The sequence below is a fragment of the Streptomyces sp. DH10 genome, assembly GCF_029813805.1.
GTDB lineage: Bacteria > Actinomycetota > Actinomycetes > Streptomycetales > Streptomycetaceae > Streptomyces > Streptomyces coeruleofuscus.
Window position 1 is genome coordinate 113337 of record NZ_JARVKU010000015.1, and the last position, 56796, is coordinate 170132.

55 protein-coding genes (2 of these 55 running past the window's edge) are annotated in these 56796 nt (G+C 69.3%); 18 read left to right on the plus strand and 37 right to left on the minus strand.

Annotated features, from left to right (window positions below; all coding sequences use genetic code 11):
- Positions 1-1328: the 3' portion of a SpoIIE family protein phosphatase gene (locus QC385_RS28095; protein ID WP_279544175.1), read on the plus strand. The gene continues 817 nt to the left of window position 1, outside the view; the window shows 1328 of its 2145 coding nt (coding positions 818-2145); its start codon lies beyond the left edge, outside the window; it ends in the stop codon at positions 1326-1328.
- A gap of 57 nt (positions 1329-1385) precedes the next feature.
- On the opposite strand, the gene QC385_RS28100 is transcribed toward QC385_RS28095, so the two are convergent.
- On the minus strand, positions 1386-3686 hold the full coding sequence (locus QC385_RS28100) for a transglycosylase domain-containing protein (protein WP_279544176.1): 2301 nt from the start codon (positions 3684-3686) through the stop codon (positions 1386-1388).
- A 261-nt stretch (positions 3687-3947) separates the two neighbouring features.
- Between QC385_RS28100 and QC385_RS28105 the strand changes: the two genes are divergently transcribed.
- The 5 genes from QC385_RS28105 (at position 3948) to QC385_RS28125 (ending at position 8778) form a co-directional block, all read left to right on the plus strand.
- Positions 3948-4883 carry an SPFH domain-containing protein gene (locus tag QC385_RS28105; RefSeq protein ID WP_279544177.1) on the plus strand — a complete coding sequence of 312 codons (936 nt, stop codon included), beginning with the start codon at positions 3948-3950 and terminating at the stop codon, positions 4881-4883.
- Entirely contained in the window at positions 4880-5125 is a 246-nt protein-coding gene (locus tag QC385_RS28110) for a hypothetical protein (protein ID WP_086852475.1), read from the plus strand. Before QC385_RS28105 ends, QC385_RS28110 begins: the two co-directional genes overlap by 4 nt.
- 112 nt (positions 5126-5237) lie before the next feature.
- Positions 5238-5762, plus strand: coding sequence for a PadR family transcriptional regulator (locus QC385_RS28115; RefSeq protein WP_030842669.1), 525 nt, complete (start codon positions 5238-5240; stop codon positions 5760-5762).
- A complete protein-coding gene (locus tag QC385_RS28120; protein ID WP_279544178.1) occupies positions 5759-6448 on the plus strand; it encodes an ABC transporter ATP-binding protein in 690 nt (229 codons plus the stop codon). Before QC385_RS28115 ends, QC385_RS28120 begins: the two co-directional genes overlap by 4 nt.
- On the plus strand, positions 6445-8778 hold the full coding sequence (locus QC385_RS28125) for an ABC transporter permease (RefSeq protein WP_279544179.1): 2334 nt from the start codon (positions 6445-6447) through the stop codon (positions 8776-8778). The genes QC385_RS28120 and QC385_RS28125 overlap by 4 nt, the downstream gene beginning before the upstream one ends.
- A 29-nt stretch (positions 8779-8807) precedes the next feature.
- Here the strand turns inward: QC385_RS28125 and QC385_RS28130 are convergent, their stop codons facing one another.
- Entirely contained in the window at positions 8808-9758 is a 951-nt protein-coding gene (locus QC385_RS28130; RefSeq protein WP_279544180.1) for a LysR substrate-binding domain-containing protein, read from the minus strand.
- Between the two features lie 133 nt (positions 9759-9891).
- On the opposite strand from QC385_RS28130, the gene QC385_RS28135 reads away from it, so the two are divergent.
- Entirely contained in the window at positions 9892-10446 is a 555-nt protein-coding gene (locus tag QC385_RS28135; RefSeq protein WP_086852467.1) for a peroxiredoxin, read from the plus strand.
- Between the two features lie 3 nt (positions 10447-10449).
- Complete coding sequence (locus QC385_RS28140; RefSeq protein WP_279544181.1) at positions 10450-10983, plus strand: alkyl hydroperoxide reductase; 534 nt, start codon at positions 10450-10452, stop codon at positions 10981-10983.
- 90 nt (positions 10984-11073) lie between these two features.
- Here the strand turns inward: QC385_RS28140 and QC385_RS28145 are convergent, their stop codons facing one another.
- From QC385_RS28145 to QC385_RS28160, 4 genes are all read right to left on the minus strand, one after another.
- Positions 11074-12393 carry an AI-2E family transporter gene (locus tag QC385_RS28145; protein WP_279544182.1) on the minus strand — a complete coding sequence of 440 codons (1320 nt, stop codon included), beginning with the start codon at positions 12391-12393 and terminating at the stop codon, positions 11074-11076.
- 138 nt (positions 12394-12531) lie between these two features.
- The gene (locus QC385_RS28150) at positions 12532-13233 is read right to left on the minus strand and encodes a transglycosylase SLT domain-containing protein (protein ID WP_279544183.1); all 702 of its coding nucleotides are present in this window, start codon (positions 13231-13233) and stop codon (positions 12532-12534) included.
- Positions 13234-13653: 420 nt separating this feature from the next.
- Positions 13654-14979 carry a PhoH family protein gene (locus QC385_RS28155; protein WP_279544184.1) on the minus strand — a complete coding sequence of 442 codons (1326 nt, stop codon included), beginning with the start codon at positions 14977-14979 and terminating at the stop codon, positions 13654-13656.
- A gap of 428 nt (positions 14980-15407) precedes the next feature.
- Positions 15408-16181, minus strand: a complete 774-nt coding sequence (locus QC385_RS28160; RefSeq protein WP_279544185.1) for an isoprenyl transferase — start codon at positions 16179-16181, stop codon at positions 15408-15410.
- 807 nt (positions 16182-16988) lie between these two features.
- On the opposite strand from QC385_RS28160, the gene QC385_RS28165 reads away from it, so the two are divergent.
- The gene (locus QC385_RS28165) at positions 16989-18179 is read left to right on the plus strand and encodes a winged helix DNA-binding domain-containing protein (RefSeq protein WP_279544186.1); all 1191 of its coding nucleotides are present in this window, start codon (positions 16989-16991) and stop codon (positions 18177-18179) included.
- A gap of 28 nt (positions 18180-18207) precedes the next feature.
- On the opposite strand, the gene QC385_RS28170 is transcribed toward QC385_RS28165, so the two are convergent.
- The 4 genes from QC385_RS28170 to QC385_RS28185 form a co-directional block, all read right to left on the minus strand.
- On the minus strand, positions 18208-19047 hold the full coding sequence (locus tag QC385_RS28170) for a class I SAM-dependent methyltransferase (RefSeq protein ID WP_279544187.1): 840 nt from the start codon (positions 19045-19047) through the stop codon (positions 18208-18210).
- Between the two features lie 36 nt (positions 19048-19083).
- Positions 19084-19539, minus strand: a complete 456-nt coding sequence (locus QC385_RS28175; RefSeq protein WP_279544188.1) for a GNAT family N-acetyltransferase — start codon at positions 19537-19539, stop codon at positions 19084-19086.
- A 108-nt stretch (positions 19540-19647) separates the two neighbouring features.
- Positions 19648-20676 carry a hypothetical protein gene (locus QC385_RS28180; RefSeq protein ID WP_279544189.1) on the minus strand — a complete coding sequence of 343 codons (1029 nt, stop codon included), beginning with the start codon at positions 20674-20676 and terminating at the stop codon, positions 19648-19650.
- Positions 20664-21323 (minus strand): hypothetical protein, encoded by a 660-nt coding sequence (locus tag QC385_RS28185; RefSeq protein ID WP_279544190.1) that lies wholly within the window; start codon positions 21321-21323, stop codon positions 20664-20666. The genes QC385_RS28180 and QC385_RS28185 overlap by 13 nt, the downstream gene beginning before the upstream one ends.
- A 317-nt stretch (positions 21324-21640) precedes the next feature.
- Between QC385_RS28185 and QC385_RS28190 the strand changes: the two genes are divergently transcribed.
- Positions 21641-22018, plus strand: a complete 378-nt coding sequence (locus QC385_RS28190; RefSeq protein WP_279544281.1) for a DUF192 domain-containing protein — start codon at positions 21641-21643, stop codon at positions 22016-22018.
- Positions 22019-22109: 91 nt separating this feature from the next.
- On the opposite strand, the gene QC385_RS28195 is transcribed toward QC385_RS28190, so the two are convergent.
- The 9 genes from QC385_RS28195 to QC385_RS28235 form a co-directional block, all read right to left on the minus strand.
- Positions 22110-22943, minus strand: a complete 834-nt coding sequence (locus tag QC385_RS28195; RefSeq protein WP_279544191.1) for a hypothetical protein — start codon at positions 22941-22943, stop codon at positions 22110-22112.
- Positions 22944-23056: 113 nt separating this feature from the next.
- Positions 23057-23800: a hypothetical protein gene (locus QC385_RS28200; RefSeq protein WP_279544192.1), complete on the minus strand. Its 744-nt coding sequence runs from the start codon at positions 23798-23800 to the stop codon at positions 23057-23059.
- A 135-nt stretch (positions 23801-23935) separates the two neighbouring features.
- Entirely contained in the window at positions 23936-25021 is a 1086-nt protein-coding gene (locus tag QC385_RS28205) for a hypothetical protein (RefSeq protein ID WP_279544193.1), read from the minus strand.
- Positions 25022-25023: 2 nt separating this feature from the next.
- Positions 25024-25575, minus strand: coding sequence for a hypothetical protein (locus QC385_RS28210; protein ID WP_279544194.1), 552 nt, complete (start codon positions 25573-25575; stop codon positions 25024-25026).
- A gap of 264 nt (positions 25576-25839) precedes the next feature.
- A complete protein-coding gene (locus tag QC385_RS28215) occupies positions 25840-26460 on the minus strand; it encodes a hypothetical protein (RefSeq protein WP_279544282.1) in 621 nt (206 codons plus the stop codon).
- A 134-nt stretch (positions 26461-26594) separates the two neighbouring features.
- On the minus strand, positions 26595-27029 hold the full coding sequence (locus QC385_RS28220; protein WP_279544195.1) for a hypothetical protein: 435 nt from the start codon (positions 27027-27029) through the stop codon (positions 26595-26597).
- A gap of 61 nt (positions 27030-27090) precedes the next feature.
- The gene (locus QC385_RS28225; RefSeq protein ID WP_279544196.1) at positions 27091-27822 is read right to left on the minus strand and encodes a hypothetical protein; all 732 of its coding nucleotides are present in this window, start codon (positions 27820-27822) and stop codon (positions 27091-27093) included.
- A 15-nt stretch (positions 27823-27837) separates the two neighbouring features.
- Entirely contained in the window at positions 27838-30147 is a 2310-nt protein-coding gene (locus QC385_RS28230; RefSeq protein WP_279544198.1) for a Tox-REase-5 domain-containing protein, read from the minus strand.
- Between the two features lie 174 nt (positions 30148-30321).
- Positions 30322-30822, minus strand: coding sequence for an ATP-binding protein (locus QC385_RS28235; protein ID WP_279544200.1), 501 nt, complete (start codon positions 30820-30822; stop codon positions 30322-30324).
- A gap of 270 nt (positions 30823-31092) precedes the next feature.
- On the opposite strand from QC385_RS28235, the gene QC385_RS28240 reads away from it, so the two are divergent.
- Positions 31093-31944 (plus strand): helix-turn-helix domain-containing protein, encoded by an 852-nt coding sequence (locus QC385_RS28240; RefSeq protein ID WP_279544201.1) that lies wholly within the window; start codon positions 31093-31095, stop codon positions 31942-31944.
- Between the two features lie 12 nt (positions 31945-31956).
- Positions 31957-32148 (plus strand): hypothetical protein, encoded by a 192-nt coding sequence (locus tag QC385_RS28245; RefSeq protein ID WP_279544202.1) that lies wholly within the window; start codon positions 31957-31959, stop codon positions 32146-32148.
- Between the two features lie 529 nt (positions 32149-32677).
- Here QC385_RS28245 and QC385_RS28250 read toward each other — a convergent pair.
- Both QC385_RS28250 and QC385_RS28255 read right to left on the minus strand, forming a co-directional pair.
- Positions 32678-33697, minus strand: coding sequence for a hypothetical protein (locus QC385_RS28250; RefSeq protein ID WP_279544203.1), 1020 nt, complete (start codon positions 33695-33697; stop codon positions 32678-32680).
- 142 nt (positions 33698-33839) lie between these two features.
- The gene (locus tag QC385_RS28255) at positions 33840-35159 is read right to left on the minus strand and encodes a hypothetical protein (RefSeq protein WP_279544204.1); all 1320 of its coding nucleotides are present in this window, start codon (positions 35157-35159) and stop codon (positions 33840-33842) included.
- Between the two features lie 226 nt (positions 35160-35385).
- Between QC385_RS28255 and QC385_RS28260 the strand changes: the two genes are divergently transcribed.
- The gene (locus QC385_RS28260; protein WP_279544205.1) at positions 35386-36012 is read left to right on the plus strand and encodes a hypothetical protein; all 627 of its coding nucleotides are present in this window, start codon (positions 35386-35388) and stop codon (positions 36010-36012) included.
- A 206-nt stretch (positions 36013-36218) separates the two neighbouring features.
- Here QC385_RS28260 and QC385_RS28265 read toward each other — a convergent pair whose 3' ends face one another.
- The 16 genes from QC385_RS28265 to QC385_RS28340 all read right to left on the minus strand — a co-directional run bounded on the left by QC385_RS28265 (position 36219) and on the right by QC385_RS28340 (position 51973).
- Complete coding sequence (locus QC385_RS28265) at positions 36219-37286, minus strand: hypothetical protein (RefSeq protein WP_279544206.1); 1068 nt, start codon at positions 37284-37286, stop codon at positions 36219-36221.
- Complete coding sequence (locus QC385_RS28270; RefSeq protein ID WP_279544207.1) at positions 37283-39922, minus strand: hypothetical protein; 2640 nt, start codon at positions 39920-39922, stop codon at positions 37283-37285. The genes QC385_RS28265 and QC385_RS28270 overlap by 4 nt, the downstream gene beginning before the upstream one ends.
- Positions 39923-40101: 179 nt before the next feature.
- Entirely contained in the window at positions 40102-40749 is a 648-nt protein-coding gene (locus tag QC385_RS28275; protein WP_020276598.1) for an OmpA family protein, read from the minus strand.
- An 8-nt stretch (positions 40750-40757) separates the two neighbouring features.
- Positions 40758-41339: a hypothetical protein gene (locus tag QC385_RS28280; protein WP_279544208.1), complete on the minus strand. Its 582-nt coding sequence runs from the start codon at positions 41337-41339 to the stop codon at positions 40758-40760.
- 34 nt (positions 41340-41373) lie between these two features.
- The gene (locus tag QC385_RS28285) at positions 41374-41982 is read right to left on the minus strand and encodes a pilus assembly protein TadG-related protein (RefSeq protein ID WP_279544209.1); all 609 of its coding nucleotides are present in this window, start codon (positions 41980-41982) and stop codon (positions 41374-41376) included.
- On the minus strand, positions 41982-42215 hold the full coding sequence (locus tag QC385_RS28290; protein WP_184987627.1) for a hypothetical protein: 234 nt from the start codon (positions 42213-42215) through the stop codon (positions 41982-41984). Before QC385_RS28290 ends, QC385_RS28285 begins: the two co-directional genes overlap by 1 nt.
- Before the next feature lie 145 nt (positions 42216-42360).
- Positions 42361-43332: a response regulator transcription factor gene (locus QC385_RS28295; protein ID WP_279544211.1), complete on the minus strand. Its 972-nt coding sequence runs from the start codon at positions 43330-43332 to the stop codon at positions 42361-42363.
- Between the two features lie 65 nt (positions 43333-43397).
- A complete protein-coding gene (locus QC385_RS28300; RefSeq protein WP_279544212.1) occupies positions 43398-45032 on the minus strand; it encodes a sensor histidine kinase in 1635 nt (544 codons plus the stop codon).
- 12 nt (positions 45033-45044) lie between these two features.
- Positions 45045-45932, minus strand: a complete 888-nt coding sequence (locus tag QC385_RS28305) for a DUF5936 domain-containing protein (protein ID WP_279544213.1) — start codon at positions 45930-45932, stop codon at positions 45045-45047.
- A gap of 18 nt (positions 45933-45950) precedes the next feature.
- Positions 45951-46895, minus strand: coding sequence for a type II secretion system F family protein (locus tag QC385_RS28310; RefSeq protein ID WP_279544214.1), 945 nt, complete (start codon positions 46893-46895; stop codon positions 45951-45953).
- Positions 46896-46906: 11 nt separating this feature from the next.
- Positions 46907-48244: a CpaF family protein gene (locus QC385_RS28315; RefSeq protein WP_279544215.1), complete on the minus strand. Its 1338-nt coding sequence runs from the start codon at positions 48242-48244 to the stop codon at positions 46907-46909.
- A 56-nt stretch (positions 48245-48300) separates the two neighbouring features.
- Positions 48301-48660, minus strand: a complete 360-nt coding sequence (locus QC385_RS28320; RefSeq protein WP_279544216.1) for a TadE/TadG family type IV pilus assembly protein — start codon at positions 48658-48660, stop codon at positions 48301-48303.
- Between the two features lies 1 nt (position 48661).
- Positions 48662-49048 (minus strand): TadE/TadG family type IV pilus assembly protein, encoded by a 387-nt coding sequence (locus QC385_RS28325; RefSeq protein ID WP_150482777.1) that lies wholly within the window; start codon positions 49046-49048, stop codon positions 48662-48664.
- The gene (locus QC385_RS28330; RefSeq protein ID WP_279544217.1) at positions 49045-50298 is read right to left on the minus strand and encodes an AAA family ATPase; all 1254 of its coding nucleotides are present in this window, start codon (positions 50296-50298) and stop codon (positions 49045-49047) included. The genes QC385_RS28325 and QC385_RS28330 overlap by 4 nt, the downstream gene beginning before the upstream one ends.
- 9 nt (positions 50299-50307) lie before the next feature.
- Positions 50308-51015: a Flp pilus assembly protein CpaB gene (gene cpaB, locus QC385_RS28335; protein ID WP_279544218.1), complete on the minus strand. Its 708-nt coding sequence runs from the start codon at positions 51013-51015 to the stop codon at positions 50308-50310.
- A gap of 124 nt (positions 51016-51139) precedes the next feature.
- Positions 51140-51973, minus strand: a complete 834-nt coding sequence (locus QC385_RS28340; RefSeq protein ID WP_279544283.1) for a hypothetical protein — start codon at positions 51971-51973, stop codon at positions 51140-51142.
- Positions 51974-52357: 384 nt separating this feature from the next.
- On the opposite strand from QC385_RS28340, the gene QC385_RS28345 reads away from it, so the two are divergent.
- The 5 genes in view from QC385_RS28345 to QC385_RS28365 are tightly spaced (at most 31 nt apart) and all read left to right on the plus strand, a layout consistent with a single transcriptional unit that may run on beyond the window.
- On the plus strand, positions 52358-53917 hold the full coding sequence (locus QC385_RS28345; RefSeq protein ID WP_279544219.1) for a hypothetical protein: 1560 nt from the start codon (positions 52358-52360) through the stop codon (positions 53915-53917).
- A 19-nt stretch (positions 53918-53936) separates the two neighbouring features.
- Positions 53937-54491, plus strand: coding sequence for a hypothetical protein (locus QC385_RS28350; RefSeq protein WP_279544220.1), 555 nt, complete (start codon positions 53937-53939; stop codon positions 54489-54491).
- Between the two features lie 2 nt (positions 54492-54493).
- Entirely contained in the window at positions 54494-54925 is a 432-nt protein-coding gene (locus QC385_RS28355; protein WP_279544221.1) for a DUF3592 domain-containing protein, read from the plus strand.
- Positions 54925-55314 carry a hypothetical protein gene (locus QC385_RS28360; RefSeq protein ID WP_150482771.1) on the plus strand — a complete coding sequence of 130 codons (390 nt, stop codon included), beginning with the start codon at positions 54925-54927 and terminating at the stop codon, positions 55312-55314. Before QC385_RS28355 ends, QC385_RS28360 begins: the two co-directional genes overlap by 1 nt.
- A gap of 31 nt (positions 55315-55345) precedes the next feature.
- Positions 55346-56796, plus strand: the 5' portion of a protein-coding gene (locus QC385_RS28365; protein ID WP_279544222.1) for a chitinase. 238 nt of this gene lie beyond the right edge of the window; the window shows 1451 of its 1689 coding nt (coding positions 1-1451); it begins with the start codon at positions 55346-55348; its stop codon lies off the right edge, out of view.

A 56796-nucleotide genomic window follows, 5' to 3' on the forward strand; every position in this document is an offset into this window, starting at 1 on the left:
GTGCCGCGCTGCCCGAACTGCTCGGTGAAGGCGGCGAGTTCGGCGTACCGGACGGACAGCGCGCGATCCTCGCGCCGCTGCGCGGCCGGCGCCGGGTGATCGGTGCCGCCCTGTTCCTGCGCCGTCCCGAGCGCATGGCCTTCGAGCCGGACGACCTGCTGGTGGCCGCCCAGCTCGCCACGCACAGCGCCCTGGGCATCGACAAGGCCGTGCTGTACGGCCGCGAGGCCTACATCGCGGACGAGCTCCAGCGCACGATGCTGCCCGAGACGCTGCCCCGCCCCACCGGCGTGCGCCTCGCCTCGCGCTACCTGCCGGCCGCGGAGACCGCCCGGGTCGGCGGCGACTGGTACGACGCCATCCCGCTGCCCGGCAGCCGGGTCGCCCTGGTCGTCGGCGACGTCATGGGCCACTCCATGACCTCGGCCGCCATCATGGGCCAGCTGCGCACCACCGCCCAGACCCTGGCCGGTCTCGACCTGCCGCCGCAGGAGGTCCTGCACCACCTCGACGAACAGGCCCAGCGCCTCGGCGTGGACCGCATGGCGACCTGCCTCTACGCGGTGTACGACCCGGTATCGCACCGCATCACCATCGCCAACGCCGGTCACCCGCCGCCCGTCCTGCTCCACCTGGGCGGCCGTGCCGAGGTGCTGCGCGTGCCGGCCGGTGCCCCCATCGGGGTCGGCGGCGTCGACTTCGAGGCCGTGGAGCTGGACGCGCCCGCCGGCGCGACCCTGCTGCTGTACACCGACGGCCTGGTCGAGTCCCGGCTGCGGGACGTGTGGACCGGCATCGAGCAGCTGCGGGAGAAGCTCGCCGCGACCGCGCAGCTCACCGGGCCGGACCATCCCCCGCCCCTGGAAGCGCTGTGCGACGAGGTGCTCGACATGCTCGGCCCGGGCGACCGGGACGACGACATCGCGCTGCTCGCCGCCCGCTTCGACGGCATCGCGCCCAGCGACGTGGCGTACTGGTTCCTGGAGCCGGAGGACGCCGCCCCCGGCCGGGCCCGCCGGCTGGCCCGGCGCGCACTGCAACGCTGGGGCCTGGAGGAACTCAGCGACTCCGTCGAGCTGCTGGTCAGCGAGGTCGTGACCAACGCCGTGCGGTACGCCTCCCGGCCGGTCACGCTCCGGCTGCTGCGGACGGACGTCCTGCGCTGCGAAGTGGGCGACGACGTCCCGCAGTTGCCGCGCCTGCGGCAGGCGCGCGCCACGGACGAGGGCGGACGCGGGCTGTACCTGGTGAACCGCCTGGCCCGGCGCTGGGGCGCGACCCGGCTCAGCACGGGCAAGGTCGTCTGGTTCGAGCTCAACCGCAGCTGAGCACAGCACACGGAGAAGGGGCGCCCGGTGTTCGCCGGGCGCCCCTTGCCGTGCCTCCTACTGTTCGCCCCGTCCGTCGCCCGGCTTGATCGGGTCGAACGGGTCGCCGCCGTCGTCCGGCGGTGTCGTCTCCGGGGCCGTCGGCGGGGTGAAGGTGGGCGGTGTCGTCGACGGGCTCGCCGGCGGCGAGCTGCTGGGCTCCTCCGTCGTCGGCGGCGGTGACGACGACGGTTCCTCGGTCGTCGGCTCCTGCGTGGGCTCCTTGGTCGGCTCCCGCGTCGGTGTCGGCGTCCACGTCGGCTGGACGGCCGCGCCCTGCTGGGTGTCCAGGTCGAACTTGCTGGTGTCGCCCATCACGCCGAACGTGTACGCCGCCCATATCTGCGCGGGGAAATCGCCGCCGTTGATCCGGGGCTCGCCGGCCGCCTTGTACATCGGGACGTGCTTGTACGGGGGCTTGTCGTCCTCTCCGAACAGGCCGACGGATGTGACCAGGCCGGGTGTGTAGCCGGTGAACCAGGCCGACAGGTTGTCGTCGGACGTACCCGTCTTGCCCGCGACCTGCTGGCCGTCGCGCTGGGGGTTGTTGCGCACGGACCGCTGGGCGGTGCCGTCGTCGACCACGCCCGTCAGCACCGAGGTCACCGAGTCGGCGGCCTCGCGGCTGATGACCTGGTCTCCGATCGCGTCCGGGATGGTGACCGCGCGGGTGTTGTGCTCGACGGACTTGAGGAGCGTCGGCGTGACCTTCCTGCCGTGGTTGTCGAGGGTCGCGTACACGCCGGCCATCTCGAGCGGGCTCGCACCCATGGTGCCCAGTGTCTGAGCGGGCACCGCCTCCAAGCCTTCGGTGTTCATGCCGAGTTCGCCCGCGACCTTCATCACCTCGGGCATACCGACGTCGACGCCCATCTGCGCGAAGACGGAGTTGATGGACTTGTTCATCGCCGTCTGGACGGTGACCTTGCCGTAGTTGGCGTCGTCTTCGTTCTCGGGCGCGAACCCGACCTTGGTGCCGTCTTCCACGACCGGACGCTTGCTCGTGCCGTCGTAGATCGTGTTCGCCCTGATCGGCGTGCCGTCCTGGGTCTTGGCGGCACCCTCCAGGGCGGCCGCCAGGATCACAGGCTTGAAGGTGGAGGCGGGCTGGTAGTCGGTGCGGGTCGCGTTGTTCACGTAGTGCTTGAGGTAGTCCCGACCGCCGTACATGGCGACGACCGCGCCGGTCTTCGGGTTCACGGACGCGGCACCGGCCTGGACGTCCGCGTCGACCTTGCGCTTGGCGGGGTCGAGCTTGCTGTTCAGCTGCTGCTCGACGGACTTCTCGAGCGCGGCCTGCTTCTTCTTGTCGATGTTGAGCGTGAGGGTCCAGCCGCCCTGGTCCACCAGCGCCCCCGCCTGCTTCGAGTCCTCGGCGGCTCCCTGGGCGACGAGCTGCTTCTCCAGCGCGGCGTTGGCGGCCTTCACCAGGTAGCCGGTCTGCCCTCCCATGCTCGGGTCGGCCTTCGGCTCCTTGGGCACGGCGAACTTCATGGCCTGACGCTCGGACTTGTTCAGCCAGCCTTCTTCGACCATGTTGTCCAAGACGTAGTTCCAGCGCGCCCTCACCAGCTTCTTACCGGTGTCGGAAGCTATCGCCCAGTCGTACTGGTTCGGTGCCTGGAGGAGCGCGGCGAGGTAGGCACCCTGCTCGACCGTGAGGTCCTCGGCGTCCACGTGGTAGTAGGCCTGCGCGGCGGCTTGGATGCCGTAGGCGCCACGGCCGTAGTAACTGGTGTTGATGTAGCCGGCGAGGATGTAGTCCTTGGACTTCTCCCGGTCCAGCTTCAGCGAGATGACCAGTTCCTTCAGCTTGCGCGTGACGGTCTGTTCCTGGGTCAGGTAGTAGTTCTTGACGTACTGCTGCGTGATCGTGGAACCGCCCTGCGCGCCCTTGCCGGTGACCGTGTTGAGCAGACCGCGGGCCGTGCCCTTCAGGTCTACGCCGGCGTCCTTGTAGAAGGTCTTGTTCTCGGCGGCGACGAAGGTCTTCTGGACGGGCTTGGGCACCTCGGCCAGGTCCACGATCTCGCGGTTGCGGTCACCCGCGCGGGCCAGCAGCGAGCCGTCACGGTACTTGTAGACGTTGCTCTGCAACTCGGCGTCGGCGTTCCCCTTCGGGATTCCGATCATCATGTACAGCACGATGAAAGCCCCCATGCCCAGCAGGCACAGGCCGAAGAAGGTGCCGAGGATCTTCTTCCAGGTGAAGAGCCTGCGTATGCCGCTCTTCCCGGGCGCGCCCGACGAACGGCGGCGCTTGGGTGCCGCCCGGCGCCCACCGCGCTGTCTGGCGCGTCTTTCTTCCGCTCGTCCCATGGGTCCGATCCGCTCCGCTTCGCTCGTGTGTGCTCACATGTCACACAGGTTCGCCGCTCAGGTCAGCTCAGAAAGCTAACACCGGGAGATAAGAGATAGGGCTGCCGATCCGGCCCTTTGCGGGCGTGACAATCAGCACCCATCCCAACGGAACCGACGTTCGAGACACGCGTAGGGTTGCCATGCCAGGGAAAAGTGATATCACTTAGCTAGATGGAAGCTATGCAGGAGTGGCTTCCCGGGAGGAACGGGGGATCACCCATGTCCATACACCAACCGCAGGTCACCGCCGACGTGCCCGAGATGCCGGCGCCCCGCGTACGGGAGTTCACCGCGCACAGCATCGGCGGCGGGCTCGCCCTGCTGCTCGGCCTGCTCGGTCTGCTGGCCGGCGCCGGGCTGATCGCGGCCGCCACGGCGGTCGACGGGGGCGGAGCCAAGGCCGCGCTGATCATCGGCGGCATCCTGGTCGGGCTCGCGGCGTTCCTGGCCATGTGCGGGCTGAACATGGTGGCACCCGGCGAGGCCCGGGTCGTCCAGCTCTTCGGCCGCTACCGCGGCACGATCCGGCAGGACGGCCTGCGCTGGGTGAACCCCCTCACCTCGCGCACCAAGATCTCGACGCGCGTCCGCAACCACGAGACCGCCGTCCTGAAGGTCAACGACGCCTACGGCAACCCGATCGAGCTCGCCGCGGTCGTGGTGTGGCGGGTCGAGGACACCGCCCAGGCCACCTTCGAGGTGGACGACTACGTCGAGTTCGTCTCCACGCAGACCGAGGCGGCCGTGCGACACATCGCCATCGAGTACCCCTACGACGCCCATGAGGAGGACGGCCTCTCGCTGCGCGGCAACGCCGAGGAGATCACCGAGAAGCTCGCCGTCGAACTCCACGCGCGTGTGGAGGCGGCCGGGGTGCAGATCATCGAGTCGCGCTTCACGCACCTCGCCTACGCCCCCGAGATCGCCTCGGCGATGCTCCAGCGGCAGCAGGCCGGAGCGGTCGTCGCGGCCCGGCGGCAGATCGTGGACGGGGCGGTGGGCATGGTCGAGGCCGCGATCGCCCGGATCACCGAGCGGGACATCGTGGAGCTGGACTCCGAGCGGAAGGCGGCGATGGTCTCCAATCTGATGGTGGTGCTGTGCGGCGACCGCGCCGCGCAGCCGGTCCTCAACACCGGGTCGCTGTACCAGTGACGGAGCCGTCCGAGGGTCCGGGTTCCCGGCGCCGGCCGCAGCAGCAGCGCAAGCAGGTGCTGCTGCGGCTGGACCCGGCGGTGTACGAGGCGCTGGCGCGGTGGGCCGGGGACGAACTGCGGTCGGCCAACGCGCAGATCGAGTTCCTGTTGCGGAAGGCGCTGGCCGAAGCGGGGCGGCTGCCGCGGGAGACCGGGCCACTGCCCCGGCGTGGCCGACCCCCCGGCGGCTCCGGGCAATAGCCTGTTGCGGAACCGTGACAACAGCCCCCGACCTGCGTACCCGTACCGCACGCCAGGGACTGCACACTCGGCGTATACACGTCGCGTATACACCCCGTGTACAGTCCTGGTCATGTCCATCGGTCACACTCTCCTGGGACTCCTGGAGTCCGGCCCGCGCCACGGTTACGACCTGAAGCGGGCCTTCGACGAGAAGTTCGGTCACGACCGGCCCCTGCACTACGGCCAGGTCTACTCGACGATGTCCCGGCTGCTGAAGAACGGGCTCGTCGAAGTCGACGGCATCGAGGCCGGCGGCGGGCCCGAGCGCAAGCGGTACGCGATCACCGAGGCCGGCATCACCGACGTCGCGCGCTGGCTGGCGACGCCGGAGAAGCCGGAGCCGTACCTCCAGTCGACCCTCTACACCAAGGTCGTCCTCGCGCTGCTCACCCACCGCGACGCCGCCGACATCCTCGACACGCAGCGCTCGGAACACCTGCGCAGCATGCGGATCCTCACCGACCGCAAGCGCAAGGGCGACCTGGCCGACCAGCTGATCTGCGACCACGCCCTGTTCCACCTGGAGGCGGACCTGCGCTGGCTGGAACTGACCGCTGCCCGCCTGGACAAGCTCCGTGAGGCGGTGACCCGGTGACGATTCCCGCTGGTTCGCTGCTCACCGCCCAGGACCTGCGCAAGGCGTACGGGCCGACCACCGCGCTCGACGGTGCCGAGTTCTCCATCCACCCGGGCGAGGTCGTCGCCGTGATGGGCCCGTCCGGGTCCGGCAAGTCGACGCTGCTGCACTGCCTCGCCGGGATCGTGCCGCCCGACTCGGGCTCGATCACGTACAACGGGCGTGAGGTGACGTCGATGAGCGACGCCGAGCGCAGTGCGCTCAGGCGCTCCGAGTTCGGTTTCGTGTTCCAGTTCGGCCAGCTCGTGCCCGAACTCACCTGTGTGGAGAACGTGGCCCTGCCGCTGCGCCTGAACGGGTCGTCCCGCAAGGAGGCCGAGCGGACCGCGCTGGCGTGGATGGAGCGGCTGGAGGTCGACGAGCTGCGCAAGAAGCGGCCCGGCGAGGTGTCCGGCGGCCAGGGCCAGCGGGTCGCCGTCGCCCGCGCGCTGGTGACGAACCCGCGTGTGGTGTTCGCCGACGAGCCGACCGGCGCGCTCGACTCCTTCAACGGTGAGCGCGTGATGGACCTGCTCACGGACGCCGCCCGGTCCGCCAACGCGGCCGTGGTGCTCGTCACGCACGAGGCCCGGGTGGCCGCCTACTCCGACCGCGAGATCGTCGTACGCGACGGCAAGTCCCGGGACATGGAGCGCGCCGTATGAGCGCCTCGCAGTGGGCGCGGGATCTCGGCATGGGGATCCGGTTCGCCTTCGGGGGCGGACGCGAGGGGTGGATCCGGGCGCTGCTGACGGCCGTCGGCGTCGGGCTCGGAGTGGCGCTGCTGCTGCTCACCACCGCCATCCCGAACGCGCTGGCGGAACGGGACCGGCGTGAGGAGGCACGCAGCGACCACACCTTCAGCCAGCAGGTGGTACCGAAGGCCGACAACACCCTGATCGTGCTGGACACGGACACCACGTTCCGCGACCGGGACGTGCGGGGGCGCATGCTGGAGCCGGAGGGCCCGCGGGCTCCGCTGCCGCCGGGGCTCTCGGAGTTCCCGGCCAAGGGCGAGATGGTCGTCTCCCCGGCGCTGAAGGAGCTGCTCGCCTCCGGCAGCGGGAAACTGCTGCGGGAGCGGCTGCCCTACCGGATCACGGGCACGATCGGCGAGCAGGGTCTCGTCGGCTCCCAGGAGCTCGCCTACTTCGCGGGCGGTAAGGGACTCGCGGACCGCCTCGACCACGTCAGCGGAGCCCGGATCGACAGCTTCGGCAATCCGGACCTGGCGCCGTCCGACCCGTGGGACCCGGTCCTGCTCCTGCTGGTCCTGGTCGTCTTCGTGGTGCTGCTGATGCCGGTCGCCGTGTTCATCGCAGCGGCCGTGCGGTTCGGCGGCGAGCGGCGCGACCGCAGGCTGGCGGCACTGCGGCTGGTCGGCTCCGACAGCCGGATGACCCGGCGGATCGCTGCCGGCGAGGCCCTCGCCGGATCCCTGCTGGGGCTCGTCCTCGGCACCGGGTTCTTCCTGCTCGGGCGCCAACTGGCGGCCACCTTCGAGGTGTACCACGTCAGTGTGTTCCCGAGCTATCTGGACCCCTCTCCGCTGCTGGCCGCCCTGGTCGCGCTGGCGGTCCCGACGGCCGCGGTGCTGGTGACCCTCCTCGCCCTGCGCGGGGTGGTCATCGAGCCGCTCGGCGTGGTGCGTACGGCCAGGCCCGCGCGGCGCCGGCTGTGGTGGCGGCTGCTGCTGCCGCTGGGCGGGCTCGCGATGCTCTTTCCGATGATCGGGCAGGGCGACGACGGCGGAGAGTTCAATCAGTACCTCGTCGTCGGCGGCGTCATGCTCCTGCTCGTCGGCGTCACCGCGCTGCTGCCCTGGATCGTGGAGAGGGTCGTCGCCCGGCTCGGCTCCGGCGGGATCGCCTGGCAACTTGCCGTGCGTCGACTCCAGTTGAGCAGTGGCGCGGCGGCTCGCATGGTCAACGGCATCGCGGTGGCGGTGGCCGGGGCGATCGCGCTCCAGATGCTGTTCGCCGGGGTGGAGGGCACCTACACCGCCGCGTCGCGGTACGACGTCTCGCGGGCCCAGATGCAGGTGCACGTGCCGGACGGCGTCGAACTCGCCTCCACCGCCGAGAAGTTCCGCGACACCCGGGGCGTCCGCAAGGTCACCGCCCTGGCCGAGACCTACCTCGCCGACAAGCGCACCGACGCCGACTCCCTCGTCCAGGTCACCATCGGCGACTGCGCCGCGCTCCGCGAGGTGGCCACGCTGCCTTCCTGCCGCGAGGGCGACGTCTTCGCCGTGCACGGGGCGAAGTACGACACCGACACGGCCAGGCTGGCCAAGCCGGGCAAGAAGCTGTGGTTCGACAGCGCGAACGAGGGCCGGCCCGGAGAGCAGTTCTCCTGGAGCGTGCCGCGGGACATCCGGCAGGCGCAGCCCCGCGAGGACCCGACCGGGACCGAGCGCGGCGGCATCCTGCTCACGCCGGGCGGGCCGCTCCCGAAGCTCGCGTCGTTCGCCGAGGGAGAGCTCTACCTGAGCCTCGCCCCCGCGGAGCCGGACGCGTACGAGTACGTGCGCAACGCGGCGGCGCGCATCGACCCCATGGTCGACCCCATGGTGTGGAACTCCGTCGAGAGCAACAGCCGCTACGCCACCATCCGCACCGGCCTGTTCGTCGGCGCCGCGTGCGTGCTGGCCCTGATCGGCGCGAGTCTGCTGGTCTCGCAGCTGGAGCAGTTGCGCGAGCGCCGCAAGCTGCTGTCGTCCCTGGTCGCCTTCGGCACCCGGCGCCGCACCCTCAGCCTGTCGGTGCTGTGGCAGACGGCGATCCCGATCGGACTGGGTCTGCTGCTCGCCGCGACGGTGGGCATGGCCCTGGGCGCGGTCCTGCTGCGGATGACCGACACGGCGGTCCGGGTCGACTGGCCGAGTGTGCTGTCGATGACCGGCATCGGCGCGGGTGTCGTCCTGGTGGTGACGCTGTTGAGCCTGCCGCCGCTGCTGAGGATGATGCGGCCGGACGGGCTGCGGACCGAGTAGGAGCCTCAGGCTCTTCCGCGCCAGGACCGTCAGGCGTCCCGGTCCAGGACCCGTACGGGCAACGGCCGCAGGGCCTCCCGCAGCGCCGCCGCCAGTTCCTCGTACTCCGCGCCGCGCGCGGCCCCCGCCCGCATCGCGAGAGCGACCCTGCGGGTGGGGGCCGGGTCGGTGAAGTACCCGGTGAGGAGCTGGCTGCTGCGGGAGATCTCGACCTTGAGGGCGGTGCGCGGCAGCAGCGTGACGCCGAGCCCGCCCGCGACGAGCTGCACCAGGGTGGACAGCCCGGCGGCGGTCGTGGTGACCGGCGCGTCCTCGCGGCCGGCCTCCCGGCAGATGTCGAGTGCCTGGTCGCGCAGGCAATGCCCCTCGTCCAGCAGCAGCAGGTTCAGCTCCCGCAGCGCCTCGCGCGGGATGCCCTCGCGTCCGCCGAGCGGGTGGTCGAGCGGCGTGACGAGCACGAAGTCCTCGTCGAACAGCGGCAGTTCGGCCACACCCGGCACGCCCAGCGGCACGGCGAGCAGCAGCAGGTCGAGCCGGCCGTCGGCGAGGCCGTCGACGAGAGAGGCGGTCTGCTCCTCGTGCACCTGGAGGTCGAGGTGCGGATACCGTTCGTGGACCAGCCGCAGGACGGTGGGCAGCAGATACGGCGCCACGGTCGGGATGACCCCCAGCCGCAGCACCCCCGTGAACGGGGCCCGGACCGCCTCGGCCTCCTCCATGAGGGCGCCCACCTCGGCCAGCACCGCCTTGGCCCGTACGGCGATCCGCTCGCCCTCGGGCGAGAGCAGCACCTTGCGCGTCGTACGCTCGAGGAGCGTCACTCCGAGTGTCTCCTCCAGCGCCGAGACGGCACCCGAGAGGGCGGGCTGGCTCATGCCGATCGCCCCGGCGGCGTCCCGGAAATGCAGGTGCTCGGCGACGGCTGCGAAGGCCCGCAGCTGGGCGAGGCTGGGCTGCCTGCGCTTATTACCCACAGTCACTGATAACTACCTCCGATCAACCCGACCGAGTGTAGCTATTTCCGTAATCAATCGACCCTGTGCCAACATCAATAACGTCCAACCCATGGGAAACACCCGCAATCCGGGTGTTTCTTCGCTGCAAGGAGAGCGTGTGCTCACTGTCGGTGACAAGTTCCCCGAGTTCGATCTGACCGCCTGCGTCTCGCTGGAGAAGGGCAAGGAGTTCCAGCAGATCAACCACAAGACCTACGAGGGTCAGTGGAAGGTCATCTTCGCGTGGCCCAAGGACTTCACCTTCGTGTGCCCGACCGAGATCGCCGCCTTCGGCAAGCTGAACGACGAGTTCGCCGACCGCGACGCCCAGGTCCTCGGCTTCTCCGGCGACTCCGAGTTCGTCCACCACGCCTGGCGCAAGGACCACGAGGACCTGCGCGACCTGCCGTTCCCGATGATGGCCGACCCCAAGCACGAGCTCATGCGCGACCTCGGCATCGAGGACGAGGACGGCTTCGCCAAGCGCGCGGTGTTCATCGTGGACCAGAACAACGAGATCCAGTTCTCGATGGTGACCGCGGGTTCGGTCGGCCGTAACCCGAAGGAGGTCCTGCGGGTCCTGGACGCGCTCCAGACGGACGAGCTGTGCCCCTGCAACTGGTCCAAGGGCGACGAGACCCTCGACCCCGTCAAGCTGCTGGCTGGTGAGTGAGGCATGTCCCTCGACTCCCTGAAGTCCTGCATACCGGACTACGCCAAGGACCTGAAGCTCAACCTGGGCTCGGTCATCGGCAACTCCGACCTCCCGGCCCAGCAGCTGTGGGGCACGGTCCTCGCGACCGCGATCGCCTCGCGCTCCCCGATCGTGCTGCGCGAGCTGGAGCCGGAGGCGAAGGCGAACCTGTCGCCCGAGGCGTACACGGCCGCCAAGTCCGCCGCCGCGGTGATGGCGATGAACAACGTCTTCTACCGCACGCGGCACCTCCTTACGGACCACGAGTACGGCAACCTGCGCGCGGGCCTGCGGATGAACGTCATCGGCAACCCCGGCGTCGACAAGGTCGACTTCGAGCTGTGGTCCTTCGCGGTCTCCGCCATCAACGGCTGCGGCATGTGCCTCGACTCCCACGAGCAGGTGCTCCGCAAGGCCGGGATCGACCGCGAGGTCGTCCAGGAGGCGTTCAAGATCGCGTCCGTGATCCAGGCGGTCGGCGTGACGCTGGACGCCGAGGCGGTGCTGTCCGAGTAACCCTCGGTTGCCTGCCGCACGTCGCGGGGCCCCGCCCACCTGACCGGTGGGCGGGGCCCTGTCTGCTTTTCGAGTTCTCCCCGGGCCGGGCTACTGCGACGGCGACTCGGAAGGGCCGGGCTGCCGCTCCACCGGCCCCATCGCTGTCGCCCCGCGGGGCCGTACCGAGTGCCGCAGCGCCGACTGCCGCGAATACGCCCGCAGATACCCCACCACCGTGTTGGTCACGGCCACCAGCGGTACGGCCACCACCGCACCCCCGATCCCGGCCACCATCCCCCCGCACGCCACGGAGAGCACCACCGCCAGCGGATGCACCCGCACCGCCCGTCCGAGAATGAACGGTTGCAGGATGTGGCCCTCGATCTGCTGCACCGCCAGCACCACGACCAGCGTCATGACAGCGGTGAACACCCCTTGGGTGACCAGCGCGACGACGACCGCCAGGGCCCCGGACATCACCGCGCCCACCAGCGGGATGAACGCGAACAGGAAGATGAACACCGCCAGCGGCACGGCCATCGGCACATCGAGGAAGTAGATGCCCAGCCCGATGAAGATCGCGTCGATCAGCGCGACGATCACCGTGCCCCGCACATACGCCGTCAGCGTCCGCCACGCCACCGGCCCGGCCCCGGCCACTCCCGGCCGCGCCGCCGCCGGCACCAGCTTCAGCGTCCACTCCCAGATCCGCTTGCCGTCGTAGAGCAGGAACAGCGTCGAGAAGACCGCCAGCAGAATCCCCGTCAGCGCCTCGACGACGACCGTCACGCCCTCCAGCCCCGCTGAGGTGATCTGGTCGGTGTTCGCGCCGACCGCCTCCCGCAGGTTCTTGGCGATTTCGTTGATCTGCTTGTCGGTGACGTGGAACGGGCTGTTGAGCAGCCAGTTCCGCAACTCGTCGATGCCGTCCTGGATCTGGCCCGAGAGGTCGTCGATGTTCTCCATGACCTGCCAGGTCACGAACCAGCCGATGAGCCCCATGACGACGAAGCCGAGGATCGCCGTCAGCGCCGTGGCCGGCCCACGCGGCACGCCCAGCCGCCGCAGCCGCGCCACGGTCGGCTGGAGGACCGCGGTGATGAGCAGTGCGCTCACGAACGCCAGCACCACCAGCTGGACGGCGCTGATGATCCGCGTCAGCACCCAGAGCGTGCCCGCGAGGACGAGCAGCCGCCAGCCGGCCTCCGCCGCGACCCGCACCCCCCACGGCACGGCCAGCGCGGGATCGGGCCGGGCGGGAACATCGGGCGCGTAGTCCGGGGGCGGCGGCACCTGTTCGTCGGACGACGTCCGGGGCTCGGATTCGTCCCGCTCCCGTTCGGCTTCGGCGCGGCGTTCGTTCCACCGCTCACTCATCTCGGTCAGCCCGGCACCGAGCCGGCCGAGCCACCCTGGCACTCGCGACATGATCCGTCCTTTTCCCCCGTCTCTCCACACCACTCCCCCCTGGAGAGTCGTCCGTCAAGACCGTACATGGCACGAGCCCCTCACCGGACGACGGTGAGGGGCTTGCGCTGAGGATGGCTGCGGCTCAGGGCCGCGGGCTCAGTACCAGTTGTTGGCCTGCCAGAACGACCAGGCATCACACGGGCTGCCGTAGCGTTCGTTCATGTAGTTCAGGCCCCACTTGATCTGGGTGGCCGGGTTGGTCTGCCAGTCGGCACCGGCGGACGACATCTTTGAACCGGGCAGGGCCTGGAACATGCCGTAGGCCCCGGAGGAAGGGTTGACCGCCTTGTAGTTCCAGTCGGACTCGTGGTCCACGATGTTGCTGAAGCACTGGAACTGACCCGCCGGCACCATCTGCCGCGCCATCGCCTGGAGCTGCGCGATGGAGTAGGAGGTCGCGACGGGGAAGTCGGAGACGTCCTTGGAGCGGCTGGCGGCAGCCTTGGCCTCCGCGCGCTCCTTGGCGGCCTTCTCGGCCGCGGCGGCCTTCTCGGCGGCTTCCTTCTTCTTGGCGACGGCCGTCTCGGCGGCAGCCTTGCGGGCGGCCTCCTCGGCGTCCTTCTTCGCGCTCGCGTCGGCGGCGATGGCCTGTGCGTCGGCCTGCTGGGTCAGCGACGCCGTCTGCACCTGGGCCTGCTGGCCCGCGGGAATGTCAGCGAGCAGCGTGGTGCCGCTTGCCGTCGCTTCTGCGTCGTTGTTCTGCGCGGTGCTACCAGAGGCAACACCGACGACGCTTCCGACAGCGGTGACCGCGGTGGCCGAAGCCACTGCGAATCCCCGGACCGAGATCCGGCTCACACGGTTTTCCTTCCAGCATCGCCCGCTTCGGTGACCCTCGCGGACGCAATCGTGCCCCTGGCACTGGCCTCCCCAACTGCGGGGTCACGGGAGGCTCGGGCCCGGTGGGCAACTCCCCCGTGGGGAGTGCCGCGTGGTGCTCGGGCGGCATACGACATCGCTATGCAGTTGACGCTGTGCTTTTAGTGGTGCCGTACCGCTGGGGGTACAGGTGTGTCGTATGCGGGGCCTGACAGGACTGAGACTCTGCCGCAACACGACGGGGCAAGGCAATTCCGAGTTGCGTGTGAAAGCTCACATCCCGTTTGACGCGGGAGATTCACAGAAACATCCACACGCGAAGGCGCCGCCCGGCTAGGCTCTTCGCCTTTCCGGACGGCGCCAACTACGGCGTAACCGCCACCGTTTGGTGCAGGACGGTCAGATCTGTCCGTCTTCGAGCATTTCGGTCACAAGCGCGGCGATCTGCGACCTCTCGGACCGCGTCAGGGTCACATGCGCGAACAGCGGATGCCCCTTCAGCTTCTCGACGACGGCGACGACACCGTCGTACCGGCCGACCCTCAGGTTGTCCCGCTGGGCCACGTCATGGGTGAGAACCACCCGTGAATTGGCCCCGATCCGGGACAGAACGGTGAGAAGTACGTTCCGCTCCAGCGACTGCGCCTCGTCGACGATCACGAACGCGTCGTGCAGCGAACGACCGCGGATGTGGGTGAGCGGCAGCACCTCCAGCATCCCGCGGGCGGTGACCTCCTCGATGACCTCCCGGCTGGTGACGGCCGACAGCGTGTCGAACACCGCCTGCGCCCAGGGGCTCATCTTCTCCGCCTCGGTGCCGGGCAGATAGCCGAGCTCCTGCCCGCCCACCGCGTAGAGCGGACGGAAGACCATCACCTTCTGGTGCTGACGGCGCTCGAGTACCGCCTCCAGACCCGCGCACAGCGCCAGCGCCGACTTTCCGGTGCCGGCCCGGCCGCCCATCGACACGATCCCGACGTCCGGGTCGAGCAGCAGGTCCAGCGCGATCCGCTGCTCGGCGCTGCGGCCCTTGATGCCGAACGCCTCACGATCCCCGGATACGACACGGACGTTGCCGTCGGGCATGACCCGCCCGAGCGCCTTGCCCCGCTCCGACTGGATCATCAGGCCCGTGTGCACCGGCAGGTCGGCGGCCTCGGGGACGTAGACGCGCCCCTCCTCGAAGAGGATGTCCACCTGTTCGCCGGGCAGGGTCAGTTCGGACATTCCGGTCCAGCCGGAGGAGTCCGTGATGGCGAGTTCCGCGCGGTACTCCTCGGCGAGGAGCCCGACGGAGGACGCCTTGATCCTGAGCGGGAGATCCTTCGACACGACGGTGACGTCGAACCCCTCGGCCTGAAGGTTTCGGGCGACCGCGAGGATGCGGGAGTCGTTGTCCCCCAGGCGATAGCCGCTGGGCAGCACGCTGGGGTCCGAGTGATTGAGCTCGACACGGACGGTTCCGCCGAGGTCCCCGGTCGGGATGGGGGCGTCGAGGCGGCCGTACCGCACCCGGTAGTCGTCGAGCAGGCGCAGGGCCTGCCGCGCGAAGTAGCCGAGTTCGGGATGGTTCCGCTTGGCCTCCAGTTCCGTCACCACGACGATGGGAAGCACGACCTCGTGCTCGTCGAAGCGGCTCAGGGCGTTCGGGTCGGCCAGCAGGACGCTGGTGTCGAGAACGTAGGTGCGCCGGTCGGGCTTGTGGCGCTTTGTGCTGGTCACCACGGAAGGACGTACCCCCTCGGATGAGGTCGGGGAGCGACGGAGTGGAGCTGGACCGGTCGTCGGCCGCCCTGCGCGGGCCGAGAACCGGCCCTCCGCCTCTTCGTCCGTGCTGTGACCGCACGATCGGGCTGGTGCAAAGGGCCTCCCGGGCGGACGGCCCCGTGCCGTCCGCTGAGATCCGACACCCGGGGATCGGGCGTCGACCTGACTGGCTTATGCCCTCGAACGAGCGTCGCCATGCCACGGCATATGACGGCGGTCCGGTGAACTCCGTGTTACGCGCGTCTTCGGAGGGGTACCGGGAAGGTTTGCGACCTGCGGTGACCGCGGTGCCGGGCGGCCTGCGGAGTCCCGCGAAGTCTCACGCCCGGCGTAGTGCGCCGGAGTGCGTTTCAGCCGCGGAAGCACCGGGGGGGGTGGGCGGTGTATCAGCCGCCGAAGCGCCGGTGGCGGGCGGCGTAGTCGCGCATGGCGCGCAGGAAGTCGACCTTGCGGAAGGCCGGCCAGAACACGTCACAGAAGTAGTACTCGGAGTGCGCGGTCTGCCAGAGCATGAATCCGGACAGCCGCTGCTCGCCGCTGGTGCGGATCACCAAGTCGGGGTCCGGCTGGTCGCTCGTGTAGAGGTGACGCCCGATCATGTCGGTGTCGACGGCCTCGGCGAGCTCCTCCATCGAGGTGCCCCGGTCCTGGGCGTCGAGCAGCATGGAGCGCACGGCGTCGGCGATCTCCTGGCGGCCGCCGTAGCCGATGGCGACGTTGACCACTATCCCGTCGATGTGCGCGGTGGTCTCCTCGGCCTCCTTCAGCACCGTCTGCATCCCGGAGGGCAGCAGATCGGGCGTGCCGACGTGGTGCACGCGCCAGCGGCCGTCGGCGGCCAGGGTCCGGACGACGTCCTCGATGATGCCGAGCAGCGGGACGAGCTCCTCCTGCGGCCGGTCGAAGTTGTCCGTGGACAGCAGCCAGAGGGTCACGACCTCGACGTCGGTCTCACTGCACCAGCCGAGGAACTCCTCGATCTTCTCGGCCCCGGCCCGGTGACCGTGGACGGTGCTGGAACCGGCGGCCTTCGCCCAGCGCCGGTTGCCGTCCATGATGACGCCGATGTGCTTGGGCACCTGAGCGTGGTCCAGGTGGCCTTCCACCCGGCGTGCGTACAGCCTGACCAGCAGGCCACGCAGCTTGTCGCGCAGGTTCACGTGATCGTCAGCCCCTCCGTACGGATCGGACAGGCCGCGGCGTGCGGCCCGGTCGTGGCCGCGGGCGGTCCCTGTCCGTGTGGCAGTCCCCGGAGGCGAAGCCTACCCTCGCTGCCGCCGTGGGCGGCCCACGGGTGCGGAACGGAGAATTCCGGCCGGTACTTCGGGCCGACTTCGGCGCACAAAAAAACGGGCCGGTCCGTGGGGGGGAGACGGACCGGCCCGAGGGGGGGTTTCCACCATAACCCTTCGTAAGTGATGCTGCGTGCATCGGCGTGCCACAACTACTCTCCGGAGCCATCCGGCGACGCCGCGATGCCCGCGGAACCTCTCGTTCGCGGCTTGCTCGTGGCCGAAACGCAGCCCCTACCCGGCCCGTACGCAGGGGAATCGTGCGCCCTGAGACAGGATCCGGCGGATTTGCCGCGGCTTGGGGCTCGCCAGACGACTTGTCCCCGTATCCCCCCGACGGGTGAACCCGGCCGCGAACGCCCGCTTGACTCCCGCAGGGCTTCCGCCCCGAGGCCCTGGCACCGCGCAGCCCCCTCCACTGCGCGGTACCGCCCGCGCAGTCATACTTTGCTGGCGCGAATCACCTTGGTCTGAACTTACGTGAGGCACGGCATGGAGGCGAGTCGTCGGCGATAACGATGTGGAGAACGGCGACTCGAGATGCGTAAGCGGGCTGAGTGAAGTGTGGGCCGGGAGGGTGAGCCGGGAGAGGTGAGCCGGGAGGCTCTCGGGTCAGTTAGATCATTCAGGTCATTGAGGTCAGTTTTTGACCTCTTTCCCCTCTAGCGTCGTGTCATGACGACGACCTCGATGATCACGTGGGACGCGGCGAGCGCACGGCGGGCCGAGCGGCAGTTCCTGACCGGGCCGACGGGCCCGAACGCGAGCGGGACGCCGGTCGCCGAGGTGGTCGGCGCGATGATGGGGGCGCACGCGCAGGTGCTGTCCGCGGCCGAGGTGTCGGTGGGCGTGCGGACGTCCACGCTGACACGGGCGGACGTACGGGCCGCACTCTGGGACGAGCGGTCGCTGATCAAGACGTACGGCCCGCGCGGAACGGTACATCTCCTCCCGGCGCGGGAACTCCCGCTCTGGTCGGCCGCGCTGACCGCGATCCCGAGCGGGCCGAGCCCTTTCCCGCCCGACGTACGGCTCAGCGAGGAACAGGCGGCCCAGGTCGTGGCCGCGATCGGGGAAGCACTCGAGGGCACGTGCCTGACGCTCGACGAGCTGACCGAGGAGATCGTCGCGCGGACGGGCCCCTGGGCCGGCGACCGCGTGATGCCGGCCTTCCAGGACCTGTGGCCGCGCTGGCGGCAGGTGCTGCACCTGGCGGGCTGGGCGGGCACGCTGTGCTTCGGCCCGAACCGCGGCCGAAAGGCGACGTACACGCGGCCGCCGGTTGCGGGTGTGGCGGGCGGGGGGACGGACGGAGCGTTGGGGGCGGACGGAGCGTTGGGGGCGTTCGTACGGCGTTATCTGGGTGCGTACGGACCGGCGACCCCGCAGCACTTCGCGAAGTGGCTGGCGGCGCCGACCGGCTGGGCCGGCACCGTGTTCCGGGAACTCGCCGTCGCGGGCGACATCGAGGAGGTCGACTTCGAGGGCACGCGGGCGTGGGTGGCCGCGGGTGACACGGAGTTCCCGGACGGCCCCCCGCGTGGCGTGCGGCTGCTGCCGTACTTCGACGCGTACGTCATCGCCGCGCAGCCCCGCGAACGGCTGTTCCCCGGTGCGGCCTACGAGCGTGCCCTGGCGGGCGGCCAGGCGGGCAACTACCCCGTGCTGCTGGTCGACGGCGTGGTCGCGGGCGTCTGGCACCAGCGGCGCCAGGGCCGTCGTACGACGGTCACGGTCGAGCCACTCGTCCGGCTGACGGCACGGCAGGAACGGGAGCTGGGTGAGCAGGTGGAGCGAGTGGGCGAGGTGCTGGAGGCGAAGGCGGAGTTGGTGGTGGGAGAGGTGAAGGTGGGCCCGCATGCGTGAGGGGCGGCTGCGGTGAGGCGCGGCGGAGTCAGGGGGGCGGGGCACTGGGACTGCCCGGCTTGCGGGCCTCGAAGAGGTGCCGGGTGCTGTGGGCGACGCAGGGCCCGTCGGACTGGATCCGCTCGTGCAGTGCACGGAGCTGCGGCTCGTACGCCTCGACGGTGAAGCCGGGCACCATCCACACCACCTTCCGCAGGAAGTGAACGACCGCGCCGATGTCGTAGAACTCCATGCGGAGCCGCTCCGCCCGCAGCTCGACGACGTCGAGCCCCGCGGCCTCGGCGTCGGCCCGCTCGCGCTCGGGGTACCGGCCGCTGTGCACCTCGTCCGGCTGGGGCCCGCGGAAGTGCTCGACGAGTTCGAAGACGCTGGCCGGTCCCACGTGCTGGGCGAAGTACGTCCCTCCGGGCTGGAGGACGCGGGCGATCTCGCCCCAGTGCGGACGGACGGGATGCCGGCTCACGACCAGGTCGAAGGCACCGTCGGCGAAGGGCAACGGGGCGTCCTCGGGCGCGGCGACGACCGCGACTCCGCGCGGACGGAGCAGGGCGGTCGCCTTGGCCGCGTTCGGCGGCCAGCCCTCGGTGGCGACGACGAGCAGGGGCCGCTTCGGGGCTCTGGCGAGAGCGAAGTCCAGCACTTCCCCGCCGCCGGTCTGGATGTCGAGCACGGCAGACGCCCGCCCCAGCCGCGCGGCCGCCGACGTCGCATACCCCCAGGAGGGCCGCGCCTCGGTGGCCCGCCCCTCGAACCAGGAGAAGTCCCAGCCTTCGGTGGGAACACAGGCGCCTTCGGCGACGAGGTCTTCGAAGGTGCGGTGAGGTCGGTGGGGTCGCTGCGTTCGGTGCGGTTCGTGATGCTCTGCCATAGGCCCCTTCTCACCTCTTCCTGTCACGTCTTCCTGTCACGCCAGAACGAACATGACGTGCTCCCGCTCTCCGTACCGGACAGTGCCGGCGGGACGGAAGCCGTGCTTCTCGAGAAGACGCACGGAACCGGTGTTACCGCTGAAGGGATCGGCGTGCAGAGGCCGGTTCTTCTCCCGCTCCAGGAAGAGTTCCAGAGCCCTGCTGCCGATGCCGCGCCCCCAGTACGCGCGCCCGAGCCAGTACCCCAGGAAGCGGCGGTCCCCGTCCCACCAGGCGACGATGTTGCCGGCGACGTCACCGTCCACGGTCACGGTCTGGACGAGACAGGTCTCGTCCCCGAGGACCCGCTCCTTCCAGTGCGACATGAAGGCTTCCCGCGGCCGGGGCGTGAACCTCGACCGCCGGGCTGCCTCGGGATCCTGCTCGTAAGCGCAGAACGCGTCGAGATCGTCTTCCACGACATCGCGCAGCCGCACGTCTTCGATTCTCATGCGGTGAGTGTGGCACCGGGCACTGACAATGCCGCCGCGGAAGCCGCGGCAGTTCGGCCCCTGCCTCGGCCGACCGCTCGACGGCACCACCCGTCGAACCGGAGCCGGTCAGCGGTTGACGGACTGGATCTCCTGTACGACGACGTCCTGGGTGGCGCCGAAGGTGCCGTCGGGAAGGTCGCCGCCCGCGCCGCCGGTGCCGGTCCACTCGATCTGCCAGGTGACGGTGGCCTGGAGCGGGTACGTGCCGTTGCCCGAGGAGCGCAGGTATTTCACTCCGCAGGGCGGGGTCTGGTCCGCCTTGCCCTTGGCGTAGGGCTCACCGATGCGGCCGTTGTTGATTTCGCAGACGCCGGAGGCCGGGTAGGTCACGGCGTCCTTGGTGCCCGGTTCGATCCTGAGCGACACCGGTTCCGCCGTCGCGGTCGCCTGGATGTCGAGCACCGGGACGGACGCCGTGACGGAGACCGGCTTGAACTGGGCGTCGTCCAGCCAGGACCAGGTCGGGAGGTTGACCTTGGTCTCCTCGGCGGGGGCCAGGGTCACCTTGGTGCTGGGGACGCGGATTTCCGCGTAGGCGAGTTCGGCGAGGATCTCGGGCGTGACGGCGTTCTCGATGTTCGCGGGCGGGGGGTCGCCCTGGTCCACCCAGAAGATTTCTTCGTCGCAGGAGTCCCAGCCCGCCGGGAAGTCCCTGTTGACGAAGGAGTCCCAGAAGTAGCCCTCGCCGGTCTTGTCCTTGTTGAAGTCCTTGTAGGGATGCCCGTTGACGTAACGGTCCCGCTGTTTGGCGTCCCACTCGTAGCCCGTCGAACCGGCCTCCCAGGTCGGTTCCAGGTACTTCTGGAGCTGTTCCGGGGTGTACTTCGGTGCGTACCAGCACGGCGGCGGCGTCCAGGACGTGGACGACGTCAGCGCGCCAGCGGAGTTGCCGCTGCCGTTCTTGGAACGGTCGAAGACGATGCCGCCCGCGGTGACGGAGAGGGTGCCGTCTGCGCCTACGTTGGCGCCCTGTTGCTCATCACCGTTGCTGCCATGCTCGTCTCGCTCGGCGAAGGCTGTCGGAGCCACGAGGAGGGAAGAACACACGAGTGCCAGAACCGTTGCGGCTCTAGCCGAGTTCCTTAGGGCTGGCACGTCTTGCTCCCCCTGTTCGACGCGATGTTCGTGGTCTGCCAGACGCCTTCGGCGTTCTTGCTGAGAACGGTGTTGTACAGCACGTAGGCGTTCGCGGTCGCCGGCGACCTGTCGACCGACCCGGTCTTCCGGTTCTTGATGAAGGACTTGCTCTCGTCTGAGCAGTAGGTGACGTAGGCCTTTTTGTCTCCGGAAAGAGTGATCTTGTAGTCGGAATAACGGGTCTGCCCGACCCACGTGTCGCCGTCGTCGATGTATCGCTGGACGTACGTGATGGACGATTGCAAGGCCTTGCCCGTGTTGTAGAAGCCGAGCGCCTTCGTGTCGGTGCTTCCCTCAAAAATCGCTTCGTCCACGGAGTCGACGCTCCGCATGCTGTCCGCGAGAGCCGCGTCCTTCACGCTGTCGCCTGTCTTCTGGTACTCGAAGACGTTCTTGGCGTCGGAGGGGAAGGTGATCTTCGGACGGTCGGCGGCGTCCGATGCGCTCGGGCTGGTCGAGGGCGAAGGCTTGTCGCCCGTGTCGGCTCCCGCGATCTTGTCATTGTCCTTGCTCTTGGAGCTGTCATCGCTCCCGCACGCGGACAGCGTCAGGGCCGCAGCGGCGGTCAGCGTGAGCGCTGCGAGGAAGGTGGGGCGGCGGTTCACGGTCGGCTCCCGGTAAGAGGCGAGGCTTCTCTTGAGCGAACCAAAGCTATCCAGCGGTGTGGGGCCGCACCAGAGTGAGCCTTGTCGACCGGTGGGGTGTATGGGGAGGAATCGGCGATACGCCGACCAGTTCCAGCCGTAACGGTTGCATAACGCGCCAACAGGTTCTTCAGGAGGCGGGCGTTCCAGTCCTGAACAAGCCAAGGGCCGTGGGGCATGGGCCCGTGGGCCTATGTGGGGCCTACTCGCCTATGGATACGTTCGGCTTCGACAACCGGTGGCCAAGGTGGCCGGTGGGACGGTCGGAGGTGGCCCGTATGGGGCGGCAGTGGTGGGACGGGCGTGGGGAGTTGGTCGTGCACGGGGGTGGTGGAGGGCCGGCCGTTCGGGTGCCGTTGGAGATCGCCACCTCCTATCGGGCCCGTACCAAAGGGTTGTTGGGGCGGGATTCCATCGAGGGGGCGATTCTGCTCTCCCCCGCCAACAGCGTGCACACCTTCCGGATGCGCATGCCGATCGATGTCGCCTACCTCGATCGTGACCTTCGCGTCATCGCCGTGCGGACCATGCGGCCGGGGCGGCTGGGGATGCCGCGGCTGCGGGCCCGGCATGTGGTGGAGGCGGAGGCTGGCGTAATGAGGGAGTACGGGCTGCGAGAGGGCGCGTGGGTGGAGGTGGTCGTGCACGGGAGCTAGGGGCCCGTCCAAGTGCCGGACAGCGGCGTTCGACGGCCGCCGGTCACGCCGGCACGACGAGTCGTCGCTCCCACCTCTCCCTCACCCCGGCTCACCAAGGCGTCCGGAGAGGAAGCCGGTTCCACCACCAACGGGCAGCTTTCCCCTCTCGCGTGGGTTTGGTGTCGGTGTAGTCGCTGAAAGTCCGGTCGAGTCGGGTCACCGTGTCCCGCAAAGCGTCCGCGTACGCCGCGTCCACCTCTGAGATGAGTAGCTCCAGTGCGTCGCGGGCCTCCAGGTCACGGCGGAAGAGGTCTTCTCGGTACCGGCCCGAAGGGACCCAGTCGGACTGAAGTCGGCGGGTCAGCCTTTCCCATACGCGCAATGCATAGTGCACACGGCCCTCGACGCTCGCCGCCGTGCCTGTGGGGAGTGTCGCGAGGAAGGCGTCGGAGACGGGGGTGGAGATGGGCTGTCTGTCGAGGATTTCCGGGAGCACCTCCACCCGCGCTCGGGGCAGGTCCGGGACCTCCTCCTCCACGGCGTCCACGCGGTAAGCCGTGTCCTCGTCGGTGTCGACGGCTTGCAGGCGGCACCTGACGGAGCGTCCGTCCTGCACGGCGACCCAGTAGGCGCTCGGTAGGTCGAGTTCCGAGGGGTGCAGGACGGAGCTTTTCAGCCTGCCCGCAAGGCCGAGTGCGAGCCGCCCCTCCGTGAGGGTGCCGGCGGTGGCGTCCTCCACGGTGATGTCCAGTTCCATTGCCAGGTCACCGGGGGGAAGCAAGCGGAAGGTGCAGAGCACGGGAGCGTCCCAGTGTCGGTCCTCCTGGTCCCCGTCCGCGTCGGCCACGTCGACGGCCCCGTCCGGCAGTGCCAGCATGTCCGCCAGGGCGCGTCGCAGACTCTCCGGGTCCAGCTCCGCGACGGTGAAGAGGTTCCCGATCACTGGCGCGCTCCGATCACTTGTACGTCCCGTCGTAGACGGCCTTGGCCTTCTCGACCTTCGCGGGGTTGCCGACGAACTTCGGATCGCGCTGGAGCTGCTTCGACTTGCCGACGTCACCCTGTTCCGCGGCGTTGGAAGCAGATCGTCCCCTCGCTCCACCGGTCGAAGAGCATGCTCCGTGCCGCGTCCGCGTTCTCCCAACTCGCCGGACCGTCCGGCTTCACCGACAGGCGCTCCAGTGCCGCCCCGGCCTCTGGACCGCCCATCGCGCCCAGCAGTTCGATGGCCGAGTCGGCACCGATGTTCTCGGTCACGCAGCGCTCGGCCAGGTCCACCACCCAGTCGGCGAAGCGGCCCGGGTCGGGATCTAGGGTCAGCCAGCGGAACACCGAGTCGGCGATGTCGTCCCGCAGTGACGGGATCATGGCCAGCATCGCGGCTTCGACGTGCCGCACGACATGCCGCTGCAGCGGATAGAGCTGCGGGCGGCTCTGCCACGCGCGGACCAGTTCGTCCACACCGGACCACGTCACCTGGCTCGTGCGGGGCATCTTCGTGCCAACGGCCTGATGGAATTCCTCCCACACGTGCCACAACAGGCCGGGCGACGGCGGCTGAGGGACACGCGGAGCCAGTTCCGGGGCGTCCAGGAGTATGGCCACCACCCGCCGGGCCTCCGTCAGTCGCTCGTCGGTGCGGGGCAGTTCCGCGATCCGGCTCCAGTCGCACGCGTCCCAGGGCTGTGGCAGGGACCGCAGAGCGTGCGGCAGGACGTAGTCACCCTCCGGGTCGCGCCACCGCGCGACCTGCGGGTCCCACATCTCCTCGGCATTCGGCTCCGTATCCGACTCGCTCATGCCTGCCGTCCCGTCACCGTCTCGTCTCCGTCGTCCGCTCAGTGGCTCGCGGCGTCGGTCACGTCCGCGAGGCCGTGGGCTCGCAGGATCGTACGGGTCGCGGCGCGGGCGATGGTTCAAGGCGGGGAAGGCCGATCACCTGCTGTAGTGACGTCCGAGGCCGGTCAGCCAGATGTCCGGGGTTCGGCCCACCCTGACACTCACCTCTTCCCCACCGGCGGAGCGGATGTCCACCCACGTACGCCCGCGTTCGTCCTGCTCGGCCGGTCTGACGCTGATCACGGACCTGCGGTCGATCGCCAGCGCTTCACAGGCGAGAGATTCCCTCTCCTCCAGGAAGAGCAGGCGTGCGTCGGTCAGGACGAGGCACCCGTAACGGCCCGACCCCGCCGGGTCGTACGGCGCGCGCACGGCGGAGCGTCGTACGTGTTCCACCACCTCGCCGTCGCGCAGCACCGCGACCACGAGAGGCGCGAAGACATCGGCGAAGCCGGGCATCGAGTGATCGGAGTCGCGCTCGACGTAGCCGGGTCCGTAATCGCGGGCCGCCTCGGCATCCGCCTCGTGCAGCTTCCGCGGGATGTCCAGATGTGCCCGGGCCGCCGCTGCTCCGACCGTGTCCCCGGAGTCCTGGAGGAGTTGCGCGAGGAGCGCGGACGGTCCCTTGTGGCTCAGCTCCGTGCCGAAGCGCAGCGCGGTGCGGCACAGTTCAATCGCCTCATCGGCGTCGTCGGTCACCTCGGCGAGTTCGTGGGCGGCCTTGCCCGACGTGCTGCCCTCCCGTTTGCCGATGACCGCCCGGTAGTCGCGGCGGGCGTCGGCGAGGTCGCCCCGTTCGCGGGACCGGCGGGCCCGGTCGAGAAGTGCCTGCGCCACGTCGGCCCGGGCGCGGGACAGATTCACCTGGGTCACGGCGGGCCGGGCGCAGTCATGGCTCGTTGCTTCCCGCAGGACACGGTGGGTCCCGTTGGCCGCCGTCAGCCGTAGATCCACCTGCTCGTAGCCGTAGGTGGCGGCGAGGTGGTAGCCGAAGAGGGCCCGATCAGGTTTCTGTCTGCTCTCCTGCCGGGCCGACCACTCCAGGATCCCCAGCAACTGGTCACGCTTCCCGTGGTCCACGGCAGCCCGGCCGAGGAGGGAGTACAACCGGAACACGCGTACGTTCGGCCGCCGGGCGGCCCAGACCAGCAGGGCCTTCAGCATGAAGCGCGGAAGCCGCACGGTCAGCGGCCCGACACGAGTTGGAGGACGGCCGTACCGTCCTCCCCGGCCGCCGCCTGGATCACCACCGCGTCCGGCTGCGGGCTCGGGCGACCAGCATCCCCGAGGCCGCCGCACGAGTTGCCGCTGCCGTTGCTGCGGAGGACGGTGATGCAGCCCTGCCCCGGGCCGCTCGCGCTGCCCTTGGACTGGCCGCTGCCCGACTTCACCGTGTACGCGATGCTGTTCGGGCCGACCTCGGTGACGGACAGGGTGGCCGAGCCGCGCGGACCCGTGAAGGGGATGTTCACCGACTCGGAGACAGCGATCTCGCAGTTGCCGTCCGCGCAGGCGGTGATGTCACGGCCGTCCGCGGCCGACACCGAGGGCTTGGGCTCGGGAGTGGGCTTGGGTTGCTTCGTGGAGTCGGCCTTCGAGGGCCGCTCACCGGGTGGGGACGACGCCTTCGCGGGCTCGTCCGAGTCGCTGCCGCAGCCGGCCGCCGCCGTCAGGGCGATCAATGCGACGAGGACAACTCCACTTCTGCGCAGTCCGCGTGCTGACGTCGCGGCCATGATCTTCCCCCGTGTGCTGTGCTCCGGCGTGCGTGCCTCGGCTCCGGTGTTCGGCAGGCAGTATTCCCTCGAGTCACTGTCGTCATGCGCCCGGCAGCCGCGGCTACCTCATCGGCAGCCTGGGCCAAGAACGGAGTCGTTCGGTGCGAGTCGGGGGAAAGACGGCGCCGAGTCCGGTCATGCGGCTTACCGTTAACGGTTGACGGACTGGTCCTGGACCACGACGTCCTGGTCAGACCCCCAGGCCTCCGAGCGCGCTCCGCTTCACTTCAGGCACTGTTTCGCTCCCGCGGTCGAAACGATGCGCGTGGTCTGCCAGACCCCGTCGCTGTTCTTCTCCAGCCGCGTGTTGTAAAGGATGTAGTCCTCATCGGAGGGCGTGGTGACCTTCGGCTTGTTCGTCTTGAGGTCCTTGGCGTAGCCCTTGCTCTCATCGGCGCAGAACACGACCGAGGCCGCCTTGCTGCCATCGAGTGTCACGGTCCGGTCGTAGTACCGGATGGCGCCCGTGATGCCGAGATCGGCCTTCTTGAACTTGTCCACCCAGATCGCGGCCGCCTCCAGCGCCCTGCCGGTGTTGTAGAAGTTCAGCGCCTGCGCCTCGGGGTCCGTTCCCGCAATCGCCGCGTTGACCGAGCGCATGCGCTCGGCGTTGTCAGCGAGTACGGCGTCCTTGACGGCGTCACCCGTCTTGCCGCTTTCGAAGGTCATGATCAGGTCGGACGGCAGCTTGATCTCGGGACGAGCGGCGGTCTGCTGGGCCGATGCGCTGGGCGAGGCGTTGCCGGCACCGGTAGCGGCTCCCGCGATCTTGTCGTTGTCCTTGCCCTTGGAGCTGTCATCGCTCCCGCACGCGGACAGCGTCAGGGCCGCGGCGGCGGTCAGCGTGAGCGCTGCGAGGAGGGTGGGGGGCGGTTCACGGTCGGCTCCCGGTAAGAGGCGAGGCTTGGCTTCGGCGAACGAACCAAAGCTATCCGGCGATGGGTGCAAGGCTGCGATGGAAATGCCCCGTGGGGGTCCTAGTCGGGGAACCCCTCGTCGGAACCGGTCACCCCGGCGAACAGCACGACCGGCTCCTCTTTGTCTTCATGGCCGACGCTCGCAGCGACCAGACGGTCGCCGACCCGCCAGTACAGGAGGTCGCCGAAGTATCCGCTCTCGCACAGTTCCCGGAAGAAGGGCGGGAGCTCGTCGTCGTCCGGGTCCAGGAAGGCGTTGGCGTAATCCTCCATGGACAGGGATCCGTGCGGACCCCACCGGGCGTCCAACGCCGCTGCCAGGTCTTGCAACTCCCCCTCGAACTCCTCGCTGGTCCGCATGAGTTCGTCCCAGTCGTCGTTCGGCGGGGCGAAGTCCCGGCTCTCGTGCAGGGTCACGAGGTGGTAGGCGTCGCCGCCGGTCAGGGGGCGGACCAGGAGGTCGTCGATGCGGGCGATGTACTGCTGCACGCTCATCGAGGGGCACTCACTGTTTCGTCGTTCACCGAGATCTTGAACCGCTCACCGACCCGCACCGTCACAGCTTCGCCTCCGTGGCCGGGACCGGCAGGGGGTCCAGAGCACCGGTGCCGGCAAGCGTCTTGTGAGCGGCGAGCACCGCCTGGGTGGACGGCGTTCCGCCGGAGCTGTCCGCGATCTCCAGAACAACTCCGCCGTGCCTGGCGGGCAGGCGCCGGAGAGCGGAGAAGTCCTCCGGGACGCGCGCGGCGCGGCTCTCCGACAGGTACACCGCCCACCCCGCGCGCGGGTGGGAGGCCCGCAGGCCATAGGCCGACCTGAGCTCGTTGTACAGCGGCCGGTCGTAAGTCAGCCCATGGTCCGCGTCCCACACGTCCGCCAGAAGCGCCAGCACCTCGGTGAACCGGCCCGTCAGGGGTACGGCCGCCGAACCGGACGCGGGGAACAGGTGCAGCACCGCCGTGAACGGGGAGTATTCGTTCGAGCCTCCCGCGATCACCCTGGCCCGCAGGTATGCGCCGTCCGGCCGGGTGGCCACGACGTTGGCCGTGTAGCCGAGGATGTCCCGGTCGTCCTGGGTATTAGCCGCCTCCAGTGCCGCCGCGAAACCCTCGGATTCCACGGGTACGGGCTGCCCCGGGCCGGAATCCTCCTCCCAGCGCCACTCGGCCGGCGCCCCCTCCGACAGGTCCGACAGCCCGGTCAGGAGCTCCAGCCACCGCTGAGCCAATTGCAGAGGTGTCTCCGGCCTGGGACCCCAGGAGACCTTCACGACCACTTCGCCCGACATGCGCGCTCCTCTTTCCTACTTCTCCGCCGGGATGTGCTTGACCACTACGTCCAGGTCGGCGTCGTCGAACGCCTTCTGTGCGGCCTCGGCCACCCGTTTGTTGGAGAAGTTCCATTCGACGGGCTTGCCGTTCGCAGCCCGCAGCTGGCGCTGCGCCTGCTCGATGAACTTGTCCGCCTGGGCCTTCTGAAGAGTCCCGTCCTTGCCGACCTTCTTGCCGTATCCGAACTTCGCCTCGATGTAAGTCTGCCGTGACGAGTCCCAGCCATCGAAGTCGACGTCCCTGCCTGTCCTCGGATCCTTGACAGCGTATTCCTTGCCCCGCTTCACATTGGTGACCTGCTCCTGGTAGCGCATCCAGCGCTCCATGCTCGGCCAGTACGCCACCGCCTTCTTGGCCTTCCACTGGCCGTCACCGCCATCCTTGGAGCCCTTTCGCGGGTTCTTCAGGTCGTTGTACCAGGACGGCTTCTTCCACTTGGCGACCTTCTTGCGGCTTTCTTCCTTCTTCGCCTCCTTCTCGGCCGCCTCGGCCTCCTCGGCCTGCTTGCGGGCTTCCTCCGCCTGTTTCCTGGCCTCCTCGTCGCAGCCGCCTTCGGCCAGTACGACATAGGGGGCGCGGGACCCGCCGGCGGCGAGGACCGTGGTGCCGCTGCCGGCGGACCCGGTCAGGCCCGGGATGTCGCCGTACGGGACACGGCGGCCGGGGGCAGAGGCAATGGTGCAGCCGGATTTCCTCGCCCTCTCCTCGGCCGCGTCCGCCGCCTCATCGGCCTCCTTCGCCGCCTTCGCCGCGGCGTCGGCGTCACCGGCCTTGGCCGCCTTCTTGGCGTCCTCCGCTGCCTTCGCGGCTTTCTCGGTGAGCTTGCCGACTTTGCCGAGCTTGCCCAGCTTGCCGAGTTTCTGAACGATCTTGGCTTCGCCGTAGCCTGGGATGAAGAGCGAGCCGACATTCCAGGCGACGTTGGTGACCGCGCGGGTTTTCTCGCCGTTGTTCCACTGGTCGCGGACCTCGTCGCCCACGAACGTGTCGTCCAGGACCTTGACACCCGTGTTCCACGACGCGCCGCCCCAGTCGGTGAGGGCGTCGAAGTAGTCGCCGTTCTCCCACTTCTCGCCTGCGTCCTTGGCGTCCTCGGACCACTGGTCGCCCAGCGAGCTGCCGTAGTCCTTCAGGCCTTCCCACGCCTCACCCGGGTTGGTGACCGTGTCCCAGATACCCGTGACGTCACCCCAGATGCCGTCGACGAACAGGCCCTGTCCCACCTGCTTGAACTGGTCCCCCACACAGCCGAAGAAGGCCCCGACGCCGGAGGTGCAGCCGTCGTCACCGCCGTCCCCAGCGGCCTGCTCGTCCTCCTCCCATCCAGGCTCGCCCTCAGCTGCGTCGTTCTTCTCTTCGTCGGTCTCCTCGGGGTACGAGACGGTGGTGTCCTCGCGGCCCTGCGAGGCGGAGCCGTTCTCGACACCCTCCTCACCGACCTGGCCGCCCGAGCCGGACCCGGGGGTGCCCTGGCCTCCGGAATCGGCTCCGCCGGGCCCGTTTCCGCCGGCGCCGTCGTTGCCTGTGCCGCCGTTGCCTGTGCCGTCGTTGCCGGCGCCGCCGTTGCCTGTGCCGCCGTTGCCTGTGCCGCCGCTCCCCGTGTCGCCGTCAGCGGATCCGCCGTTCTCGGCGCCTTGGCCGGCTGCGCCGTCACCGTCGGTCTCGTTCGCGCCGTCGCCGGCCTGAACCTCCTCCCCGCCGTTTCCTGTTTCCGCCGGGCACGCCGTGCCGGTGACCTTGCACACCGCCGACTGAATGCCGGTGAATATCTGCGTTCCCAGACCGCCGACCAGCAGAGCGACGATGATCGCCGCGACCACGGCCACCAGCCCCGCGTACTCCACCGCCGTCTGGCCCTCGTCCCGGCGCCAGCGGGTCATCCGGGCCAGGGAGAAGGGGCGGCGTTCCGCCCTGGCCGACTCGGGGAGGCGGTACCAGTCGCGGCTGTCCCCGCGGGTGAGGAAGTAGAGGATCAGCGCGGGGAGGAAGAGCTGGGTGTAGCCGCGCGGTGATCCGTCGGTGATGTTGGACATCGAGCCGAGGATCAGCCAGATCTGTACGGCGATCAGGCCGCCCCTGATCCTCGCTCCGCCCTCCCAGGTACGCCGGGCCAACCACCAGCCGACTGCTCCTGGGGCGGCGGCGTAGGCCGTCTGGGCGAGTACGCCGCCGTCCAGGGCGTCGTACGAGGCCGCGGTGAGCAGAAGGCCGAGGCCACCGACGACGGTGACCGCGAAGAGAGTGTGGACGAGCACCAGCGCCGCCGCGAGCGAACCCGGCATGTCCCTCCGCCGGCCAGGCCCCGACGGCCACCCGGCCCCGAACTCCGGCGCTCCCCCGATCAAGGCCATGTCCCCCCCCCACCTTCGCTCTACGACACGGCCCGAGCGTAGGAAGGGGACGGCGGGACGGGATGGGCCCGTGGCCCCAAAACGGGGCCTAAATGGCGGGGCCTATCACTCAAGTACGCCGCCGCCGCGTACGTACGCCCGTGCGCCGTGGTGCGGAAGCACGGCCCACATCCGCGTACCGCCGCCCGGCTCGCGCGCCTCGCCGAAACCCCAGTTGCCGCCGCACGACTTGACCACACAGGCGAGCACCCGCAGGGCCGCTCGGCGGCGGGTGTCGCAGGCCGCCGCCAGGTGGGGATTCGTGTGACGCGGGTGGCCGTCGTAGAGGATCACGCGCAGGGCGGACTCCCGGTAGCGCAGCGACATGTAGACCTCTGCGGAGGGTGTGAAGCGGCAGGCACAGGCCGCGAGTTCGCCGACCGCTTGCACCGCCGCGTCGGTGACGTCCTCCAGGCCGTGGGCTCGCAGGATCGTCCGCGTCGCCGTGCGGGCGATGGCCGGGCTTTGGAGTGCGGCAGGAAGCGTGAGGCTGTAGGCGAGGGTTTCGGGGGGCGGGGGTGTGGGGGCGGTGTCCGGGGACGAGCAGGTGGTCACGGACGCGGGCATGGCAACTCCCTTGGTCGTCGGGGGGGGATTGCGCTCCGCCGGGTGGCTCGTCTCCCTGACGCGGACCCACCCCTCCCAGGGCAGGAGTGTGTGGGTGGGCACGCGTGATGCGCTTCCGTTTTCGGCGGAGAGTTGTGTAGTCGATCTGTCACTGACGGTAGAGCAGTTGGCGGCACTAGTGCCACTTGTTCCTCAACATTGCCTCCTTTGAGTTGGCTCGGTTGCTCACCAGGGGCAAAATGAGTCGGACCACAGGGGAGGAAGGTGCCAATGCCGACACGGACCATGCCCACCGAACGTCAACGGCGTCTGGGTGCCGAGTTGCGGAAGATGCGGCTGGCCGCGGGCAGGACCACCGAGTACGCCGCCGGGCTGCTCGGGCTGGACCGGACGAAGGTCTCCAACATGGAGGCGGGGATCCGCGCCACCTCGCCCGAGCGCATCAGGGTCCTCGCCAGCAACTACGACTGCGCCGACCAGGCGTACGTCGAAGCTCTCGTCGCCATGGCCGACTCCCGCAAGCGGGGCTGGTGGGAGCAGTACCGCGGCATACTCCCCCAGGGTCTGCTGGACGTCGCCGAGTTGGAGTGGTTCGCCGAAAAGCTGCGGTCCTTGCAGACCGTGCACGTACCCGGACTGCTGCAACTGAGCGGGTACGCCCGCGCCGTCTTCGACTCCGCACTGCCACCGCTCCCCAAGTCGGAGGTGGAGCTGCGAGTTGCCCAGCGCATGCAGAGGCAGCAGGTTCTCGAGCGGGAAAGGCCTGTCGAATACGTCGCGTACGTCCACGAGTTGGCACTGCGCATGCAGTTCGGCGGGCGGCGCACGGCCAGGGAGCAGCTCCACCACCTGTGCGAAATGTCCGAGCACGACAACGTCGACGTACGGGTCCTGCCCGTCGAGGTTGGTGTGTTCCCAGGGGCGGGGCACGCGGTCCTGTACGCCAGCGCGGCTGTGCCCCAACTCGACACCGTGCAGCTCGACTCCGCACACGGCGGAGAGTTCACTCACGCCGAGGCCCAGTTGGCCAAGTACCGTGCACACATGGACTGGTGGCACGCCAAGTCGCTGGACCAGCAGGCATCACGGGACTTCATCCACCGCATCGCCCAAGCCCTCTGAGGAGCCGTCATCATGGCCGAGATCACCTGGGAAGAGCCCTACTGCGCCGAAGGCAACAACTGCTTCCGCATAGGCACTGACACCGAAGGCAACGCCTACATCGCCGTCGCCGGGCAGGAGGAGCGCCATCTGACCGACAGCCGCGATGCCCTCCGGGCACTCATCCAGGACATCAAGGCGGGCAAGGCCGACCATCTGCTGTAGGCCCCCACTGCAAGCCGGCCTCCGCTGCCTCGGTGAGCAGGCGCGTCGCATCGGTGACTGCGATATTCCGGTCGATTCGCGGGCCTCCTGCCGGTCGCTCTCGCACACCGACTCGTCCTGCACCAGGCGCGCCAGCGCCTGCTCACCGTGCGGGCGGCCGAGATCGCGGAGCAACCAGATGTTGTCGTAGCCGCCCAGACCGGCGTGTGCGCCCAGCTCGGCAAGCGCGACGGCCCGGGAGACGTCCCGGAGCTCACCTCGCCGCACGGCCTCCCGCAGCGACCACAGCAACCGTTGGGCCTCGGACGAAGCCTCCCAGCGTTCCCGCCGGGCCGCGAAATGCTGACGCTGCTCGTCGGTGAGCGGGAGACCGGGCTCCTCCTGGGCCCGATCCCAAAGGTCCTCCAGTTCCTCCGGCCAACCACTCGTTCTCGGCGGCGCAGCGGCGATCGCCGCCTCCAACTCTCCGAGGAGCGCAGCCGTGCGGTCGTCGGGAGCCTCCGCGTGATGCTCGTCGTATGCCACGGATTCAGGAGCCGCTCTCCGCCGCTGCCGCCTCGGAGAGCAGGCGCGTCGCCTCGGCCACGGCGACATTCCGGTCGATGTAGCGCCTGGCGAGGTCCTGGGCCCACGGGGAGAACTGGTCCTCTCGCCAAAGCCAGGACAGAGTGCCTTCCGCGGTCCAGGCACCAATGCGCGTGGCCCACCGGTCACCGAATTCCTCAGGCCCTTCACCTTGCAAATCCAGCCCCAGCTGCCTGCACTCGTACCAGCCCTCGGTCATGCGCTCTCGGGTAACCAGCCCGACATCCGGCATCAGATCTCGCAGCACCATGCGGATCTCCAGCCAATCGGGGCGCTCATCCTCGTCTTCGTCCCAGTCCCCCTCCCATTCCGGAATGGGCTCCGGAAACGGCAGCCTCGTGCTGGGCAAGAGCGCTTCGAGAATGGCGCGAGCCTGAGCGAAGCGCTCCTGCGTCGGTTCTTCCTCGATCTCCCAGCCGCTCTGCCAACCGACTGTCAGGTTCCGTACCAGCTCTGGCAGCAATGGCTCCTCACCTTCGACAGGACGGCTAGCCATCCCCCGGTACATCGGCTCCCGCAGACGCCTCAGCCACCAGCGGCCCCAGCGTCGAGCGCTGGCGCCCACATGCATGTCGGGCACCAGTCGTGCCAGCGCCTGCTCGCCATACGGCACACCCAGGCGGTAGAGGACGCTGATCGCATCGAACGCCGCAAGTCTGGCGCGCACACACGCCTCAGCAAGAACGGCGACCTCTGGGAGGGCGGTCACCCGGCCGTGCTCCACAGCCTTCTCCAGCGAGCGCAACAGACCATGGACACGTGACGACACCGCATTGCGGGCGCGTTGGGCCATGAAGAGCCGCCGCTGGCAGTCGGTGAGCGGCAGGTCAGGCTCCTTCTCAAACCGCTCGTAGAGGTCGTGCAATTCTTCGGACGTCCAGTAGCCGTCTGTGGTCGGCGGAGCGTCGGCCATCGCCGCCGCCAGTTCCCCGAGGATCTCGGGCACCTGCTGATCACCGGTCATGAGACCCCCAGAATTCCATCGCGGTCAACTCTGGAGGAGCCACTATGACCGACGGCATCACCTGAGAGGAGCCGCTGAACAGCGTTACCGATCCCTCGCCCCGTCGTACACCTTCGGCGGTCAGCAACGGGTGTAGCCGGCGTCATGGCGCCCACTCCTGCGCGGCGTTCCTCGTCGTGGCCGGCAGACTCGGATCGAAGGCCAGTCGCGCCAGGGCTTCCCGGCTGTCCGGCACGTCATCCGTGCGATGGAGGAACCAGATGGCCTCCTCTACCGCGCTGCCGCACCGGGCGCACCGCTCGGCGAGTTCCGCGGCCCAGAGGGTCGTTGCCGACAGAACAGCCGGTTCCTTGTCGCCTGCCGCTCCTCCGCCTTGCGGGAGGTCAGCGAGCCAGCGGAAGACGGCTGCGGTGACTCGGTCAGCGATCTCCTTGCACCAGACCTTGGCGAAGCACGCGGCGTCGATGCCTTCCAACTCGAACCCCAACGACTGGCACTCGCGCCACGCCTCGTTCATTCGCTCGCGAGTGACCAGCCGTGGGTACGGCATCAGGGCGCGCACCACCTCAGCGATGGCGCTGCAGTCCGCCGAAGCGTCACTGCACATCTGCGCGTCATCCGGCACCCGCTCGACAGTCAGACACGCCTCCAGTGCTGAACGCGCCTGGGCGAGACTGTGGGAGTCCGGCGCGGTCCCGCCCCAGCCGAAGTCGTTCTGCCAGGAATGCGGAAGACCCTGCAGCCCTTCGGGTAGCAGCGGCTCCTCGTCGCGGGTGACTTCCCGGGCCCGAACCTCGTACACCGAACGGCGCAGCCCGAGAAGCCGGGAACGCACATACGGGCGGAAGTCCCGGACCTGGTCGTCGTGTACGAGTTCTCTCAGGGCCTGCTCGCCGTGCGGACGACCGAGCGAGACAAGCAGGCGCACCGCCGCCTCGACCGCCATGCCGACCCGCACGAACGCCGCTGCGAGCAGCGCGGCGTTTTCAGCCTCCCCATCGTTCAGCAATCCGGCAGTGGTTGCACGCTCGATGAGAGCGAAGGCGTCGTACGCCAGCGCCTGCCGCACCGAGGCGGCCCACTCCGCCGCCACCCTGTCGACCCACTGTTCAGTCGGTGACTCAGGCACCGTGGGAATCCCCATGTCAGCCCAGGCTCCGACCACCTGCACCACCCGCTCCCGAGTGACCCGGGAAGTGCTCGGCATGATCCGGGTCAACCAGGTGTCTGCCTCGTCCAAGGTGTGGTCATCACGGTCGTCGTAGAAGTCCCGTAGTTCCTCGTCCCAGTCGTGCACACTCTGCCGTCGGTCGGGCAGGCACGCACGCAGCACCTGTCGGGCCTGCTCACGTCTCTCCTCCGTGGGAGCAAGTGCCTCCAGAACCTGAGACCTGCGGTATGTCAGATCCTGCCAAGGCGGTGGCAGCTCGCGTATGGCAGCGGGCAGCAGGTAGGTGTCCACAAGTCGCTCTCCGTCGCTGCCCCGGCAGCTTCCCGAGGCGCTGGCGTCATGAGACGTCCAGGTAATCCATCGTTTCCTTCGGGGTCTTCGTCCTGGACCATCCATGGTCCCAGCCTGCCTCAAGGGAACTCGCGCGCTGGGCGTCTTCAAGCATGCCGTGCTCGTGTTGCGCTGTACGCAACCATTAGAACACTCAGCAGCGGCAGCATTGGATACAGTCGCTTTTATGAGTACCGACATGTATGGATGGCTGGAATGCAGGCCCCAGCCTGGGCGCTATGGCACTGAACACGTGCTGTGGGAGGCCTTCTCCGAACTCCGGTACCTTCATTGGACCCGCGATTACATGTCGTGGTCAGCACTCTTCGACGTCCGGAGTGAGGAGCCTGTCAGAGCTCTCTTCCCTGAGCGCGGAGCCCCTGTAGATATGTCGGACACGGTACAAAGGGATGCGGACGATTTCCCTGGCCACAGTCATTCGTGGTTCTCGTGGCGTGAGCTGTCGGCTGTCGACTGGAATGCCCCCTGCATCGACGGTCCGTCTCGGTACTGGGTCCGGCGCTGGTCCCGCACCCATGAAGGATCCTTCGTACCCGACGGATTGGCCGCACTCCCGGATGAGCTGTACGACTCGGCCGCCGCCAAGTTCGGAGAAGGCAACATCGCTCCCTCCCGGTGGCCCGCCGACGGAGAGCTCTTGCTCGGCGACGCGGTGTACCGACCTGTCGTGCCTGCCTATCGCGACTTGGTACCGCCCGACGGACCATGGCGACCTGTGTGGAATGTGATGGGCACGCTGGCCGAACTCCATGGTGAGGACAACGTCCGCCTCGTCGTCTGGTTCGGCGGCTGAACGGAAACCTGGCGGCATCAGTCGTGCGTCACGGTGTGACGGCTATCCATTTATCAGGCTTGTCGATCTCAACTCGAGCCGTGCTCGGATTCACCTTCTTCCACTCGGAGAGTGTGTTGATCTCCCCGATGATTGTCCGGCTGACACGTCGAGTTCACCGTGTTCTTCACTTCGCCGTGATGCCCTCCGGGCGCTCATCCGGGACATCAAGACGGGCCAGGCCGACCATCTGCCGTAGGCCCCCACTGCGAGCCGGCCTCCGCCGCCTCGGAGAGCAGGCGGGTCGCTTCGGCCACCGCGACGTTCCGGTCGATGTAGCGCATGGCGAGGTCTTGGGCCCAGGGGGCGAAGCAGTCCTCGCGCCATAGCCATTCGAGCATGCCCTGTGCCAGAAACGCGGCGATGCGGGCGGCCCACCGTTCGGCGAAGGCCTCGGGGCTCGCGTCCTCCAAGTCGATGCCCAGTCGCTCACACTCGTACCAGGCCCAGATCAGACGCTCCCGCGTGACCAACCGTGCGTCGGGCATCAGGGGGATGAGGACCATGTGGACTTCCAGCCACGCCGGCCGGTCCTCCGCATCCTCCAGCCACTCTCCCTCCCATTCGGGAGGTTCCCCCGGCGCAAGCCGTTGGTCAGGCAGCAGCGCTTCGAGAACGGCCCGGGCCTGGGCAAAGCGTTCCGGTGCCGGTTCGTCCTCGATCTCCCAGCCGCCGGCCCAGCCGGATGTCAGATCGCGTACCACCTTGGGCAGGAGCAGCTCCTCGCCGTCGGTGGGACGAGCCGCCCGTGCCCTGTACTCCGGTCTCCTCAGCTTCGCGAGCCACTCGCGGGCGTCCTGTCGATCGCCTTCGCCTACGGACTCGTCCTTCACCAGGCGCGCCAGCGCCTGCTCGCCGTGCGGGCGGCCGAGGTCGCGGAGCAGGGCGATGTCCTGACGGACACCGAGACCGCGGCGCGCGGATGTTTCGGCCAGCGCAACGGCTCGTAGGACGTCCAGGACCTCGCCACGTTCCACGGCTTCTTGCAGGGAACGCAGCAGCCGTTGGACCTTGAACGACGCCTCCCAATCTTCCCGACGGGCCGCGAAGTGCTGACGCTGCTCGTCAGTGAGCGGGAGACCGGGCTCCTCCTGGGCCCGATCCCAGAGGTCCTCCAGCTCGTCCGGCCAGCCGCTCGTTCCCGGCGGGGCTGCGGCGATCGCCGCCTCCAACTCTTCGAGGAGCGCAGTTGCACGGTCCTCCTGACCCTCCGCGTGCTCCTCGTCGTACGTCATGAGACCCCCAGGTACTCCATCGCGGTCTTAGGGTCCTTCATCCTGCCGGAGCGCAGAGCGTCGTACCTGTCGGCCTCGCTCTTGGCGTTCCAAGCGTCGTTCATCGCCCTGAGCTGCGCGGGAGTCACCTCCTGGCCGGCGATGCGGGCGCCGACCTCGTTCTCGGCCATGCGGGAGGCCGGGGTTCCTTCGGGAGCACGCTCGCCCCGCCTGATGGGCTTGAACCCGTCGAAGATCTTCTGCCACCCCTTGGTGGAGGCGATCTCATAGCGAGCAACGCGGCCAGGCTCCCTCTTCTGCCACTTGCCCAACCTGCCGATCTGTTCGCTGATGGAGCCCTTGGTCGTCGCATTCCCCGTGTTCTTGACCTCCACGACATGCACCTTGCCGTCCTTGCCACGGTAGGCCACGTCGGCGTCCGGGATGCCCCTGACGTCGATCTCGCCTCCCAGGCCGTCCGGTCGTACCGGCAGGTCGCCTTTCTTCCGATCGGCGCCGTCACCAATGTCCGAGTACACCGTGCTGCCGTCAGCCGCCTCGTCCTGCGCCACGCGCTTCGTAGCGTTGGCCTCGGCCAGGTTCTCGGCGAGCTGGTCTTTGGTCTTGGAGTTCAGCACCTTGGTGGCGAGCTTCTCCCGGCTCTTGTTGTGGATGTTCTTCTGGTTCAGCAGCTCCGAGACGTCGGCGATGGCGTCCGCCGCCTCCTTCTTGCTGATGTCCTTGGAGTTCGGGTCGACGTCGTCCTTGGCCCGCCTGAGCAGGTTCTCGAGCTGGGGCTCCTGCAGGTTGACCTTCTCGTCCCCCGGGAGCCGCTTGGACGCCTTGATCTGCTCCCGCAGCAGATCAGCCCGCGCGTCCAGCGCCTCCTGCTGGGCCTGGCGCGCGTCGTCGGCGTCGTCGCCTGTGCACTCCTTGCCGCCTCCTGCGGCGACGACGATCCGGCCGCCCTGCGGGGCCGCCAGGACGCCGGTGCCGTTGCCCGGGACTCCGCGCAGGCTGCTCCCACCCCCGTACGGGACGCGCCCGAACGCGATGGTGCAGCTGCCGTTCTTCTCGGCCCTCTTCTTGGTCTCGTCGGCGTGCTTCTGGGCCTCGTCCGCAGCCTTCTTCGCGCCGTCGAAGTCGCCCGCCTTCGCCGCCTTGCGGGCCTTCTCGGCCGCGTCGGCCGCCTTGTCGAGGGATTCACCGACCTCGGCCAGCTTCTTGAACTTGGTGAACTTCGTGATGGTCTTCGGGCTGAAGATGCCGATGACGCCGACGACGGTGTTGCCGATGGAGGCGCCGTAGTTGCCCTTCTCCCAGTTCTCCTTGTCCACGAACGTGTCGGTCGCAAGGTCGGACACGAAGTCCTCGGGCGAGTTGACCCAGCCCCATACGGAGGAGACGTAGTTCCCCTTGTCCCACTCCTTGCCCAGTTCGTCGGCCTTGTCGCCCCACCAGTTGGTGGTGTAGCCCTTCAGGCCGTTCCAGCTGTCCTTGATCGAGCCGACGGGGTCGCTGACGACGTCCATGGTGCTGGCCAGGAAGCTCTTGGTCGGGGCCACGAAGAAGCCACGGACGTGGTCCATGAACGTCCTGTCGTGGCGTTCCTGGTCGTGTACGTCGTCCCAGAGCGACCTCTCGTCGAACGGCCCCGGAGCGAGGGGGACCGTGTCGTTCGTCCCCGCGCCCTCGTAGGTGATGATCCGAGTCGACCAGGCCGGACCGCCGTCGGTGTTGTTGCCGCCTGTAGCACCGCCGGTGCTCGTGCCTTCCTGGCCACCGGGACCGGCCTGGGTGCCCGAGTCGCCTTCTGTGCCTGTCTCGCCGTTCGCGGCCCCAGCGCCATCTGCCCCCGCGCCATCGTCCGCGTTCGCGCCGCCGTCCGCGTTCCCGCCGCCGTTCGGATCCGCGCCGTTGCCGCCGTCGGTGCCGGTGCCGGTGTCCGAACCGTCTTGCTGCGCGCCCTCGTTGTTGTCCCCGGCCGCACCCGTCTCCGTACCATCGCCCTGCGGAGCGGGGCAGGCCGTGCCCGTCACCGAGCAGACCGCCGACTGGATGCCGTCGGCGATACGCCCGCCGAGGCCGCCCACCGACAGCGCGACGATGATCGCCGCGACCACCGCGATGAGCCCTGCGTACTCCACCGCGGTCTGGCCCTCGTCCCGCCGCCAGCGGATCATCCTCGCCAGGTTGAACGCCCGGCGCTCCTCCCTGTCCTGGGGAGGGATCTCGAACCACTCTCGCGACCGGGCCCGACGCAACAGCACGATGACCGCAATCGGCATCGCCGCCTGCGTGAAGCCCCGCAGATCACCGTGTAACAGCGTGCCGAGCGACAGCCACACGATCCACGCCTGTACGGCGATCAGTGCGCGGCTCGTCCACACGCCGCCCCGCCACAGGCGCCGGGCCAGGTAGACCCCGGCCACGCTGGGCAGGGAGTCGTAGACCAGGATCCCGAAGATCTCCCCGGAGTAGTACGTCACCACCGACAGCACGGTGACCACGTACAGGACTGTCAGCGCGAACTGCACCCACAGGAGTACCTGCGCCCAGCCCAGCTGCCGCGGCAACGGCGAACGCCGGTCCCAGGAGGGAGTGTTCTGCGCACCCCAGATCCCGGTCGGGGGTATCGAGTTACCGGCACCGGACATGTGTGACCTCAGTTCAGCGGGCTGGCATTCAAGGCGGGCACCCGGCTGAGGCTATGGAGAATCGAACACTGACACATGGGCCCCCGGGCCCACCCTTGGCCCAACTTGAACCGCAGGGCCCGGGCCCGTCCCTGCCTGCCGTGGCACGAGACGGGCCCCGGTGAGGGCTTGCTGGTGACTCAGCTCTCCGTGCGCGGGAAGGAGACCTCGACGCGGCGGTTCTTCTTGCGGCCGGCCTCCGTGGAGTTGTCCGCGATCGGGTACTGCTCGCCGTAGCCGCGTACCTCGTAGGTGACGTTGGAGTCGTTCAGCTCCTGGTCCAGGACCTCCTGTACGGCGTTGGCGCGCTGCTTGGACAGGACGTCGCCGTGGGCGGAGGAGCCGAGGTTGTCGGTGAAGCCGAAGACGCGGATCTTCGTCGCGTTCTGAGTCTTGATCTCCTCGGCGATGGCGGAGATGCGGGCCTTCGCCTGGGCGCTGAGCTTCGCGCTGTCCTTGCCGAAGAGGACCTCGGCCTGGAGGGCGAACTTGACGTCGGCGTTGGTGTCTTCCCGGCGTTCGTCGCCGCTTTGGTCTTCTACGACCTGTTTGATGTCGAGGACCTTGGCGGCGGCCAGGGTGGCGCCCTCAGGGAGTTTGAGGTCGGGGTCGTTCGGGTCGACCTTGACGGGGGCGGAGGCCGAGGCCTCGGTTCCCGGGGGCACGCTGGGGCTTTCGTCGGCATGGGCCGACACGGCGCCGTAGAGGTTCGTGGCGACCATGACCGAGGCGGCGGTGAGGACCAGGGCGAGGCGTGGTGTCGCCTTCCGGGTGTGTGTACGGGTCATGACCGGCCTCACCCGGAGATCTTGATGGTGCCGCTGGAGAACGTCGGCAGTTGCAGAGCCACGTCAGTCGTGCTGGCCGGCGGGGCAGGGAACTGCATGAACACGGGGAGCGTCTGTCCGGTGTCGAGCGTAGTGAGGCCCGTCGTCGTCAGCGGACGTCCGTCGGTGTCACGAAGGACGTAGTAGCGCTTCTTCCCCTTGGAGTCCACGAGAGTCGCACCGCCGAGCGACTGGCCGTGTTTGATGACCTCGGTCTCGTCACCACTCGTCTGAGCGGGGATGGCCACCGACTCCGCTCCGTCGTTCTTCAAGTTGCCGCTCACCGTGACGAAGCCGCCAGCGTCCCTTTGAGCGGAGGTGACCTGCAGGAGCAGCCCGTCTGTGCCCTTGAGTTCGGCCAGAGGAGTCTCCGCCTGCCCCTCCTGAGCACTCGGCTTGGATCCACTGTCCTTGGAAGCGGACGCCGACGGGCTCGCCTTGTCGTCGTCCCCGCCTCCGCCGCCGCAGCCGGCCGCGCTGAGGGCCAGTCCGGCCGCAAGGGTCAGCGCGACCATCCCCCTGCGGGCGCCGGCAGTGAACCGAATGCTCATCTCTCTGCTTCCTTCATCACTCGTCGTTCGCTTGTCAGTCGGCCAGGTGGACGTCGAAGAGGTCCTCGGGTTTCGGCAGAGCATCGAGATCGAGATCGTCCGGATCCAGGTCCCAGTTCCGGTCGCCGTCGCACAAAAGCCGCGGGAGTACCTCGGGCCCGGCGTCCGCAGCCGGGGGGTCGAAGTCGCAGCGAGGCTCGATCACGGCTGTGGCGGACGCGTTCGATTTCCGGTTCGCCTCGCCGGGGACAACGGAGTCTCCCATGGGCTTGTTGGTCTCGACTTCGACCGTGAAGCGCAGCGGCCCCTCCGGATCGGGGCAGCTGGTCACTCGGGCATCGTTCTGTGCGGCGAGCTGATGTGCCCGCCAGCACGACGGTCCGATCCCTTCGGCCATCCCGTTGAAGATGCCCTGCCACTTGCTCGGGTCGAGTACGTCCTTCACCCACGCGCCCGCGAGTTGATCCCGCCTGTCCTGGGCAGCAGCGAGGGCCGCCGCGTCGGCTGCGGTCTGGGCGCCGTTCCTATTCGCCGCGGCCTGGCCGACCGCAAAGTAGGCAAACGCGAGGAAGAGCAGGCCCCCCACCACCGTGATGTAGATGGGGAAGGCCTGCCCTGCGTCGCCGTACCGGCGAGGTCGCATCAAGGAGCGACCTTGGCGATCTGAGCCTGGATCTTGGTGAGGATCGTCTGACCGATGTTCGTACCCGTGATCGCCAGCACGATCGCCACGACCACCGCGATGATGCCCAGGTACTCGACCGCGGTCTGCCCCTTGTCGCCGGACCGGCGCTGCATGGCCTCGACCGTGGTGTTCTTCCAGCCGTTCACGCGGACCTTGGTCGCAACAGCCGTCTTCAGCATCAGGTCGCTCATGATGTTCCCCTCCGGTTTCGGCGGTGCCGCTTTCGACACCAGAAACGTACGGCGGAACACCCCGTCCCCCAGAGGGTCCCAGGGCCCAATCCAGGGCCCAATCGAGCGGGCCCAACGAACTCTCCCCCCATACCGTCACCGAAGGTCACCCCAGTCCTCGGTGTGAGCCCGGTGCCGTGCCGAGCCACTTCGCCGCGGCCTCGGAGCGGCTGGTGCTGTGGAGCTTGGCGAAGATGCGGTTGATGTGGTTCTTGACCGTCTTCTCGCTGATGAAGCAGGTGGCGGCGATCTGCTGGTTGTTCATGCCGGACGCGATGAGGTCCATGATCTCCGCCTCCCTCGTACTCAGTTGGAACCGCGACCTGTCGGGAGCGGCCGGACGGCCACTCGTCCACCCAGACGAAGACTGTCCCACATCCGGTTGCACTTGCGAAAGGTTTTCTGGGGAAGTGGGTGGGGCGGGGACATGCGGGAGGCTCATATCTGCTGGTTGAGCGGGGTGTTGGGATTGATTATGCGGCCATGCGGAAGTGGAATTTCCGTATGCATTCGCATTCGCCTGTCCCAGTCCATCCGGTAGCGGCGAGTTCCCCGGAGCCTGGCCCTGGCCCTGGCCCTGACGGAGCTGGGCCAGCAGCGCTCCCGCCGCCGTGGGCGTGAAGTGGGCCCTGCCCTGCTTGATGTCCCTGACCGCGTCGACCAGCTGACCGGCCGTGAACTCGCCGTGGACCAGGTAGCCGCCCGCCCCTCGGCGGAGGGCCTCCTGGACGATCTCCGACTCCCTGCTGTAGGTCAGCATGACGACCGGGGCGATCCGCACCAGGTACGGGAGCGCCGAGATGCCGTCCACGCCGGGCATGCGCACGTCGAGGAGGACGACGTCCGGGCGGTGCTGTTGGGCGGCCTCGTAGGCCTCGCGGCCGTCGGCCGCCTCCGCCACGACCGTGATGTCCTCGCGGCCGGAGAGCAGGGCGGTGAGGCCGGCGCGGACCACCGGGTTGTCGTCGGCCACGACGACCCTGAGGCGGCTCGGCCGTGCGGGCTGCGGGAAGCCGAACGGGTTCTGTGGCGGTGGCGGCTGTGAGGCGCCGGGGTGAGGGGTCGTCTGGTCCGGCATCGGCTGCCTCCTCTCGTGTCGTGGGGGGGACGTGTGCGGCGTGGTTCATGGATGGTCGTGGGTGGTCAGCCGTGGGGTGCGGTCAGGGCCGCCAGTGGTAGCTCCAGGCGGACTTCCGTTCCCTTGGGGTGGCCGCCCCGGCCGATGCGGATGCGGGCGCCCACCGAAGCGGCCCGCTCGACCATGCCGACCAGGCCGAAGTGCCCGGCTCGGCGCAGTTGTTCGAGGGTGGTTCCGGGCGGGAGTCCGCGGCCGTCGTCGTAGACGCTGATGCGGAGCAGGTCGCCGTGGACGCCCGCGCGGACGTCGACCCGGGTCGGGCCCGCGTGGCGGTGGGCGTTCTCCATGGCCTCCGAGGCGATGGTGAGGAGCTGGCGGGCCACGGCGGGAGGGACAGGGGGCACGGAGTGGTCACCGGTGGGGTGGTAGACCGCCGGGAGGCCCGTGCGGGCGCTGAAGTCCCGGGTGCGCGCGGCCAGTTCGACCAGTACGTCCGTGCCCTGGCCGGGGTCCGATTCGCGGCGCAGGTCCGCCAGGAGTTCGCGGGATTCGGCGGCGGCTCGGCGGGCTGACCGGGCCACCAGGTCGGCCTGCTGCTTCACCAGGGCCACGTCCATGTGGGCGGCGCCCGCCGAGCCCGCCAGACCGTCCGCGGCCAGGGCCACGCCGTGCAGGGTCTTGGCGACCGAGTCGTGCATCTCGCGGGCCAGTCGGGCCCGTTCCGCGCCGACCGCCTCCGTGACGGCCAGGCGGGCCTGAACCGTCGTCAGGGCCTGGGTGGCCGCGCCGAAGCGGAGCATGAGGTTGCGGAGACTGGAGCCGACGGCTCCGGCGATGACACAGAGGCCGGGGAGGAGGGACGACTCGGCGATGCCGGGCTGGGGGTCCTCCATCGCCGCCTGGATCAGGAGGAGCAGCAGGGCCTGGAGGGACGCGAACGCGGCTGCTCCGCGCCAGCCGTAGACCAGGCCGGCGAGGAGAGGGGTGCAGACACTGACGTAGGCGAGGGTGCTGCCCGGGCCCGCCGAGATGAGCAGGAGGGCGCCGAAGAGGGTGTCCGCGGCCAGGAGAGTGGGATGGCGCAGCAGGAGGGGGCCGAAGCGTTCCCAGTCCCTGAACAGGACGTAGGAGGTCATGAAGGTGACGACCACGGCCGCGCCCACCAGGCGGGTGGGGAGGCCTTCGTTGGCGTTGATGAGGGCGGTGGGGGTGGCCAGGGCGATCATGGCCAGCCGAAAGCCGAAGACCTGCCGGCACATGGCCTGCAGGGCGTTGATCTGGATGGGTATCGCCGGGTGTTCGGGGGCGGGTTTCGTCCGGCCTTCGACCGGGATCGACTTCCCAGTGGAACCATCAGCACCGGCAGCACCACCAGCACCAGCACCAGGGGCACCGGCGGCACCAGCCGCACCACCGGTGCGGCTTTCGTCGCCGGGTGCGGGGGGCCCCGGTGGGAGCTGAGCACCGTCGGCGGCCGGACCGCCGTTCACACGTACCGGCATGGCCGTGTCCGCCCTGCCCCCCGGCGCGTCCGCCCGCTCCCACCCCGGCGGCAGCGCCGGTGTCGCCGACGTCACCGGGATGTCGGGGGCGCCCGTGCGGACGTGGGCCGGCAGGACGGTGCCTGCCGGTGGGGTGGTGATCTCCGGTGTTCTCGGGCGGCGGCGCAGCCGCCCGGTGCGTTCTCCCGTCATCGACATGGTGTCGCCCCCCTACTCGCCCGTGACAACGCCGAAGTCGGTGCCCGAGCCGAGGATCAGCCCGGCGCCGAGCAGGAGCATCGTGGCCGGAACCATGAAGGTCGTGATCATCATCGTGGCCTTGGGCACGGCACGCGCGGCCTTGCGGCGGGCGTTCTGCGCATCCGTACGGCGCATGTCCTTGGCGAGGGCCACCAGCGTGTCGACGATCGGGGCGCCCAGTTCCTCGCCCTGCTGCAACGCCGTGACGAACATGGCGACCTGTTCGGAGTCGTTGCGGCGGCGCAGTTCCGCGAAGGCCTGGCGGCGGCTCATGCCCAGGTCCATCTGGCGCAGGGTGATGCGCAGTTCGTCGGCCCAGGGGCCCTCGTACTTCGAGGCGACGCGGTCCAGGGCCTGGCGGAAGCCCAGGCCCGCGCTCACCACGACCGCCAGCACGTCCAGGAAGTCCGGCAGGGTCCGCTCGATCACGTCCTTGCGGATGCGGATCGCCGCCCAGATGCCGACCTCCGTCCAGAACGCCCCGAAGGCGAGCAGGAGCAGCGCCACGACGAGCTGGCCGCGCATCAGGAAGACCAGGAAGCCGACGCCACCGAGGAAGCCGTAGACCGCTCGGCGGGCGGCGTAGCGGTCGATGGTCAGGCCGCCGGGGTTGCCCGCGAGGTCGATCTTGCGTCGGTACTTGGCGACCTGCTTGGGGCCCATCAGGCGCAGGACCGCGGGGGCGTAGCGCATGCCCAGGCGATCGATGAGCGAGTCCACCGCGCCGGTGCGGGTGGAGCCGACCTCCAGGGCGAGCGCCAGGTCGCCGGGGAGTTTGGCCTCGGCCCGGTACATGCGGATGCCGGCGAAGGCGCCCCAGACGCTGAGGCCCATGACCAGTGCGAGAAGAAGTCCCATAATTCTGCTCCGGCCTTCTCAGACGTCGATGCGGGACAGGCGGCGGATGAGGATGAAGCCGACGGCGTAGAGGGAGAAGGCGATGATGACCGCCCCCTGGCCGAACGGTGAGCCCGTCATGCGTTCCAGCGCCCCGTCCTTCACGCCGTTCATCAGGAACAGGGAGCCCACGCCCAGCACCGGCACCGCGTACGAGGTCATGTTCACCTGCGACAGCTGGGTGCGGACCTCCCGTCGCGTCTCCTTGCGTTCCTCCAGCGTCTCCGTCAGGTTCCGCAGCGCGCTGACCACCTGGCCGCCCGCGCGGTTGGACAGCACCAGCGTGGTGACCAGGACGACCAGTTCCCGGGAGGGGAGGCGGTCCGCCAGTTCGCCCAGGGCGTCGTCCATCGACGCGCCGATCGCCAGTTGGTCGGCCACCTTGCCGAGTTCCTCGCCCGCCGGGGCCTCCAGTTCCTCCGCGGCCATGCCGATCGCCGTGCGCAGCGCGAGTCCCGCCTGGGTCGCGTTGGCGAGGATGCGGGCTAGTTCCGGGAGCTGGTTGATGAACTTCTCGATGCGTTTCTGCCGCTGCCAGTTGAGGAACTGCAGGGCCGCCCAGATGCCCAGCAGACCGGCCAGCGGGCCGAAGAACGGGGCCAGGGCCGCCTGGCCGATCAGCCACAGGCCGGCGACCGTGGCGAGTATGTAGACGAAGAACTCGCCCGGGGTGATGTCCAGGCCGGTTGCCGCCAGGCGCAGTTCCAGTTTCTTGCCGAGCTTGGTGCGCCGCAGGCGGCGGTCGATCCCGCGGAAGTTCCGGCGCCGGCCGCCGACCTGGATCTGGCCGGTGGCCGACAGGCGGTCGACGAGCGCCTGCCGCTGCGCCTTGCCCATGGCGTAGGAGTGCAGGCCCATGACCGTCAGGACGCAGGTCAGCAAGGTGATGCCGGTCGTGAGCGTGATGAGCGTGTGCAGTTCCATGGGGACGGTTCCTACCTGGCTTCTCGGGTGGCTAGCTGGTCCGCGGACTGGGCGATGCCGAAGGCCTGGGGAATGGGCTGGCTCGCCATGTAGAGGCGGTCGGCGGTGCGGCGCGGGAGGGGGTGGTACTCGAAGGCGCCGTGGATACGGCCGTCCGCCGCCATGGGCCGGGCGTTGAAGCGGGCGACCGTGACCAGTCGGTACGGCTCGCTGCCGTGGCTCTCCAGCAGCGCGATCTCGGTGATGCGGCGGGCGCCGTCCGCGAAGCGGGTCAGCTGGACGATGACGTCGACCGCGCTGTTGATCTGGTCGTGCAGCGCCACGAAGGGGATCTCCACCTCCGACATGGAGGCGAGGGTCTGCAGGCGCATCAGCGCGTCCTCCGCGCTGTTGGCGTGGACGGTGGCCAGCGAGCCGTCGTGGCCCGTCGACATCGCCTGGAGCATGTCCAGCGACTCGCCGCCGCGGACCTCACCGACGACGATGCGGTCGGGGCGCATACGGAGGGAGTTGCGGACCAGGTCGCGGATCGTGATCTGGCCCTTGCCCTCCACGTTCGCCGGGCGGGACTCCAGGCGGATCACGTGCGCCTGCTGGAGCTGGAGTTCGGCCGAGTCCTCGATGGTGATGATGCGCTCGCCCTCCGGGATCAGGCCCGACAGAGCGTTCAGCAGCGTCGTCTTGCCGGTGCCCGTCGCGCCCGAGACGATGACGTTGAACTTCGCCTGCACCAGGCCCGCCAGCAGGTACAGCATGTGCTCGTCCAGCGAGCCCAGGCCGATCAGCTCCTGGAGTGTGAAGGAACGCGGGAAGCGGCGGATCGTGAGCGTGGCGCCCGTCAGGGACAGGGGCGGGATGATGACGTTGACGCGCTCGCCGGAGGGGAGGCGGGCGTCGACCATCGGGTTCGACTCGTCCACGCGGCGGTTGACCGTCGAGACGATCCGCTCGATCGTCTGCATCAGCTGGTCGTTCGAGGCGAAGCGCATCGGCAGCTGCTCCACGCGGCCGCCGCGCTCCACGAAGATCGCGTCCGGGCCGTTGACCATGATCTCCGTGATGGAGGCGTCCTCCAGCAGCGGCTCCAGGATGCCGAGGCCCAGCGCCTCGTCCACCACCCTGCGGATCAGCTGCGAACGCTCCACCGTCGACAGCACCGGGCCCTCACGGCTGATGATGTGCCCGAGCACCCGCTCCAGCCGCGCCCTGCGCTCGGCGGCGGCCAGCGAACCCATCTCCGCGAGGTCGATCTCCTCCAGGAGCTTGGCCCGGTAGGAGGCGACCATGTGGCCGTCCTCGCCCCGGTTGCCGTTGTCCTCCGGGGAGTTGATGCGTGCTCGCAGGCTCATGGTCTCCCGTGCTCCTCGTTCGTTGCCGACAGCCTCAGTGGTCGTTGCCGACGGCCTCAGTGGTCGAGCGGCATGGTGGCGGTCTTCCGTGCCGGGTCGAAGTCCCAGCCGGGGACGATGGACGGGATGTCGACGGTGGCGGTGACCGTGACCTCGTCACCTCCCGGCGCCTCGGGACAGTCGGTTCCGTCGGCCAGCCAGCTGCTGACCGCGGTCGTGCAGGCCTGTTGGGCGCTGCCCTGCTGGAGCGACGCGCTGCGCGCCCCCGCCCGTGCCGCCGTCCCCGCCTGCTGCGCCGTGTACGCGATCAGCCCGAGCTGTACGGCCGCCATGCCGACGAGCAGCAGGATCGGGAGGAACCCGAGGTATTCGATGGCGACCTGGCCGCGGTCGCGCTCTCTACGGACGTACGCCATTTCACTTCGCCTCCTCGACCGCACCCGCGTGGCCCTCGACCGTGAACGGGAAGGCGATCGTGCCCGGGAAGAGGACGGGGACCTCGAGCTCGACGTCGGAGGTGACAAAGCCGCCCCCGGTGGTGCAGCCCACCTGGGCGCCGGCCCGCCACGCGTCCGACAGCTTGTCCAGGCCCGCCTGCTCGCACTTGCCCGGACGGTCGTACTCGGCCGCCGTCCCCGCCCGCACCGCCTCGTCCGCGGCATTCCCCGCGAGCGTGTAGGTGTAGCCCACCAGCACGAGCTGCCACAGCACCACCAGCGTCACGATGATCGTCGGCATCATGCCGAGGAACTCGATGGTGACCTGGCCGTCGTCCCGCCGTCTCGCGGACCTGGGCATTCTCATCCCCCTCCCTCCTTCCGCCGCCGGAAGTTCACCGACCCCCGGTCCCCCCGCAACCGGCCCGCCTTCTGGGCGCCCTCGGGGACCTTGACCAGCCCCAGTTCCCCGGCCAGGCCCCACAGGGCCTGCTTGACCGAGCTCTTGCTCTCCAGTTCGTGGATGCGGCCCGCGTCCACGACGCTCTGGAGTTCCTTGAAGTTGGCGGGGACCGCGGTGGCCGCGACGGCCGTGCCGGTGATCTTCTGGATCAGCGGCGGTTGGATCTCCGTAGCGCGCGAGTACCGGTTGACGACGACGGTCGTCTCCTCGGCCTTGCGGATCTGGAGCCGGTCCCACATCCGCACCGCCCGCTTGGCGCCCCGTACCGCGACCACGTCCGGCGTCGTGATCAGCAGGGCCCTGTCGGCCATCTCCACGGCGGCCGCGCCCGCCCCGTTCAGCTGGGCGCCGCAGTCGATGACGACGACCTCGTAGCGGGAGCGCAGGGCGCTGACGATCTGGCGGGCGGCGCGGTCGGTGACGTCCTCGCCGCGTTCCCCTTCGGCCGGGGCGAGGAGGAGGGCGAGTCCGGTGTCGTGGCGGAAGACCGCGTCGGCCAGGACACGCGGGGAGATGTCCGTGATGGCGGCCAGGTCGACGACGGACCGGCGGAACTGGACGTCCAGGTAGGAGGCCACATCACCGGTCTGCAGGTCCATGTCGACCAGCGCCGTGCTGCGTCCGGAGGCCTGGGCGGCGAGGGCCAGTTGGATCGCTGTCAGGGTCGTGCCCACGCCGCCCTTGGCTCCGCTCACCGTGACCACCGTGCCTCCGACACCGGTGAACACGTCGGCGCCGGCGCCCAGGTGCCGGCGTACGCCGACGGACCACTGGGCGACCGCCTGGACGCGGCTGGCGAGTTCCTCGTAGCTCAGGGGCAGGGCGACCATGCCGCGGGCGCCGTAGTCCATGGCGGCCTGCATGAGGCCGGGGCTCGCGTCCGAGGTGACGAGGATGACGCCGACGGCCGGGAAGCGCAGGGCGACTTCGCGGATCAGTTCCAGCGCGGGGACCGGGCCGATGCGCTCGTGCACGACCACGACCTCGGGCAGTTCGTCGACGGACTCGGCGGCCAGCCGCGCGAGGGTGTCGATGAGCTGGGTGGAGTCGACCACCGGGGCGACCGGCTCGGCGTCCGGGAGCTGGCTGAGGAGCGTCGTGATCGACCGGACCGCGTCCGCGTCACCGACTGCCGGGAGGATCCTCGTGGGCATGCGGGCCTCTCACTTGTCCTTCGCGAGTTCGTACGTCCGGTCCTGCTCGGGGACGGTGGTGTCGCTGCCGGGCGCGACCAGGGCGAGCCGGACCCGCTGGGCGAACGACTCGGCGTAGGTGAGGCGCTGGGCGTCCAGGGCGGACAGCGCGAAGGTGATGGGGACGGCGTCGGTGGGCTGCTGGGTGCGGTTGTTCTCGTCCGGTTTCAGCGCGGTGAGTTCGCCGACGTCGAGGACCTTGGCGTTGGTCACGATGATCTTCGACTGGTCGGGGTCGCCCTCGCGCTTGCCCTCGAAGGTGGCGTAGACGTTGACCGAGGCGCCCGGCGTGATCTTGCCCGCCACACCGGTCGCCGCGTCGATCATGATGGCGACCTCCTGCTGCCCGGGCTGGAGGGCCGGCTGGCGGACGATCATGTCGGACTGGAGCAGCGAGCCCGCTTGCAGCGTGGTCACGGCGATCTTGCCCTGGATCTCGCGCAGGTCGGTGACGGCGTTGTCCGACAGCCACCGTTCGGGCATCTTGATCTTCTCGAACTGGCCCGTGCTGAGGGTGGTGTAGGGCGGTACGTCCGACTTGAGCCGGTAGGCGGTGACCTCGGGACCGACCTTGGACTTCACGTCGCTGATGACGGACAGCACGCCGGTGAAGGCGCCGAGGGCGCAGACGACCGACAGGAGCAGGAGAATCACGCCGCGGCGCTGACGGGAGTTCATGAACCGTACAACCTCATTGGGGATATCGGTCGAGCGGAAACGAATGGGTGTGAGCGGTGGTCCGTGCGGGCCGGGACCAGGACCCTGGGACGCGAGTCCCGTGGCGCGCCCTGTGGTTCAGGACTCACCCGACGGGTGTTTGGTTCTCGTGCGGGTTCTGGCGGGTTTGGTCGTGAACGGGCGGCGTGGCCGAGCAGAACACGCAGCGGTCGCCGATGACGTCGATGCCGCACCAGTGGCAGCGGGTCCGCCGTACGGAGGTGACCAGCTGGTAGAGGACCGACAGGTCGGGCAGGTAACTGCAGAACTCGATCAGCTTGCCGGTGCCCCACCAGCCGGGGGACTCGGCCGGGAGCGGGGTCTCGCGCAGGCCCTGGACCTTCCAGGCCGGGGCGAGGGTGCCGGTGACCCAGTCGGACTGGAGCTGCCCCTTGGCGACCAGCATCCAGGTGCCGAACTCAGGGCCGGGCAGGGCGGCTTCGGGGGTGATCCTGACGAGCTGCGGCTCGGGGTGGGCGAGGACGCCGAACTGGCTTCCGGGTACCCAGGACTTGGCGTGCGACTTCAGGCCGACGGGGACCCGGTCGAGCCGGGCGACGGAGTTGAGCAGCGCGCCGGCGTGGATGTAGTGCACGAGCAGCCGCCCCGCCGAGGCGAGCACGCCGGGGCTGATGTCGCAGGACGCGAGCTGCCGTAACTGGCGGGCCAGGACGGCGAGTCCGAGCGGGGGCAGATCGGGCTGGAAGAGGGCGATCCGGTCGGTCTCCATGAGGGAGCGCAGGGTGTACAGCCGTCGCTGCACGGCGAGGGGCGCGGCCTGGGAGCAGACCACGATCACATGCCCGTGGTGCTCGACCAGGGTCTGCATGTCGGCGAGGGCCTGCTCGAGCGGGCGCCGGTCGACGTCCCGCAGCACGACGGCGGGCAGGGTGCGTTCGTCCTGTGGCGGCAGCGCCATGTCGGCACTGGTCACGGCAATGGCAGTTGGCACGCGCAGCTCCCCGTTTCCCCATGCCCGTCGGCGCGCCGCCTTGTCACGGCGGCCCACCTCGGTGACTTCACTGCGTGACTACCTCAGCACTGTATCCACGGCTCTGTGACCGGAGAACAGCGTTTGTGTAGCTGGAGAGCAACTGTCGTTGCACAAGATGCGCCAAAACGGGGCAGGTTGAGCATCTTGCCGGTCGTCGGCGGGGGCTCGGGTGGTCCCGGCCGGTGGTCCCGGAGGGCCCAGTGTTGACGGTGGGCCTCCGTTTGGGCCCTGAGGCCCACGCCTTCCGCCGGGACGCGTCCCTACTCTCACCGTCCACGGGCACGTGGTTCGGGCAAGGAGGGGTGCCGTATGGCTGGCGGGGGTGGCATACGGACGTACGGACGCAGACCGGTCTTCGACGATCGCGGCGCGACCGGCACCGAGTACCTCGGCATGGTCGTCGTCAGCGCCGCGATCGTCCTGGCGGTCTCGGCCACCGGCGTCGGTCAGCTCGTCTACGACAAGATCGCCGCGCAGATCTGCAAGGTGGCCGGTGACGGCGACTGCGCCCCGGGCGGGCCCGGGCCGGGCAAGCCCCTCACCGACGCCGACTTCGAGCCGGCGCTGTGCCAGGTCTCCTCCGTCACCGACAAGGCGGGCTCCAAGGCGAAGGTCTTCTTCTGGGAGATCGGCAAGGAGTACGGCTTCCAGGAGCAGCACATCAAGGCGAACACGGACGTCAACGGTGACGGCACGGTGGACGGCAAGGACCAGCTGGTCTATCTGACCTTCACCGCCGCCGCGTCCGTCGCCGCCAAGAAGGACTTCAAACCGGGTATGAAGGTCGGCAAGTTCGGCACCGACAAGGTGGAGCTCGGGCTCGGCATCAAGGTCACCAACGGCGACACCTGGGTCTTCGAGAGCCCGGAGGAGGCCCAGCGGTTCCGGGACGACGTGGAGAAGCTCCAGATGTACGAGATGCGGCGGACGATGCCGGGCGGCGCGGAGGCGAGCCTCGGCGACAGCATCGCCTACCTCTTCGGAACGGGTCCGCTCAAGGACGAGGAGGACACCCGGAACCGGATCGAGGAGCATCTCGGCGGCAACCGGCAGATCACCTACGGCAAGGTGGGTCTGGAGGCCTCGGCATCGGCCGGCCTGAAGATCTCGGCGGGCGACGAGAAGAAGCTGAGCGCCGCGCTCGGCGGCACCTTCAAGTACTCCCCCGAGGTCACCTGGACGGACAACGCCTACAAGAACACCAAGTCGTACACGTACTCCTCGTCCATCGAGTACGGCTCCAAGGTGGGCTACGAGGCGGGCCCGCTCAGCGGCGAGTACGCGGCGAACACGACGCAGACCGGCACCATCACGGTCACCTACGACAAGGGGACCGGCAAGCTGGTCCGCGTCGACATGACCCGGACCGTCGAGGAGGGCGGACAGAAGGACGGCGCCAAGGCCGGCGGTGACAACGGCAAGCAGGGCGGCGACAGGCGGGGCGGGAACGCCGGCGTGAAGGGCACGGACTCGCAGACCGGCATCGAGATCGTCACCAACTCCGTCAGTTTCGACCCCGGACCCGAGGGCGACGCGGACCGGGCGGTCGCCGAGCGGTGGCTGGACAGCAACAACGAGCAGGTCGCCACGCCCTTCCAGTACATGTTCGACGACCACGCGCCGACCTCCCGGCCGGGCGCCGACGACCCCTTCGGGCGGCTGATGTTCGACAAGGGCAGGTCGAGCCGGATGACGTACACCGGCGAGGTGAACGCGGCCGAGTACGGCTTCGAGTTGAATCTCGGGCTCAGTCTGGGCATGACGATCAGCACGGAGAAGAAGTCGGAGACGCTGACCGACGCACAGTTCCTGGGGGCGCCCCGCGGGGACGGTCGCTCCTATCTTCCCTACAGCTACTGTGCGAACTGACGAGACGGAGCCCAAGCCGATGAAGACCCGCCGTGCCCTCCTGGCCGCCGCCCTGCTGACGGCCTCCGTGGCCCTGACCGGCTGCGGGAGCTCCGACGCCGGCTCGGCGCCCGACGGCTGGGGCACCTTGAAGACCAAGGGCGTCGACGTCTCGTATCCGAAGGGGTACGAGGAGCAGAGCGCCGGTGAGCGCGGCAAGCACAACGCGGCCGCGGCGGTGCGCACGGAGGGCGGCAGGAAGGTCTCGGTCATCACCGTGCAGCTCGGCTTCACCGAGGCGAACTCCGCCGAGCAGGCCGCGATCGCCGCCGAGGCGGGCATCCAGCTGGGCGCGGACGTCAAGGGCCACAAGGACGTGGAGCTGGCCGGGGCGGACGAGGCGAAGCGGATCGACTTCACCTTCAAGGCGACCGGCGAGGACGGCGGCCCGCCGAAGGGCACCCCGGTCCAGGGCGTGATCCTGGCCGGGCTGGACTCGGCCGACACCGCCTTCGCGGTCCGGGTCGACGCGCAGCGCGGGTCCCTGCCGGACGGGGACCTGGACCGGATCATCGACTCGGTCGAGGTGCACTAGCGATGGAGGTGCCGGGCGCCGGTTACGTCGTACTCGCGCTGCTCGTGGCGCTGTTCGGCGGGCTGTCGTGGAAGTACGCGCGGCGGCTGGTGACGGTGACGCGCGTGCTGCGGCGCGGGATGCGGGCGGAGGGCGAATGCGTCCGGGTGGAGACGGAGCCGTACCACCGCTCGGACGCCAGGCGGCACTTCTTCGCCTTCCGGACGGCCGACGGCACGCCGGTCGAGTTCGAGGACCTGGCGGGCTGGTCGACGACGCGGGGCACCCGGGTCACCGTCACCTACGACCCGCGCGATCCGCAGGACACGGCGACGGTGGCGGGCCGGGGCAGCTGGTCCCCGGTGCTCCAGGCGCTCGCCCTGGTCGCGGGCTGCGGCATGGCCGCGCTGGGCTTCGCGGTCCTCCTCTACTTCGAGATCTTCGGGAGCGGTTGATGGCGCTCGTCCGCTGCTGGGCCGTCGGCATCGTCGTCCTGGTCGTCAGCGAGTACGTCCAGATGACGCTGGTGTACGGCCCGCTCGTCGGCCCGCGGGGTGTCGGCTCCTTCGGTGCCGCGCTGGCGCTGGTGCACCTGCCGAACCTGGTGTGTGTCGTGCTCGCCACCTGGGCGGCGGCGCGGGTGCATCCGGAGCCGTGGCGCCAGGTGCCGGGGCGGCATCTGGCGGCGGCCTGCGCGGCTCCGGCGGCGGCGCAGGTGCTGTTGCTGTCACTGCGGCCGGGTGTGCTGGACCCGGCCGGGCCGGCGCTGTGGATGTCGACGGGCGTGCTGCTGGCGGGGTGTGCGGTCGGGCTGCTGCTGGACAGGTTGGTCTGGACCTCTTGACAGTGTCGTTGGTCTGGACCATTTTCTTGTCATGTCCATACACAGACGATCCCTGCGGCTGTGGTCGGGCGCCCTCACGGCGGCCCTGGCCCTCACTGTCACGACCGTCGGCCAGGCGTCCGCCGCCGACGTCAACAACGCCAGGAACGCCGGCTTCGAGTCGGGCCTGAGCGACTGGACCTGCTCGGCGGGCAGCGGTACGACCGTCTCCTCCCCGGTGCACGCCGGCACGGCGGCGCTGAAGGCGACCCCGGCGGGACAGGACAACGCCCGGTGCAGCCAGACGGTCAGGGTGAAGCCCGGCTCGACGTACACGCTGGGCGCCTGGGTCCGGGGCGGCTACGCCTACCTCGGTGTCTCGGGCACGGGCACGACGGACGTGTCCGCCTGGACGCCGGACTCCGCCTCATGGAAGCAGCTGTCGACGACCTTCACCACGGGTTCGTCGACGACGTCGGTGACGGTGTACACACACGGCTGGTACGGGCAGGCGGCGTACTACGCGGACGACGTGTCGGTGTTCGGTCCCGACGGGGGCGGCGGCACGGACCCGGGCCCGGCGATCCCGGCCGCGCCGAGCGGCCTGAACATCTCGGGTACGACGTCCTCGTCGGTGTCCCTCGCCTGGAACGCGGTCTCCGGCGCGACGGGTTACACCGTCTACCGCGACGGCACGAAGGTCACAGCGGTCACCGGCACGTCGGCGACGGTGACCGGCCTCGCGGCCTCGACGTCGTACCGCTTCCAGGTCACGGCGGTGAACGCGGCGGGCGAGTCGCCGAAGTCGACGGCGGTGACCGGGACCACGAACAAGCCGAACGGGCCGGGCCCCGCGCTCCCGAAGCACGCGGTGACGGGCTACTGGCAGAACTTCAACAACGGCGCGACGGTACAGAAGCTGTCCGACGTGCCCTCCCACTACGACATCATCGCCGTCTCGTTCGCGGACGCGACCTCCACGCCGGGCGCGGTGACCTTCACCCTGGACTCGGCCGGGCTGAACGGCTACACGGTCGACCAGTTCAAGGCGGACCTCAGGGCGAAGCAGGCGGCCGGCAAGAAGGTCGTCATCTCGGTCGGCGGTGAACGCGGCACGGTCACCGTCAACGACGCTGCGTCGGCGGCGAACTTCGCGAACAGCGTCTACGCCGTCATGCAGGAGTACGGCTTCGACGGCGTCGACATCGACCTGGAGAACGGCCTGAACGCGACGTACATGACGCAGGCGCTGAGGTCGCTCTCGGCGAAGGCCGGACCGTCCCTCGTCCTCACGATGGCGCCGCAGACGATCGACATGCAGTCCACGTCCAACGCGTACTTCCAGACGGCGCTGAACGTGAAGGACATCCTCACGGTCGTCAACATGCAGTACTACAACAGCGGTTCCATGCTCGGCTGCGACGGCAAGGTCTACAGCCAGGGCACGGTCGACTTCCTCACCGCCCTGGCCTGCATCCAGCTGGAGAACGGCCTCGCCCCGTC

Coding starts and splice junctions, on each gene's coding strand:
- QC385_RS28100 (WP_279544176.1), bottom strand. CDS start 3,686: ATGGGACGAGCGGAAGAAAGACGCGCCAGACAGCGCGGTGGGCGCCGG.
- QC385_RS28105 (WP_279544177.1), top strand. CDS start 3,948: ATGTCCATACACCAACCGCAGGTCACCGCCGACGTGCCCGAGATGCCG.
- QC385_RS28115 (WP_030842669.1), top strand. CDS start 5,238: ATGTCCATCGGTCACACTCTCCTGGGACTCCTGGAGTCCGGCCCGCGC.
- QC385_RS28125 (WP_279544179.1), top strand. CDS start 6,445: ATGAGCGCCTCGCAGTGGGCGCGGGATCTCGGCATGGGGATCCGGTTC.
- QC385_RS28140 (WP_279544181.1), top strand. CDS start 10,450: ATGTCCCTCGACTCCCTGAAGTCCTGCATACCGGACTACGCCAAGGAC.
- QC385_RS28145 (WP_279544182.1), bottom strand. CDS start 12,393: ATGTCGCGAGTGCCAGGGTGGCTCGGCCGGCTCGGTGCCGGGCTGACC.
- QC385_RS28165 (WP_279544186.1), top strand. CDS start 16,989: ATGACGACGACCTCGATGATCACGTGGGACGCGGCGAGCGCACGGCGG.
- QC385_RS28170 (WP_279544187.1), bottom strand. CDS start 19,047: ATGGCAGAGCATCACGAACCGCACCGAACGCAGCGACCCCACCGACCT.
- QC385_RS28175 (WP_279544188.1), bottom strand. CDS start 19,539: ATGAGAATCGAAGACGTGCGGCTGCGCGATGTCGTGGAAGACGATCTC.
- QC385_RS28190 (WP_279544281.1), top strand. CDS start 21,641: ATGGGGCGGCAGTGGTGGGACGGGCGTGGGGAGTTGGTCGTGCACGGG.
- QC385_RS28200 (WP_279544192.1), bottom strand. CDS start 23,800: ATGAGCGAGTCGGATACGGAGCCGAATGCCGAGGAGATGTGGGACCCG.
- QC385_RS28210 (WP_279544194.1), bottom strand. CDS start 25,575: ATGGCCGCGACGTCAGCACGCGGACTGCGCAGAAGTGGAGTTGTCCTC.
- QC385_RS28220 (WP_279544195.1), bottom strand. CDS start 27,029: ATGAGCGTGCAGCAGTACATCGCCCGCATCGACGACCTCCTGGTCCGC.
- QC385_RS28225 (WP_279544196.1), bottom strand. CDS start 27,822: ATGTCGGGCGAAGTGGTCGTGAAGGTCTCCTGGGGTCCCAGGCCGGAG.
- QC385_RS28230 (WP_279544198.1), bottom strand. CDS start 30,147: ATGCCGGGTTCGCTCGCGGCGGCGCTGGTGCTCGTCCACACTCTCTTC.
- QC385_RS28235 (WP_279544200.1), bottom strand. CDS start 30,822: ATGCCCGCGTCCGTGACCACCTGCTCGTCCCCGGACACCGCCCCCACA.
- QC385_RS28240 (WP_279544201.1), top strand. CDS start 31,093: ATGCCGACACGGACCATGCCCACCGAACGTCAACGGCGTCTGGGTGCC.
- QC385_RS28245 (WP_279544202.1), top strand. CDS start 31,957: ATGGCCGAGATCACCTGGGAAGAGCCCTACTGCGCCGAAGGCAACAAC.
- QC385_RS28250 (WP_279544203.1), bottom strand. CDS start 33,697: ATGACCGGTGATCAGCAGGTGCCCGAGATCCTCGGGGAACTGGCGGCG.
- QC385_RS28260 (WP_279544205.1), top strand. CDS start 35,386: ATGAGTACCGACATGTATGGATGGCTGGAATGCAGGCCCCAGCCTGGG.
- QC385_RS28265 (WP_279544206.1), bottom strand. CDS start 37,286: ATGACGTACGACGAGGAGCACGCGGAGGGTCAGGAGGACCGTGCAACT.
- QC385_RS28270 (WP_279544207.1), bottom strand. CDS start 39,922: ATGTCCGGTGCCGGTAACTCGATACCCCCGACCGGGATCTGGGGTGCG.
- QC385_RS28275 (WP_020276598.1), bottom strand. CDS start 40,749: ATGACCCGTACACACACCCGGAAGGCGACACCACGCCTCGCCCTGGTC.
- QC385_RS28280 (WP_279544208.1), bottom strand. CDS start 41,339: ATGAGCATTCGGTTCACTGCCGGCGCCCGCAGGGGGATGGTCGCGCTG.
- QC385_RS28285 (WP_279544209.1), bottom strand. CDS start 41,982: ATGCGACCTCGCCGGTACGGCGACGCAGGGCAGGCCTTCCCCATCTAC.
- QC385_RS28290 (WP_184987627.1), bottom strand. CDS start 42,215: ATGAGCGACCTGATGCTGAAGACGGCTGTTGCGACCAAGGTCCGCGTG.
- QC385_RS28295 (WP_279544211.1), bottom strand. CDS start 43,332: ATGCCGGACCAGACGACCCCTCACCCCGGCGCCTCACAGCCGCCACCG.
- QC385_RS28300 (WP_279544212.1), bottom strand. CDS start 45,032: ATGTCGATGACGGGAGAACGCACCGGGCGGCTGCGCCGCCGCCCGAGA.
- QC385_RS28305 (WP_279544213.1), bottom strand. CDS start 45,932: ATGGGACTTCTTCTCGCACTGGTCATGGGCCTCAGCGTCTGGGGCGCC.
- QC385_RS28310 (WP_279544214.1), bottom strand. CDS start 46,895: ATGGAACTGCACACGCTCATCACGCTCACGACCGGCATCACCTTGCTG.
- QC385_RS28315 (WP_279544215.1), bottom strand. CDS start 48,244: ATGAGCCTGCGAGCACGCATCAACTCCCCGGAGGACAACGGCAACCGG.
- QC385_RS28320 (WP_279544216.1), bottom strand. CDS start 48,660: ATGGCGTACGTCCGTAGAGAGCGCGACCGCGGCCAGGTCGCCATCGAA.
- QC385_RS28325 (WP_150482777.1), bottom strand. CDS start 49,048: ATGAGAATGCCCAGGTCCGCGAGACGGCGGGACGACGGCCAGGTCACC.
- QC385_RS28330 (WP_279544217.1), bottom strand. CDS start 50,298: ATGCCCACGAGGATCCTCCCGGCAGTCGGTGACGCGGACGCGGTCCGG.
- cpaB (WP_279544218.1), bottom strand. CDS start 51,015: ATGAACTCCCGTCAGCGCCGCGGCGTGATTCTCCTGCTCCTGTCGGTC.
- QC385_RS28340 (WP_279544283.1), bottom strand. CDS start 51,973: ATGGCGCTGCCGCCACAGGACGAACGCACCCTGCCCGCCGTCGTGCTG.
- QC385_RS28345 (WP_279544219.1), top strand. CDS start 52,358: ATGGCTGGCGGGGGTGGCATACGGACGTACGGACGCAGACCGGTCTTC.
- QC385_RS28350 (WP_279544220.1), top strand. CDS start 53,937: ATGAAGACCCGCCGTGCCCTCCTGGCCGCCGCCCTGCTGACGGCCTCC.
- QC385_RS28355 (WP_279544221.1), top strand. CDS start 54,494: ATGGAGGTGCCGGGCGCCGGTTACGTCGTACTCGCGCTGCTCGTGGCG.
- QC385_RS28360 (WP_150482771.1), top strand. CDS start 54,925: ATGGCGCTCGTCCGCTGCTGGGCCGTCGGCATCGTCGTCCTGGTCGTC.